Raw genomic sequence first — 54772 nt, forward strand, 5'->3', positions numbered from 1 at the left:
GAAGAACCTTACAAGGAGAAATCCTCGTAAGGTTTTTTTTGTTGTTAATCAAGACATTGAAAGTGGCTGTCTTTTCCCCGTTAACGGACAGATTACTTATGAAGTCAGCTCATTTCTAATTTTGCGGAATTCTTTAGGTGTAATGTCACGATGTTTTTTAAAAGATTGGATAAAATGATTTACATGATTGAAACCAACTCTCTGGGCAATTTCGGTTATCGTATATTCAGTAGATTCTAACAGCTCTACGCTCTTTTTAATACGGTACTTGACCAAGTAGTAGTAAGGAGTCATATGAATGCTGTTTTTAAAACTGCGAGTGCACTCCGAAACACTCAAATGAGCTGTCTCAGCAATTTCCTTCAAAGTAATATGGTTTGTATAATTTTGATGGATAAAGCTAAGCATTAATTGCAGTCTTTCTTGTTGGTGTCTGCTATGTTTAGAGGACTCCTCTGAAGAAAGGGATATATTAGATATTAGTAATAGCCACAACTGAACCGTTTTGATGGAAACCTCATACTGCCATCCCCAGTTTTTTTTCTTTTCAAATTCATTCTTCATATACCAAAGTATTTGCAAGATTTGTTTGTGCCACTCCGCGTCTCCTTTGATTTCTATTGATAATAAGTAAGAATTCGTATAAGGATGTACATAACTTTTTTCCATGGCACTTTCTGAATAAAAGGCTAGCAGCTTCTCCGGAAAATTGAAACTTACATATTGACCGTCATGGGTTAGGTACGTAACAACGTGAAGGACACTCTTATTGATAAAAATGGCCTGACCGGTTTCTAAGTCATAATCGATACCGTTGATTTGTATAGTTAATTTCCCATTGGTCACTAAAGTAATTTGTAATTCTTCGTGCCAATGTAAATCGTTAACTCCTCTGCCTTCAGGTATAGATCCTTGATTAGAATGAGTGTACATCATATATGGAAATGCCTCGTCAGGATACTGAATGGTTTCGTGCAACTGCTTTTTCAACGTACATGCCCCTTTGTCTGACGATATTTCAATATAAATGAATGATATTATTACACAAAAAAAACGTTGATGATGATATTATTATATCCAGCTTCGGCTTACCATTACAATTTCTGTGCACAGATAATTGTTAAACAGCTTGGAGGAACTATGATTAAATTGAATAAAGCTTTTTTATCTTCTCATCCGTTTATTTTGTTATTTATCAGTATATTGTCCGTTTCAATTTCTTCCATTATGATAAAATTTTCTAATACACCCACATCTGTAGCCGGGATGTACAGATTGTTTATTTCCGTAACGATCTTGCTCCCTTTTGTACCTTGGAAAATGTTTCGTTCCTTAGCTATGAGTAAAAAGGATTGGAGTATCGTTATTTTAGCCGGTATTTTTCTAGGGTTACACTTTTTATTCTGGATGGAATCATTGACCTATACCTCAGTTGCAAGCTCCATGGTTATCTTGTCGTTACAACCATTGTTTGTCATGATCGGTTCTTATTTCTTGTTCAAGGAGCAAGCTAACCGGCTCACCGTTTTTTGCTTGATTGCTGCTCTTTTGGGATCAGTCCTTATCGCTTGGGGAGACATAGGGATTTCAAAAGAAGCGCTAATTGGAGACGGCTTATCGTTAATAGGCACACTTTCTGTTTCAGCATATCTGTTGGCAGGTCAGCAAGTAAGCCGCAAAATGGATTCAAATGTGTACAGTATTTTCGTTTTTTTTATTGGTGGTATCATCATGCTCATCTACAATTTATTAAATAACTACTCTTTTATTGAATATGACTCGTCAGACTGGACTTATTTTTTGCTGCTTGCAATCATCCCAACTCTTTTTGGACAATGTATTTTTAATCTATTGTTAAAATCAATCGGAGCAACGACCGTCTCAGTAGGTATTATTGGAGAACCTGTTCTTGCTATTATTCTTGCGTATCTGTTATTAGGTGAAACAATTTCATTATTTCAGTTCTTCGGCGGTATGATGACTTTATTCGGTATGGGAATGTATTTTTGGTCAAAATCTTTAAAGTACAAGGTTCAAAATATCGATTGAGTCATGAGTATTTGTTTTTATCTAAGGAGGTTTTTATCATCGAAATTGTTATAATTTTTTTAATGTTTAGTATTGTAATTGGACTAATTAGCATAGACAGAAGCTTAAGACTCAAATTAAAGAATGATGAAATAATTATTGCTAAACTAAATGAAATAACAGAAAGGACAAAGTAGGAGATCTAGTCACTTATCTAGCTTGATATTTATTTGTTCATAAGCTTTAACCTAACTAGTTAATCCTAATTCGAACATGCAACCAAGTGTTTCGACAATCGTAATACAGCATATACTGATGTACGGAGGTGCTTGAGATGGATTTTCTGAAGGATTTAGGCAAGTTGGCAGGCGATGTGACAGGCAAAGTGCTTGGAGGAACTGTCCGTGTGGCAGGGGAGCTTGTTCGCAGTGATTATATAAAGGAAATCGGGAATGATGTAGAACAGGTCACGGCTAAAACTGGCGAGATCGCAGGCCACGCAGCGAGCGGTGTATGGGATTTAGGCGCAGGCCTAATTACCGCGGATAAGCAGCAATCGAAAGCTGGACTCCATGAACTTGAACAAACGGCTATCACAACAGCAAGAGGAGTTGGCCATGGCATCGAGTATGTGGTTGAGGGTGGAAAAGATGTCGTGACAGGCTTCAAGGACAGCGATAAAACGCGGCTGAAAGACGGCGTGAAAAAGCTGGGAAAAGCAGCTGCTATTAGCATTCTGGCTATTGGTGTGATCGATGTCATCGATGGTCCGGATGTACTAGATTCTTCAGGTACGGTTTAAAACTTGTGTCGTCATAAAAACAGACCCAACGAGATATCGTTGGGTCTGTTTTTAATACTAGTTAGTGTACCACAAGAGTGGTCAAGATAGCTGAATGAAGACATCTCAGTAATCGGCCTGACAACCGGTTGCCTTTTCCACGCTAAAGGGGCAGTAATGTTTAAGTATAGTCAACAATTCACTTTACCGATATTCTGCCAGTCACTTATCATTTACTTATTGTTTTGGTGCGCGCGATGATATCGGTAATGAAGGAAGTTATTCTGAAGGTGCAGATGGGATAGAAATAAGAGGTATCAAGGAGGAATCATAGACATGGCTGACAGGATATTTGAGGAGCCGAGGCTTGCAGATGTTTACGATTTGTTTGATTCATCAGAACGCCCAGATCTTGATCCGTATATCGCAATAACAGAGGAATTCTGTGCTCAATCGGTGATTGACATTGGTTGTGGAACCGGCATCCTTGCTTGTCGGCTTGCTGCACTTAGTAAAGAAGTCATTGGCGTGGATCCAGCCGCCGCTTCGCTCAAAGTCGCAAGTCGTAAGGCATATGCTGACCAGGTTAAATGGCTTCATGGAACAGCTTCGATGCTAGCTGATCTGCAAGTGGATCTAGTCATGATGACCGGAAACGCCGCTCAAGTCTTTGTAACTGATGAAGAGTGGATGTCAACACTTCGTGAATGTCGTGAAGTTATTCGACCGGGTGGACGGCTTGTATTCGAGGTAAGGGACCCTTCAAAGGAAGCATGGAAGGACTGGAATCGTGAGCAGTCCTATAAGGTAATTGAAGCAGCTGAAATCGGAAAGGTAGAGAAGTGGGTGGATCTTCTCGATGTGCAATTACCCCTAGTTTCGTTCCGTCAGACGTTCGTTTTTCAGAGGGATGGGATGATACTAACCTCGGATTCGACCTTGAGGTTCCGCAGTCAGTCCGAGATTGTCGACTCCTTATTCACGGCTAACTTACCTGTCGAGGATATTCGAGATGCACCGGATCGCCCTGGACTAGAATTCGTCTTCATCGCTCGCTGCCCAGACTAAGAGCGGAGTAATCGGAGGGTATTTCCAATATGTGTTAATATTAGTGGAGTAGGAATTAAAGTTCTTAAAGGGGGAAAGCTTTATAATTACTCATTACGAACAACTTCAATTAAAGACAGTCTCCATTCAAGGGGTCAAACAATTTTACTGTGAGCAATTGCAGTTCCCAATTATTTTTGAAACGAAAGACGAAATATGTTTTCAACCAATTGAAAACTTTAAAATATCGTTTAAAGAAGCGATGGAACCAATAGCTGCAGCTCATTTTGCTTTTGAAGTGCCACTTTCGGAATTTGAAAATGTGGTCAATTTGCTCAAAAGTAAGGGGATTCAACTATTAAAATGGTCTGATGGCAGATATATTGATAATTTTGAAACTGGTAAAAACGTTTACTTTCGAGATGGTGATGGTAATCTGCTAGAGATTATCACACATCATTATGTCAAGGAAGGAATACTTTCCCCAGCAGGAGATTTTAAATTGCTGTACCTTAGAGAAATTGGATTTCCGGCAGATAGTGTTAAGGAATTTAGAGAATTTTTTGTAGACATTTTTGAGTTAAGACTTGATAAAGTAAGAGATGACTTTACTTTTGCAATAGGCGGCACATCGCATATGGTCATACCTTCAAAAAAGAGAAAATGGATACCAATAGAAATGGTTGCTTTACCACCAACTATGAATGTCATATTCGGAGTAAGTAGTACGGATTTTGTTAGTAAGGTTAGTAAAAAACTGACAGAAAAAGGTGTGCCATTTTTAAGGCGAGATGGTCATCTTCATTTTAATTTTAAAGAGTACAATATTAGTTTAAAAGTAACGAGTTTCAATCCAGAAATACCCGCGCTTTTGAATTTACCTTAACTTGGATAATTGAACCTGCGGAGGGGACATAAATGGTAGAGATACAGGCAATTGTACTAGACTTGGACGGAACATTACTGGATAGTAATAAATCTATATCTCCTCGAAATTATAGTGCTGTTAAAAGGTGTTTTGATTCCGGCGTTCCTATTATTGTTGCTACGGCACGACCTCCTAGAGCGGCTGAACAATTTGTAAAGGCTATTCCTTTTGTAGATTACATGGTTTTCTACAATGGTGCCCTAGTAACATGTAAATCCAAGCAGACTCAGCAGCACATTAGCATCCCTGCAGAGGTTAGCCAACAAATTAACGAATTCATTAGGTTGAATGAACCTCAACAAGTAATTACATATGAAGTAAATGACTTGTGGTACACGTGCACACCAGTTCCCGACACAGTGAGTGCTCAGTTCGGTGCCCGTTCGAGTGAACCTAAACCGCAGGTAGTTGATGATGATTTTATCCGTACAATCTCCCCGACAAAAATACTAGCTCTTGGTTATAGTGCATGGAGAGATATTAGCCAGAAGTTCGGTGACCAGGTCAATGTAATCGCAACCGATGGAGGCGTATTGGTTCAAATTATGCATAAATCAGCATCCAAAGAAAATGCAGTCAAGTCGGTATTAAATGATATCGGAATAGATTCGGAACATGTCATGGTTTTCGGAGATGATTTTAACGATTTGGGACTTTTCCATATGTGTGGATTTCCAGTTGCAATGGGGAATGGGATAACGGAACTCAAAGATTGTGCCAAGTACGTTACGGAATCAAATGATCATGACGGTGTTGCTGTAGCACTTGAGAAATTTGTACTGTAAATGGAGCGAGTTGTTACATTGGACAAGTTATCACTCAAGAGGATCAATATCTTGCCCAGGCTTGGAATCGCCATAATTGCTTGTGGCTGGCCGTCCTTTGTAGCGAAAGCTGGACGGAGGCGCTCCATGATGAGATTTGAACATTTTGCTGAAATGGTATACGTCAGTGAAGCCGAGTGCGCTGGAAACCTCCGTAATATTCATCGAGGTCTCGGACAGAAGGAATCGTGCCCGTTCCATGCGGACTCGCGTAATGTACTCCCTTAACGAGTAACCCGTGTATTTCATAAACAGTTGGCTCAAGTAGCGCGGAGAAACACTGACGTTTTCGGCGAGGCTTGCTACGGTTATTGTTTTTTCGCCAATTTGGTCGCGAAGCTCATCCATAACTTTGTGGATGAGCTGTTTATGCATATGAGAAACAGGCGACGGTGTACTGCTTTTCTGCTGGCGCAGCATATGCAGAAGAACAAGATGCACAAGCAGGTCAAATTCTTCTTCCTGCCGATCTTCCTCGCGAAGCTGCAGCTCAACAATTCGTTGTAGGCAGGTTTCCGGTAAGGTGGTGTCCTCTAGCCGTACATGCCTCTCGGGAAGAGCAACGTCCAGCCCCGGTTGGATGATAAAATGGATGAAGATGACGGTTAACCGATGATCGAGTTCCTGAGTTGCTTTCACTTGATCGCCGGGCCGGATTAAGAAGCAGGAGCCTTTCGTGATCGGGTAATTTACGCCATTGATAATCATTTGCCCTCTTCCTTCTATCGCATACCAGAGGTCGTAATCGGGCATGGGGGTTGAACGTGACCATTCCCAACCTGGTTCGCAGCGAGATTTTCCCACGGAACCGTTATATAAGAAAGTGATCATCGCAAACACTCCTCCAAGAAATGACGTTTGGTTCCATTTAATCATAAGCTTCGACTGTAATCAACGAGTTTATGAATGTCGGCCATATGCAGATTTATACAAAAAAGTAGCTCTTCCATCCATTTCCATCCATGCAGTTAAACGTTATTGTAAAGGTAACGAATGTAAGTTTATCACTCTGCAGGAGGGATTCTATGAGTACAAATGTACAAAATACAGATGATATTAACGCACGCATGTATCGATTCGACAATGTGCATCAACCGTTAGCATCAATCCATGATTTTACGGATGAGTACATCAAACAGTACAAGGAAACGGGATTCATTGCCATCGAGCAAATACTGACGGCCAAGGAAGTCGGGCAGTCGATTGATGCTGTTATGGATAATATTTTTAACCGTGATACGAAGGTTAAACTGCAATTCACTAAACCGCAGAGTGAGTTAAAGACTGATGATGAACGAGAGTTTGCCGTAAGAAAGCTGTATAACTTTGTGGAATTCGATGAGTCGCTGCGAGCAATAGCCTATCATCCGGCTATCCTATCTGTTGTTGAGCGATTGCTCGGCGAAGAAGTGAATCTCGTTCAGGACCAGGCTCTATTGAAACCTCCCTTCGGGGGAGCGGAGAAGCCATGGCACCAAGATATGGCTTACAACAACTTGACTTGGAAGAAGCCAGTGGTTGGCGTTTGGATCGCACTTGACGAGGCGGGACTCGACAACGGCTGCATGCACGTTATCCCACGCTCCCATATGGGCGGAGCGACACCGCATTACGCTGTTCGAGATTGGCAGATCTGCGACACGAACGTGCCGGTAGATAAGGACACGGCTGTTCCACTCCAGCCGGGCGGAATTCTGTTCTTCCATGGGCTGTTGTACCACGGCACGCCGAATAATCATTCCTCCAAGCGTCGTCGATCGCTGCAGTTTCACTATGCTCCGAAATCGGCAGAGAAAATGTCCGCCGGGGAATACAAACGAATTTTTACAAATGAGATGACTTCTGCAGAATGTTGAGACTTGCTCCTATCCAATTATGAATTCAGATAAGGGAGAGTGTTCTAGCATGGGTGATACGTTGTCGTTCGAGCAATGGCGGACCTACGAAGAGCAAGGATACCTAAGGCTTGGAAAAGTTTTGACAGAGGATGAAGTGACAGCGCTTACCAGTAGGATAGATGAGATTATGCTGGGAAAAGCAGAAATAGATTATGACAAGTTGATGATGCAGCGAGAAGAAGGGGAAGGGTACGAACAGTCGGCGCAGACGTTGGGTTTTAAGGGAGCAACGCTGAACTATCGGAAAATCCAGAATCTGGAGCTCGATCCCGTATATTTGGCCTATATGAAGAAGCCTGTGTTTCGCTCCATTGCCGAAAAAATATACGGAATTCACACTAGAGTGGCTTGTTATCGCGCCATGTTTATGAACAAGCCCGCCTTTCATGGGACTCGTCTGGTTTATCATCAGGACCGATGGTCCAATTTGGATCGTGATCCATTGTTGACCATATGGACAGCTTTGGACCCAGCTACTCGTGAAAACGGCTGTGTGCAAGTATATGAAGGCACGCACCGGAATCTGATGAATCCGAGTGATCCATCCGGATTTCTGACCAAGGAGCAGATTGAGGATTTGACTGTAAATAGGGAGCCGGATTATTTGGAGCTCCAACCCGGTGAAGCCGTTTTGCTTCATAACTGGACGATTCATGGTTCGGAAGGCAATCGCAGCAGCAAATCGCGTAGGGCCTTCAGCGTATGTTACATGGATGCCGATACGATATCCCGGCCAGCGGAACAGTTTTCAGCTATTTTTGATTAATTCGAACAATCCATATCAAATCAAGGACATCGGATCCTCCTCCGATGTTTTTTTGTGTCTCTTCCATGTTGTTCCAAACAGGATTCGACAACAATTTTCAATCCAATATACTATGCTGAATGAATGGAAATTAGCGGAAAATAACTTTTTCTGCTATTTGTCAATCTAGTTAAAGGTGCAGGAGGGACTGATATTGATGAAAATGAGCTGGTATCATCGCATGCTGCTGTCTTACGCTCCCCTATTTTTCGTTGTCATTTCCGTCTTAATCTTTTCTTTTTTCTCGATATTAAATAATTCGGCACAAAAACAAATCGCGATGACGGATGACTCCATTGCGACCAAGGTCATGCAGGCAGTTGACGCGAATCTGAAAGCTTCCGAACAAATGACGATCAAAGAAATTTTTACAGATGAGAAGTTAAAAGATTTCTATACGTATGCGGCAGGCGATAAAACGCTTTTTGATTACTTTGTGATTTCACATAAGCTGGATGATTTCTCTTCCATGTTGCCTTTTTCCAGTTCCATATATATGTACAACGAACAATCGGGCAAAATATTATCCAGAAATGGCTTATCCGACTTGGATCAGTTCGGGGACCGTGACTTCCTTCTTGCTGCCTATCAGTCGAGGACGTCGCCGCCCGGGTGGACGAGTCCAAGAAGTTATCGCGAATTTATTCATGATTCAAGTGAAGAGCAAGTGGTGTCATTAGTCAAGTTTTTCCCCATAGACGGTATCAAACAGGGGGCTGTTGTGGTCAACATCCGCGTTCGTTCATTAGTTGGGTTCATGAAAGATTTAACGCGATATGATGCCGGCTTCATTCGGCTGCTGACCTCTAACCTAGAGCCTTTTGACCGGAGCTTGACGCTGCAAAGCCAAACCACATCCGTACAAGAACTGAAGCGGAAACAGATCCATTCCGACTATACGGGGTGGCTGTATATGCCCGGTGGGCAAAGAGATCGGAAATTATCTTTCATGTCGCAGTTTAATGACCTTTGGATCATAGTGGGCATAGCGACTATCATTATTGGCGTGTTTTGGTTTACGTATATTACCCACAGGCATTACAAGCCGATCCAATCCATTGCGGTAAGAATCAATGATTACACGAAGCGAAAAAGCAGCGAGCTAGTTAAGCATGCGGGGGTCGACGAACTGAAATTTATCGAATTGGCCATTGATAACTTGTTAGAAAAGACAAGCCAGTATGAGAAACTACATAACGATGATTTACTGATTCGTAGAAGGCAAGTATTGGCCGATTGGTTGGAAGGCCATAGGATCATGAACGAAACGGAGTGGAAGCAAGAGACGGCTAGATTGCAGTTACCCTCCCAGTTCAACAGGTTGGCGGTGGCGATGATGGAAATCGACCGATACTCTCATTTCATAAGTGACTATAGCTCAAGCGACCAGTACTTGCTTAAATTTGTTGTCAGTAATGTCCTTCAGGAAGTTGCCCAAAACGAAGGGATTTTTGCTTGGAATGAGTGGGTGGAACCACAGCAAATGGCCGTCCTGTTTTACTTGAATGATCGCCAGGAGCAAGACGAGAATACCGTTTATGATTTCATGAAGAAACTGCAGGACTGGATTCTGGCCAATCTAGAATTTACGGTGTCAGTTGGAATTGGGCCAGAGACTCACACGCTTGGACACATACCACAAAGCTATGCGGAAGCCAAAAAACATCTGTCTTACAAGCCCGTCTTTGGATTAGGCTCCCTCATTGGAAGCAGGGATGTACATGCAAAAACGGAAGGGCGGATTTTCCCTCATCTGCAATCGGTTCGAATCATCGTGAAGTCGTTCCGCACGGACGACGGGCAATGGCAGACTCATATGACTTCGCTTTTTCATGCTTTAAAGAAGGGCCGCTTCTCACAAAGTGATATCAACCACATTTCCAATTACTTCATGTATCATCTGAATAAAGAACTGATGGAAATGACAGGAGAGGCACAGGAACTGTGGACCACAGAGTATAAGCCGGTTCTTGAAGCCTTGGTGGAGCACTCTGAGAAACTGGAAGAATGGCATGAGCGGTTAGTTATGCTGCTTTCCGAGCTTGAACCCCGTGTTCGAGCTGCCCGCTACGCAAGGAACAATCATGAACTCATCTGCCAAGTTAAAGTGTATATCGAAACGCACTATGTCGACTCCGATCTATCCCTAAACAGGATTAGCGACCATTTTGAAATGAACCCTCGATATTTAAGCAAGTTGTTTAAAGAGGAGTTCGGGGAGAAGTTTATTGATTATTTGCTGCGGATTCGTTTGGAGGAAGCTCAGAGATTACTCCTTAAGACCGATTTATCGGTACAACATATCGCAGAACGAGTTGGCTATGTTCATGTCATTTCCTTTCACCGGGCTTTCAAGAATGTGGTAGGTGTTCCCCCTGGAGACTTTCGCAAGAAAACGGAGGTAAATAGCCTTCAATAAGCAGATTGGATACGTTAAAATAGCAAGCGCTTTCAATTTTATTCGGAAATGTTAAGGTGTGAGAAAAGGTTAAGGACTTGAATTAGGCACTTTCTTACTTTTCGATAAGCGGCGATTCATGTTAATTGAATGTTGACCTAGCTTGAATTATTGTGAAAACACAATGATGAAAAGGAGGGATTGCATGCCTAGTAATGAACCTGCAATGGACAAAACGCTAGCTTCTCAGTACACCATTCGCTCGTCAGCGTTAAAAAAAAGCAGGAGACTTTTTTTGAATCAGGATTGGCAGTTGTACGCATTGCTGTCTTTACCTATGCTGTATTTTCTAATCTTCAAGTATATCCCGATGTATGGGGTAACGATCGCCTTTAAAGATTTCAATATGTTCCAGGGAATATGGAAGAGTCCTTGGGTCGGTCTGGATGCTTTCCGTGAAATATTCTTAATGAAGGATTTCTACAAGGTGCTGCGAAACACGATGCTGCTTAATCTTCTCGACTTGGTGGTTTCCTTCCCAGCACCGATCATCTTGGCTGTATTATTGAACGAAATCCGGATCAAATGGTTTAAGAAGGGGGCACAAACCGTCTTATATCTGCCTCACTTTATTTCATGGGTTATCATCGGAGGCATGGTGTATCAGCTGCTATCCACAAATACAGGGCTGGTAAATATATTATTGAAGTCCTCTGGAATGAAAGCGATTCCATTTCTCACTGAGCCCATCTATTGGGTAATCACCTATGTGGGAGCGGGTGTGTGGCAAAATGCTGGCTGGGGCACAATCATTTATTTGGCAGCTTTGGCCGGAATAAATAAAGAGTTATATGAGGCTGCGGAAGTGGACGGAGCAGGGCGACTGCGTAAGATTTGGAACATAACGCTTCCTGGGATTAAACCAACCATTATGATTTTGCTGATCATCAATATTGGGCATATGGCCAGCATCGGTTTCGAGCGTCCCTTTGTTCTGGCGAATCCGCTAGTTACAGACGTGTCCGATGTTATAAGTACCTTCGTTTATAAGGTCGGGATAAATTCTGCCAGGTTTACAATCGCTACGGCTATTGGATTATTTCAGGCTGTCGTCGGGTTGATCTTCCTGTTGTCATCGAACTATATTTCCAAAAAAGTGACTGATCAAGGAATTTGGTAAGGGAGGCGTCTAATGAAAGTCAGGGCCAGCGACAAGATTATTGATAGCTGTATCATCCTGCTTGTAACCGTGGCATCCTTCGTATGCCTTGTTCCTATCCTTCATTTGATCGCGGTCTCGTTAAGCTCCAATGCGGCGATCTTATCCAACAAGGTAACGGTATTCCCGGTAGAATGGAGCACTCTGGCCTATGAATCTGTGTTTAAGGATGCCAAGATGGTTAGCTCGTTATTTTTCACCATTGTACTTGTGGCTGTATTCACGGTAGTGTGCATGATCATGACGATTTGCGCAGCTTATCCGCTTACGAAGAAAAAGCTGAAGGGCCGGGATTTCTTTTTGATTCTTATCGTGTTTACGATGTTTTTCAGTGGAGGATTAATTCCGGAATATTTGCTTGTAAAATCATTAAAGTTGACGAACACCCTCTGGGCATTAGTACTGCCCGGCATGATTAACGCTTTTTATCTCATCATCCTGAAGTCCTTCTTTTCCTCCATTCCAGAGGAGCTCGAAGAGTCTGCACGGATTGACGGAAGCTCGCATTTCGGAACGTTATTCCGGATTGTGTTGCCACTTTCGTTGCCGGTACTCGCAACATTGAGTTTGTTCTATGCGGTAGGCCGTTGGAACGGGTTCATGGATGCGCTCTTTTATATTACCAATCAAGATCTGTACCCGATTCAGCTGAAGTTGTACCAATTGGTCATCAGTAATCAAATGAGCGATGCGACCGCGACGGAAGGAATGAGTGCTATGGCCCCAATTCCCGAAAGTCTAAAAGCGGCTAGTATCATGTTTGCCACGATTCCGATTTTGCTCGTATATCCTTGGCTTCAACGATATTTTATTTCCGGGATTATGGTTGGCGCAGTGAAGGGTTGATTGATTCATAAGATGAGTTCCCATTCTATATGAAAAAGGGAGTTGAATGATTTGCGCAATCAAAAATCGCTTATCCGGACAGTTAGCAGTTCACTCATGGTCATGTTATTGGCAGGTATGGTTACAGCCTGTTCTAGCGCAGGGGGTGCAGATGGAAGTGGGACTAAGGGTGATCCGGTAACTCTGAAAATAGAGCTCTTCGACCGTGGCAACACGCCGCCTGGCGCTCCGCCGCTTACGGAAAGTTACTTTGTCAAATACATGCAGGAAAAGTTTGGCGACCCGAATAATATCAAACTGCAATTTGTAACCGTTCCGCGAACCGAGGAAGTGCCAAAACTGAATGTGCTGATGTCGGCCAATGAGGCGCCGGACATTATATTTACCTATAGCGATCCCGCTGTTCAGAATTGGGTGAAACAGGGAGGGCTGACCGAGCTTGGCGATTTGATCAACCAACACGGTCCGAATTTGAAGAAATATCTCGGAGATAAGCTCTTGAGCTACGGTAATTTTGATGGCAAACAGTTCACGATCCCAGCGAAAAGAATTATTATTGCCAGCTCAACGCCGATCATGCGGAAGGACTGGCTGGACAAGCTGGGTATGCAGCCACCGAAAACCACCGATGAGTTCTATACCGTATTGAAAGCATTTAAGGAGAAAGATCCAGGCAACACGGGCGGAAAGGTTATTCCTTATGGCATTCGGTATAACAACAACCTGGATCCGCTGGTTCGGACGTTCTGGAAGAAAATGACGGAAGAAGAGTATTACTCTCTTCCAGATCTGATGAAACCAGGCAATAAAGATGGTTATAAATATTTGAACAAGCTGTATAACGAAGGCTTAATTAGCCCTGATTTTGCGCTGGACAAAGATGGTAAGAAATTTCAGGCTGATTTAGTGAATGGACTGATCGGATTTGCGATCACCAATACCAACGAACCTGTCTATCAGTCGTATTATTCCACCCTGCAGAAGAATGTTCCGAGTGCCACGCTGCTGCCTGTAGATCCGTTCACGAACTATGAAGGCAAGCATGTGAAACAGATTTACCATCCGCTGTCTGCTCATCTCATGGTACCGAAGGCTAGTAAAAGGGCCGTGGAAGCCGTTAAGTTCCTAAACTGGATGTCGGATTATAAAGTTATCTTCGACTTGCAGAACGGGACGGAAGGGGTTACCTACAAAAAAGGTGATGACGGCATTCCAGTCATTATGGATACCGATGAAGCCAAGAAGGTGATGTACAATTATTTGGATTACAGCATGCTGATCAATGGTAAAGATATGGGCGATCAGGAAAAAACACTAAAAGCAAACGCGGCTGATCCTAAATATAAAGACTTCACCATGAATAGTATCAAGGTTGGCGATCAGGACGGACAATTGCCGGCACGTTTTGACAGACCCATAGAAGCACAAATTAAATACAATCAAACCTTGGGTGATAAAGCCATTGAAATCTTCGTGAAGACGGTAACGGCTAAGCCGGCGGATTTTGATAAGCTTTACGACGATATGGTTGCGGAATACATGAAGACCGGCGGTAAAGAGGTCATGGAAGAACAGAAGAAAGCGTATCAGGATATGAAAAAGTAGGATAGCTGCAAAAATAAAATCCACAAGGCTGCCAGTAAAGATGGGCAGCCTTTTTGCGTATTTGCCCGTCATATGGGCATGATTTCGCAAGGATGTGCTAACCGGGCAAGATAGTTGCAGAAAGAATCATGCGTGTCAAAATAGTGCAATTGATAGAGCAAAGTGACTTCCTTTATAGTGTTTAATAGATGAAGCAATGTTTCATATATGCACTTGCCGAGGAGATGAGCTTGCATGGCCCAGTTTAATATGCAGTCTTTTGCACAGCCGGAAGCGGAGTACCGGATTCATCCGTTTTGGTTTTGGAATGGGGAAATGGACGATGAGCAGATTCGTTATCAAATTGATGAGATGGCTGATAAAGGTTTGGGCGGATTTTTCGTCTGTGCGAGACAGGGACTTCAGATACCATACTTATCCGATGCTTGGTTTCAGAAAGTACGTGTAGCGGTCGAAGCGGCCGAGCGCCGCAAATTGCAGGTATGGCTCTACGATGAGTACCCGTATCCGAGCGGGATCGCTGGCGGTGAGGTGACGCTGGAGCATCCGGAGGCTAAGCACTATACACTCGAGCATCGGGCCCAGCGGGTGCAGGGCGGAGAGCATCTGTCCATGGAGCTCCCATGGGCGCGTATTTTGTATGCCAAAGCGATTCCTGTTAGCGCCGAAGGTGTCAAGCTTTGGAACGAGGCGGTGGATGTCCGTTCATCCATCGGGAACTTCCAAGCGGATCCCATTTTTCAGAAAGCGGGCTTGACGAGTTACAATCAGAAGCGATTCTTTACTTACCGTACGATTCAAAAGATGGAATGGACGGTGCCCCCTGGTGATTGGGAAGTGCTGATTATGCAGGAGAAGGAAATCGAAGACTTCAAGTATTATGGGACGTTCGTCGATCCGTGCAATCATGAGGCAATGGCGACATTCATTCGATTGACACACGATAAGTATGCACAGCACTTGGGTGAATACTTCGGTGGTACGATCAAGGGCATGTTTACCGACGAGATTGGGCTCTTGGGGAGCTTGCCGTGGTCGCCGAAGCTGCCGTCCTTCTTCATGGAGCAAAATGGCTATGACCTGCGGGAACATCTGCATGCACTGCTATATGAAGAAGGAGATCAGTCGGCTCGTATTCGTTATGATTACTACCAGGCTATTCATGAGCTTCTGCTCAGCGCTTATCATAAGCAGGTGCATGATTGGTGTGAACAGTATGGCCTTCAATATGTCACCGAAGTGCCGTCAGTACGGCACACCACTCAGCGGTACAGTCACGTTCCCGGCGGGGATACCGCGCATGAAAAGCTCGGGCGTTCGCTGGACTGGATTTTGAATAATCAGGCGGAAAGCTTCCGTTCCAGCGCCAAAATGGTCAGTTCCATTGCCCGGCAATTCGGCCGTGAGCGCAACTTAATTGAGTGCTTCCATAGTGTAGGATGGTCAATGACTCTCCAGGACGCGAAGTGGATGATTGATCGTATGGCTGCGCAAGGTACGAACTTTTTTAACTTTCATGCCTTTTTCTATACACTTGATGCGCTAATGAAACATGACGCGCCGCCTTCTCAGTTTCTGCAAAATCCATATTGGGCGCATTTCAGACAACTCGGCGATTACGTCGGACGGATCAGCTATGTTATGAGCTGCGGCGATGCGGACATTCGTACAGCGGTACTTCAACCAACAACATCGTTGTGGGCCTATATGGGCAATCCCTTCCACCATTTTGATTATGGCGGTAACAATGCCGATGAGAAGCGCAAGCTTAACGATCTGAAAGCGTGGTGGACACGCATTTGCAACGAACTGACCTATGGCGGCAGGGACTACGATCATTTGGATACAGGACTGCTCTCGGAAGCAGTGGTGGAGAACGGTCTGATTAAGCTAGGCAATGCCAGCTATACCAACGTAATTGTGCCGCCAATGACCAATCTGGAGAGTGGCGCATGGGCGAAGCTAGAAATGTTCCTTGCGCAAGGTGGAACGGTTATCAGCATGGGGCAATTGCCGTATCAAGCAATCGAAACCAGTGGCTGGGACGCGGCTTCCTCAGCAAGCGTCTTCGGTTTGCAGCAGCCTAGCGGCGAGCAATTCTGGAGCGAAAGCGCCGAATCAGCTCTGGCGTGGTCCAAAGGCGCTGCGAACGCGTATCATTTGCCGTTCGCGGCGTCAGCTGACGAAGCTGCAGTGCTAGGCAGCCTGTCTAATCTGCTTGAAGAGCTTCATCCGCTGGCAGTGAAGCTGAAATCGGCCAACGGCGGACGCAGTATTCTCATGCAGACTCGCCGAATCGATGCGGATAGTTTCCTGGTCTTCGTGAGCAATCAGGAAGAGCCAGTGCGTGATCTGTCTTTGCAAATTTCAACCGCTCTCTGGGAGGGAAATGGGGGTAATGAGGCTCTGTTTACAGAGCTATCCTTGGATCGCGGCGACGAGGCGCCTGCCCAGGCTGAACGTACGGGCAACGGTTGGGAGCTGCCGGTCGTACTGGATGCCTACGAATCCAGACTTTTCCGTATTACGCGCAGCTCAGCTGCCAAAGCCCTGCCAGACAAACCTTGGCAGCTCAAGGTTGATGCTTCCGAGGCCACCTTATGGACCATGCAAACCGATGAAGATAATGCGGTGCGGTTGGATGCGTTTCATCTGTCGATTCTGGGTATTAACAGCTTAGAGTCGGGGTCGGAGGAGGATGCACCGTTGGTGCAAGTCAAAACGTTCATTGATCAGTGTGCGGACCTGGCTGCTTTGACGAAGTTGCCTGTACACATGAGCCAGCTGTTCGGAACGCCGATGCGCATTAGCTTGGCCTATCCACTTCAAGCCCGGTATGCGACAACCATCGTCGTAGAAAACCCGCTTGATCAGGTGTTTCTCGTGATGGATCAAGGAGCGCTTTCCGGAGAAGGATCGGTGATGATTAACGGCCATCGACTTCAGAAGTTGGATTTTGCTCGACACTTTTTGTATGACTACATGAACGTAGGCTGCGACATTACAACGTATTTGCGGCCAGGCGTCAATGAAATTTCGGTTGAGGTGACGGTCGAGAAGGATTGGCATGGTTTGATCGATGCGCTGTATCTAACAGGGAGCTTCCAAGCTGGCTTCGATGCCGAGCAGCGTCCCGTCCTGAAGCGTCCGGTCGCCTTGCAGCATCCGCTCGCGGCAAGTCCATATGCGGGTTATCCGCATTTTGGCGGAACAATGACCTTCAGCCGTGAGCTTCAGCTGAGTCGATTGCCCGAAGGGGAGAGCTTCGAGCTGACATTCGAAGGACTAGACCGCGAGTTCCACGATGTGGCAGAAGTACTGGTGAACAAGGTGTCACTTGGAGCCCGTACCTGGATGCCGTACCGCTTCAGCGGGCGTACATCGATGCTGGTGGAAGGCATGAACCATATCGAGGTTCGCGTGACCAACACGTTAATTGGTTTGCTGGAAGGGAAATATTTTGATTATGCGAAGCACGAATTGAAGCCAGTTTACACAGCCGAGCGGGTACAGTCCTACCAGAACCCAGAAGGAGAGTAAACGCCGATGCCAAACAACACGGAACAAGCTGCGCTGAAGCCGAACATTATCTTTTTCATGACGGATCAGCAGCGCTGGGATTGTATCGGTAGGTATAATTCGCATATCCATACACCGAACATTGATAAACTGACGGCACAGGGAATTACGTACAGCCAGGCGGTATGTCAGGCACCAATGTGCGTGCCAAGCCGCACATCTATGATGTTCGGCTATTACCCCTCGCAGCTCGGTGTGCGAACCAATCACGGGGGCTTGTACGATGAAGACAAGCTGCCGAGCGATCCGCTTCCGGAATTGATGCGTCAAGCAGGGTATCAGACCGCAGGTTTCGGGAAAACTCATTGGAATCATGGCGTGAAGAATCCAGTTCCTTCTACACGCGGCTTCGAAGTACGAGCTGTCGGGCTGTCCCGTGACAGTGGACATTATGAGGATGGCGCTGTCATGATGGGGGATGCCGAGCCGGAGGGGCTTGCTGCTTATTATGAAGAAACGAAAGACTATGGTGGCGGCGAAGAGAATTCCAAAGGTTATCTCGGCTGTACGAGTCAAGTACCGACGCCTTGGCACCGTGACGGATGGGTGGCCGAGCAATGTTTGAAATTCATCGATGAGGGGCTGGATGAGTCGCGGCCGCTGTTTCTGTATCTTTCCTTCTTGAAACCGCATGCCGGCTTCAATGTGCCGAAGGAATTCGAGGAGCTGTACGATATTAACGAGATCCCGGATATCGCACAGCCGCCATGGGAGCTTGAGCAAGGTACGCATCTGGCAGCGACCGATGCGGTTAATGAGAGCAGCCAGATCAACTATTGGGAGAAGCGGCATGTATGGGAAACCATGACGCCGGAGGAGCGCAAGCGGACAACGCTTCGTTATTGGGCGAATTGCTCGTGGCTTGACGATTACTTGGGCAAGGCGCTGGAGAAGCTGGAGCAGCAAGGGCGGCTAGACAATGCCTTGATCGTCTTCGTCTCCGACCATGGCGAGATGCTAGGCGAGAGACAACACCGCTTCAGCAAATATTGTTTGTATGAGAGCAGTGTCCGTGTACCGATGATCCTGGCCGGAAGCTATTTGCCGCAAGGGAAACAGGGTACGGTGGACGACCGCCCGGCCGAGCTCGTAGACCTCGTGCCGACCTTATCCAAGGCAGCGGGATTGCCGGTCAATCCGCAGCTGCCCGGGCTTGATCTGCTGGGAGAGACGCAGCGTCTTGGGACCTTCTGCGAATTTCATGGCAAAGGAGCGGAACCGCATCATTCGGCTCCTGCGTTGATGTGGAGAAAACAGGATTATAAACTGATCATGTATATGCCTGGCAAGCTCGGAGAGGCTATTGGCCGAATCGGCGAGTTTCAAGGCGAGCTGTACGATCTAGCAGCGGATCCTAACGAATGGCATAATGTGTATGCGGATGAGAATTATGCGAGGGTCCGTGAACGCATGACGGGGGAGCTTCTGATGCATTTGGCATGCGTCTGGTCCCGCGGCCCGGTCTTTTATGACCGGCATGGGCTTGCGGCGATGGAATAAAAATGAAGGGGCAGCCCAAGTGTCATTACTGACCATGGGCTGCCCCTTTTTTGACAGTTAAGAATTTATATGTGTTTGAGTATGCATGAACTTACTCCTTAATTCGTAGGCGGGGCGGACGTCTGAGTCAAGCTCATTGGATAAATTCCAACGAGTGTACGAATTTAGATGCCTAAATGGCCAGTTGATTGGAAAAAATCCAACAAAGCTATGAATTTTGGCGGGAATTAGTGTCTTTTAGCCACTTCTGTTGGATTTCATCCAATCAAAAGTAGAATGAATACTTCTGTATGGTGTTTTTATTGGATTTCATCCAATTGGAACAGAAGCCCAGGTCAAAGTGCCGCTGTAACGCTGTTTTTAACTAACATGGGGGGATTAGTTTCCGGTAGAAGTTAGGAGTTGAATTCATGGACTTCCGTCCGAATTTGCTGCCCTTTTTACAGTATTTGTATGGCGCCAGACCTGCGTCTCCTCTCCCTTAACCGTCAGGATTTTCCTGGCGGTTTTTCTTGTGCATAATAGAACGAAAATCCCTGTTGTGGCGCGCTTTTCCTTCTTTTGCACAAGATTGTCTCAACCGGCAAAATAGTCTCAGCTTCCGTTCCGGTTGCGACAAAATTGCCTTCCTCCCGGGCAATATTGTCTGATTGTAAAGGGCTGGCTTTTATTCTAAGTTGTTAATCATACGAGAAAAAAATTAGAAAGGGGAATGGAGAGGATGGCATTCGCACAACCAGAATCTACGTCATCTCACAAATCAGTGAAATCCCGAGAACGGCATAAGAGAGGCATTCTAAAGGATCTAAGGCGCGACAGGTATTTATATTTGCTGGGCCTGCCAGGCGCATTGTTTTTTCTAATATTCAAATTTGCTCCGATGTGGGGCGTGGTCATTTCATTTCAGAACTTCTCGCCGTTTGCCGGCATAACCGGTAGTGAATGGGTGGGATTCGAGCACTTCCAACGATTTTTCACCAATCCAGATTTCATGCTGCTTTTCCGTAATACGATGGCCATTAATCTATTGAACCTTGTGCTCTTTTTTCCGCTGCCCATTATACTTTCATTGCTCCTGAATGAGCTTCGCAGCGTAGTGTATCAGCGGGTCATTCAATCGATCGTCTACATGCCGCATTTCTTGTCATGGGTCATCATCTCTGGTTTGACATTCCTCATGTTTGCCAAAGGCGAAGGCTTGGTCAACAAAATGCTGGAAGGACTGGGCTTAGCTAGAATTGATTTTCTAACGAATCCAGATACGTTCTGGGGCATGCTTACCTTGCAGTCGATCTGGAAGGAATGCGGTTGGGGAACTATTTTGTTTCTGGCCGCGATGGCAAGCATTGATCCTGGGGTTTATGAAGCAGCGAAAATTGACGGGGCAAGTAGACTTCGCCAAATGTGGCATATTACACTCCCGGCGATCCGCAACGTGATCATCACACTGCTCATTTTGCGCCTCGGCCATATGCTCGATGTAGGCTTTGAGCAAGTATTCCTGATGTACAACGGCGCTGTATCTCATGTGGCTGAAGTATTCGATACCTATGTGTACCGGGTCGGTATTCAACAAGGCGAGTTTAGCTATAGTACCGCTGCTGGTTTGTTCAAATCGATTGTAGGCCTAGTATTAGTTGTAGTGGCAAACTGGATTTCGAAAAAAATGGGCGAAGAAGGGGTTTATTAACGTCCATAACTAGGAAGAGACATGGCTATAGCAATGTCCTTAGGAGGGAATTATATGAAAGTAGGACTGGGCAACCGATTGTTTAACCTTGGTAATATCGTATTGCTGGGTGTGGTCGGTATCATCACCTTTTTCCCGCTGTATTATGTGTTTGTCGTTTCTTTTACGGATCCCACGGAATATTTGAAGGAAAGCTTCGTGCTTTTTCCCAAGACGTGGTCGCTTGAATCGTATAAATTTCTGATGGCGACAGGCGCTTTTCCGAAATCAATTGGTGTAAGCGCCTACGTGACCCTTGTCGGTACGGCACTCAGCTTGGTTGTCACCGCTTCACTCGCGTATACGCTGTCCAGAAAAAGGCTTCGCGGCAGACGATTCGCCCTGATCGCAATTCTAATTACCATCCTATTCAATCCTGGTATGATCCCGAATTATATGCTGGTGCGAGAATTGCACCTCATTGACAGCCTCTGGTCGCTCATTTTACCGGCACTTGCGAGCGGTTGGAACGTCATCTTGATGAAGGGCTTTTTCGATAGTATCCCTGCCGAGCTGGAGGAATCCGCTTCGATGGATGGGTGCAACGATTTGTCGACCTTTTTCCGAATTATCCTGCCGTTGTCGCTGCCTTCGCTGGCTGCCTTCGGATTGTTTTATGCGGTCGCTTACTGGAACCAGTTCTTTAATGCTCTGATTTATATTAACGATGCCAGCAAATGGCCGCTTCAAGTTATGCTGCAAAACATATTGCTCAATGCGAATAACACGGATCTGCGGATGGACGTTTCTACGGTTCCTCCTCCGTCTGAAACATTAAAAATGGCTGCGGTTATCGTAGCGACGGTTCCCATTTTGTTGGTCTATCCTTTCTTGCAAAAGCATTTTGCCAAAGGTGCCATGGTAGGCTCAGTTAAGGGGTAACGGCCCGAAGGGGAAGGGATTCCAGTTCAAGATGTCGAATCGTGTAGAAAATTAGTTATTGGAAGGTGAGCATCTTGACTGGAATTGGGTCTGCGTTACTCAGCTATTTTCAAAAATATAAATATAACAATCGGTTTTTCTGGAAGAGTCTTGCCATGATTCTCATTATGGCCAGCATTCCGGGGCTCATTACCGGTCTCAGTATTTATGGAATCGCCACGAACAACGTGGAGGAAGAGCTCCAGGGACTTCATCAGAATCAGATTAGCAACCGCGCTGCGAATATCGACGATCAGCTGGCCTTTCTCGAAATGACGGTATCGCATTGGGCGTTCGACTCCAAGTTTGACGATAAGCTGAAGTCGCTTAACTTTGCTTATAATTACGAGACGGTTCAGGATATGTACCGGACTCTGTTGTCGCTTGAGAGTTCACATCCTTTTCTGCAGAAGGTAGAGCTGTTTCTGGACAAGCCGCGTCCACTGGTTTTTACAACGGAACGGTACAAATTTCTTAGTGATCAGACGGATATCGAGCGTTACGAGACCCTGCTTAAACATGATAAGTCGATGTTCTGGACTTTTCCGAAGCTTGAAGGAACGAACCAACTGGGACTTACGATAGTTAATAAAATTCCCGGCGACAGCACCGAACCCTTCGGTGCTCTTGTTGCCACACTCAATCAGGAAAACTTGTTAAAAGTGCTGAAAACGCTAACTCCTTATGATGAGGGGGTTACGATGCTGTTCAATGAAGAGGCCAACTGGAATTTATCGAGCAGCACCGGGCCGGATGGAGCGGAACTCGATCAAGCGCTCAAACAGGCCTACATGAAGCATCAAGCGGAGTTAGGGGAAGCAGCGGTGAACGACGCGAAGCCTGAATCCTTGTTATTTGATTATCAGAAGGTTTCATACTCTGTCTCTTATGGTCATTTTAACCGAATGGGCCAAAAGTGGGTGTATATCTCCGCAGCCCCGCTATCGTCAATTACTGCTCCGGTCGTCTCCATTTCCAAGTGGATATTGATTATTAGCTTCTCCAGTCTGCTCATTGCGCTTCTGCTTTCTTGGTTCGTGTCCCGCCGAATCTATCATCCCGTACAGCGTCTGCTGACACTGCTGTCTGGTGACAAGAGTGATGAGGTGAAGGACGAATTCGCCATGATCGAGAAGCACTGGCAGCATATGTCCAAGGAAACGGAGACGATGAGGCACAAACTTGAAGAGCAAATGCCGCTTCTGCGGGAGGGCTTTTTCCTGCAGCTGGCGCAGGGCTACTTGATTTCTCTGCAAGAGAGTGACCTGAAGGAGCGAATGAAGCGATATGGCTGGGAAACGGAGGAACGTCAATTTGTAGCGCTTGTAGTTCAATTGACGGGTTTCGCCAACCTCGAAGGAAGGTTCTCGCAGGGCGATGAAAGTCTCGTGACGTACGCGGCCTCCAACATTATCGATGAGTTGTTCAAAAGCCAATATGAGCAAGCGGAAATCATGAATTTCCACAACTTCTCGATTGGGGTCCTGCTATCCTTTCCCATCTCTCACCCGCATACTTGGCTAGAAGATGATTTGGAGCAGGTGTGTCAAGACATCATCCTAGCGATCAACCGAATTCTGAAAATGCAGGTTACGATATCGGTCAGCAAATGGGTTCACAACGTGAAACAAATTCCACATTTGTTCGAGGAAGTGAAGCAAGCGTTGGTATATCGAGATCTGCTCGACGAGAATCAGATTATTAAGACGGAGCAGCTTTCCAAGCTCAATGTCTTTAAGGAAACCGGCTATCCGTTCACCTTGGATAAAGAAGTAATTCACGCTATTCGCAACGGTCAAGAGTCTGACGCTGTCGATTTGATCGGTCAATTTATGAAGGAGTTGGCGGCGAACGGCTCGACAGAATTCATGCTTCAGCAAGGCATGCTGCAGCTCTTAGGCAGCATTCGGTATGCGTCCTTGCAATCAGGGATGAATCCCGTGCAGTTGTTCGGCAGCGTGAACTTGTTCGAGCAGCTCGCGCAAATTAAAGAGCCTGAGCAAATGCTCAAGTGGTTTCAGCACAAAGTGATTGCGGTCTTCGTGCAGGAGATGATCTCGCGGCAGGATTACCACTTCAAGCAGATCATCGAGCAGGTGATCGTTCACTTGCGTGAGCAATACATGACGCCATTGTCGCTCGAATCGTGCGCGGATTTATTCGGCACAAGTCCATATACGTTAAGCAGGGCCTTCAAACAGATAACAGGGATTAATTTTATCGATTTCTTGACGAATATCCGGATTAGCAGTGCCAAGTCATTGCTCATCGAAACGGACATGAAGATTAATGAAGTCGCTGATGCTATTGGCTATCAACACAGTTATTTCAATCGACTTTTCAAAAAGTATGAAGGGATCACACCAAGTCAATTTCGCGAGTTAAACCGCACAGAATAAGGGGTTTCGGCTTTCATGCATCGATGTGCAAGCTGCAAGATAGTCTTACATGTGCGGAAATGGGGGTACAAAAAAGTCTGATTGTCGATCAAAGTGGAATGTACTATTGTCTACCTTGTGCTCTGTTAAGGCGTTCGATACACAGAAGTTCATAACAAGGGAGGATCTCAAATGAATGTGAGAAAAAACAAAAAAGTTGTCTTGGGCTCGATGATCATGATGCTGGCACTATCTAGTGTCGTGGCTGCATGCGGTAACAAAGCGGATACAGGAAACAGCGCCGCTGGAGGAACGGAGGCACCACTAGAGGTTAACATCATGACGATTTTGCTTACGCCGTCTCCGGCAGCAGATGATAACAAAATCAAACAGGCTATTGAAAAAGCGACAAACTCCAAAATGAAAATTCAATGGGTGTCCGGTAACAACTACACAGATAAGTTGAATGTGACATTGGCGTCCGGTGATATTCCCGATTTGATCACGATTAACGATCCGTTTACGTCTGTTTTCCGTAATTCCGTAACGCAAGGCGCTTTCTGGGATTTGACCCCTTACATCAAAGATTATCCGAACCTGAGTTCCAAAGTTTCCAAAACGGCTTGGGATCTGACGAAAATGCAGGATGGCAAAAACTACGGTATTCCGCGTCCCCGCCCAGCTGAAGCCGATTCCTTCTTCATTATTCGCAAGGATTGGCTTGACAACCTGGGGATGCAGGTGCCAACAACAACCGACGAGCTGTACAGTGTTATGAAAGCCTTTGCGGAGAAAGATCCGGATAAAAACGGCAAGAACGATACAACGGGACTTGCTGCCTTCATGACGCCTCCGGCAGATATGGGAACGCTCGCGATGATTGAGAACAGCTTCACAGGCGCGAACGTGAAAAACGATAAGTGGAAGCTGGTTGACGGCAAAATCGTGAACACCGCGCTGCTGCCTGAGACTCGCAGTTCCATTGAGTACTTGACTAAGATGTACAAAGATAAGCTGCTGCCGGAAGATTTTGCATCCTACAAGCTGTCACAGGCAGCGGATCTGTTCAACGGCAATAAAGCAGGCATTATTATGGATAAAGCAGGCACGATGAACGATCACTACGAATTGTTGAAAAAAATCGATCCGAACATGAAGCCAACGGATTTCTATCCGCTCACCAATTTGAATGGATATAACCCGAAGGGTCCTGGCTTCTCCGGTATGGTTTCTATCCCGAAATCCGTGCCTGAAGCGAAAATGAAACGCATCTTGAAAATGGTCGATACGTGGATGAATGATGATGTCTTCGCCATTCAGCAATACGGCATTGAAGGTGTGGATTACACGGTCAAAGATGGTCAAAAAGTGATCAACACTGAGCAATTGGCCAAAGATAACGGTCCTGACTTTAACCAAATTGTCTATGTAGCAGATCCCTATGCGAGCTCTACGAAGGTATATTTCCCGAAAGAAGCGAACGATCTGTTTATGAAGATCCAAGATGATCGTGCCAAAACAAGCGTAGCCGATATCAGTATCGGTCTGTACTCGCCAACAGCGCAAAAGCTGCTGCCTGAGTTTGAGAAAAAAGTACAAGATTTGAAAACAAAAATCATCTTGGGCCGTGAGCCGATTACCGCATGGGATGATTTTGTTGCAAAAGCCAAAACAGATGCAGACTTGGCGAAAATGAGCCAAGAAATGACGGAAGCATACCAGAAACGCAGTGGCGGCGCAGCAGCAAAATAAGATCAAGTGCATGTTGAATTTAGCAAGGGGCGGAGCGACTCTGCCCCTTTATTCATTGGGATGGGAGAGGAAGAGATCATGGCTGAGCGTTACATTGACATCAATGAGAGCATTTTTGCGAAATGTGGAGACCGTGTAGGCGAAATATTAGCTACAGTTGCAGACAGGTATGTCGGCAATAACCCGCCTCATCCGATGGCGTACCGAGCTTTTTGTGCTGATGGCATAGGAAAGAATCACGATTATAGTTATGACTTTCATTTTGTAAATCGGTTTCCTGAGATTCTGAATGGACAGATTGTCTACGCATGGTCGCAATATTGGAGTGACGTGGAGACGCCGCTCAATTTCATCTTACATTGCTATGGCCCGCTTATCTTGTATGCGAATGGGCAACCCATTTATAAAGCGAATATCGCCGATGAACTGAATCCAAAACGCAGAACGGTCGTTACGATTCAGATGAAGAAAGGCTGGAATCACTTGGTGTTCCAGTTTACGAAGACAGAAGCAGGCTGCGGAGGGTCTCTGGGGCCAGGCTCTTATAAGAGCAATCCGGTTCATTTCCTAGCACCTTCACCCGAGCGATTCGGCCACGAAGGATGGATCTACACGGCCCCGCAGAATCATGTTTGGAATGAGCTTCCAGGCGAGGGAACCACGGAAGGAGATCACGACATCGCTTGGTATCCGAAGCTGGCATGGAGTGATAATGAGCAGGCGAAGAACCCAGTAGCCCGCATCTTCGGTGAACTGAGCGACGGGTATGTCCTGGCGTGGACGAAGCTTCGTTCATTGTCGGCTGAACGGCGGCATGTTGAATTGAGCGGTCATGCGGAAGGAAGGATGGCCATTTATGTGGATGGGGAGCTGCAAGCTAGCATTGATCAAGCAGGCGCTTTCCAAGCTGTACTGCAGTTAGCGTATGGCGAGCATAACCTCGTCATTCAATGCTTTGGCGCGAACGGGAGCGCAGGCTTTCGTCTGGACCCGCTTTCGGCAGGCATTGAGCGCGTAGAGCCTTATCCTGTTCACGGAGCGAAGGATGAGTGGCTGTATGTGGGGCCGTTCGGTGCCAAGGACGTGATGCCTGAGGTTGAAGCTTCGCTGTTTGCCCTGGTGGAGACGCAGGAGGGCGGAACGTTCTGGCGGTTGGATCAGCCAAACACGTGGGTGCGACCGTTCACAGAGAATGCGTTGTTCGGCAAGTGGAATTATCCGCTTGGGGTGACGCTGTACGGGATGCTTCAGACGGGTAAGCTGCTCGGCCGTGATGATTTGCTTCAGTATGTCTACAAGCATATTGAAACGTGTACGCGGCTCTATACCTATGCGGGTTGGGATAAAGCCCAATACGGCGCTTCCGGTGTGCTGAACACGCTGGCTACACTGGACAGCTTGGATGATTGCGGCTCGTTCGGAGCAACGATGCTGCTTGCCCTGCAAAATCAGCCGCTTCAAGGCGCTGAGCGGATTGCGGACGTTATTGCGGATTATATTAGCAACAAGCAGGATCGACTGCCTGACGGATCCCTGTACCGTAAGCCAAAGCATGTTGATTTCCCGAACGCGACGCTGTGGTGCGACGACTTGTACATGAGCGTACCGTACATGTGCCGCTGCTACCAGCGGACGGGTGAAATCCGTTACCTTGAAGATGCAGCCAATCAATTCATCCAATTCAAGAAAAAATTGTACATCCCTGAGCTGCAAATCATGTCTCATGTCTATGACTTCGGAATCGACAAGCCGACGAAAATTGCTTGGGGCCGCGGCAATGGCTGGGTGATCTTTTCCTTGTCGGAATTGCTGGCCGAGCTGCCTGACAACCATGCGCAGCGAGGCGAGTTGCTGCAATTCTTCAATGAACTGAGCGAAGGCTACCTGCGCCTGCAAGGAGAGAATGGCCTGTGGCACCAAGTGCTGACAGAGCCAGCATCGTACGAGGAAACTTCGTGTACCTCGATGTTCCTGTATGCCTTTGCTCGCGGCGTAAGATATGGCTGGCTAACAGAGACAGAGAAGTATATCGCAGCGATCCACAAGGGCTGGAGCGGGATGGCCCGCATCTCCATCGATAAATTCGGCAACGTGTATGGTGTGTGCCGCGGTTCGGGATATTCGTATAGCGTTAGCTACTATAAGGACGATCTCTCCTGGCTGTTAAATGATACGCATGGCATCGGTATTGTGCTGCTTGCTGGCATAGAAGTGCTGCAGCTGGAGCGGCATTTGGACTCGGGGAAGCCCGCTGCTGAAGAGGTTCTTTCGTAATTAATTGTATCCCATTTATTTCAGAGGCTCTCCCTCGGTCATTGGATGACTGGGGACAGTCTCTTTTTTATGGAAGTGAGTCGGATAGCTGGAAAAACTCCCTTTATTTCGAGCTAGTCCTGGCTTGGAAAAGAAATAACTGGAAAAACTCCTGTTACTTTACTCCAATTCCCTGTTATTAGGCTCAAACGCCTCCAATAACGGGAGAAATTCCATGTATTCCCACTGCGGCTGGGGGATTTTAAGATTTAGCGGTAGTATTTCCCGCTAATCTTAGTGAAAACCCTATTTATGAAGCTGTTTGAACCCATGATTAGAGCGTTCTTGAAGCGTTCTCACCAAACACAAACCCTCCAGATGAGAAATGGAGGGTTCTTTGGTATGGATTCCTTTCCCCATAATGAAATAATTGAGGTAGGTGAAAAAGGTGAGATCGGAGGAGGATGTAAGAAATGTGATCTACAAGGAAATGTGTGAATTGAGAGGGAGCGGATCACGGGATAAGATAATTCCATAGTACGGCAAAGCGATCCGCGGTTATTGAAAATCAAATGTTGAGGAAGGTGAGAGAAATAGAGAAGCAACTCCATACGACAGTGCCTGGAAAACTCAATAGGAGACAGGGATTTGATCGCATGCGTTTCCGGCAAAACGTTCCCATTATGCTGATGTTTTTACCAGCGCTGGCATTCTTTCTTATCTTTCGCTATGCACCTATTGGAGGGCTTGTTATTGCCTTTAAAGACTACAATTTTGCAGATGGCGTGTTCGGAAGTCCCTGGGCAGGCTTCAAAAACTTCGAGATTCTGTTCTCGCAGCCTCAAATGCTGCGAATTATCCGCAACACGATTATTCTGAGTTTTTTACAAATTGTTGTCGGGTTTCCCTTCCCCATTATCTTAGCCATTCTATTGAACGAAGCCAGGAAGTTGTGGTTTAAAAAACTGGTGCAAACCCTTGTTTATTTGCCTCATTTTCTTAATTGGGTCATCATAGGCGGCATTATTGCCCTTGTGTTTGCTCAGGAGAAAGGGGTTTTGAATCATTTTGTTACCCAGTGGTCGGAAACGCCTTATCCCTTTCTGTACAAAGAGCATAGTTGGATAGCCATATTTGTGGGCAGTGGGATCTGGAAGGAAGCGGGGTGGAACGCCATCATTTATTTGGCAGCTCTTGCTGCGGTTGATCCTTCCCTGTATGAAGCAGCTAGCATGGATGGTGCAGGCAAGTTAAGGCAAATATGGAGCATTACATTGCCAGCTATATTGCCGACTATTGCTATCATGTTTGTTTTATCGGTTGGTCACTTTATGGAGGTCAGCTTCGACCAAATTTATGTCATGCAGAATTCGGCGGTCTCCGCGGTCTCAGATGTCATCTCCACCTGGAATTTCCGGGTGGGCATTAACGGCGGCCAGTTTAGTCTAGCTACGGCAATGGGCTTTTTTGAGTCGGTGGTCGCACTAGTGCTCGTTATTGCTGCCAATGTGATAGCGAGACGAACAGGCAATAGTCTTTGGTAGAAAGTTGGGTAGAAGGGAGTGTATTCTCATAAAAGCCACGTTTCCTGAAAAGTTTCTCTATGTAATCAATTATGCGCTTCTTGGCATTATCGCTGTCAGCTGCTTACTCCCATTGTTGCATATGCTTGCTCTGTCGCTCAGTACGAATGATGCCATTGTATCCGGATTCGTCAGCTTGTGGCCTATTGGATGGAATTTCGAGACGTATCATAAGCTTTTTACCGGCACGCGCATTGTAGAAGCGGCTCGTAATAGCATCGAGGTGACACTGGTTGGAACGGTTCTCAGCATGTTATTCACGATTTTAGGGGCGTACCCCTTATCCAGGAAGTTTATGTACGGTCGAAAATTTTTCACCATGCTTATTGTATTCACCATGGTTTTCAATGGCGGGTTGATTCCTACGTATCTGGTCATTAAATCACTCGGATTGATAAATACTTATGGCGCACTTTGGCTGCCTGGACTAATAAGCGTGTATAACATGTTGGTCATGCGTTCCTTCTTTAACGGCTTTCCGGAGGAGATTGAAGAAGCTGCCCGCATTGATGGCTGTGGAGAGATCAGACTGATGCTACAGATCATCCTGCCGCTTTCATTGCCGGTGCTCGCCGCACTAACACTTTTCTATGGGGTTGGCTATTGGAACTCCTTTTTCAGTGTCATGATCTACATCAACGATTCCAGTAAGAATACGCTCGCCGTACTTATCCAGCAAATGATTTCGAGCCAGCAGCTGTTGCAGGAAATTGCCAACACTTCTTCGGAGGATCTTACATCCGTTACACCGGAGTCGATTAAGGCGGCAGGGGTGTTTGTCATGATTGTACCCATGCTGATCCTGTATCCTTTTCTGCAAAAGTACTTCGTGAAAGGCGTAATGATTGGCTCTGTTAAAGGATAGCTGGATCATGTGAATCTCTGACAAGTCTGCTCTTCCTAAAAGAAGAATGCTTGTATACAATATTAACCAGGAGGGTTATTATATGAATAAAAAAGCGCTAGTCATCTCCACAGTTGCGTTGACACTTACGGCAACTTCACTGGTCGGCTGCTCCGATAGTAAGTCAGGAGAAGCTCAAACATCTTCTTCACCTCTTGCATCCGCATCTGCGCGCGCCATGAACCTCTCGATGTCGTTTTATGATCGTGGAACGATTGCTCCTGATCTCGGAACAGCCGAGAATAATATCTGGACCAAATTTATCCAGGAAAAAACCGGCGTAAATATAAAGATTTCACCCGTACCGCGTGCGGAATCCGTTAACAAGCTGAATACACTTGTCGCGTCTGGGTCAGCGCCGGATGTTATTTTAGAATACGATGTGGGATTCCGCAATCAACTGTATTTACAAAAGCAGATTATGCCAATCGGAGACTTGATCGATAAACATAGCACAACTTACAAGCAACTCTTAAATAAATTTCCGCTGCTCAAGAAGCTGAGCACGAGGGATGACGGTAAGATTTATGACTTTGGCCGCATTCTTGGTTATGTACCTTACAGCTATACGGTAGTTAGACAGGATTGGCTGGATAAGATGAAGTTAGCTGCGCCAAAGACAGCAGATGACTTATTTCAAATTGCGAAAGCGTTTGCAACGCAAGATCCAGATGGTAATGGCAAGAAGGATACTTACGGCATGAATTTGGCTGGAGGCGGCAGCTTAATTGATCCCATGTTCCAGAATGTAACCTGGATTATCAAAGACGGCAAATGGGTAAAGGATTGGGATCGCGCAGAAGCTGCTAACGCATTCCGCAAGAAGCTATTCGATGAAGGCATCGTCGATAAAGATTTTCTGACCGATAAGAATGGAAAGAAAGCCGAACAGGACTTTGTTACAGGCAAAATTGGCATCTATACAGGTGCAGGCTCGTACAAAGTTTTCACCTCTCTCTATGAAACCTTGCGTAAAAATGTACCGGATGCCAAGCTTGTGGCCATCGCTCTGCCATCCAGTCAGTTTGGCAGCTTTTCACCTGATTTCAATCCACCGGTACAGTTGACAGGTGTTTTGAACGCCAAAACGAAAGACCCCGAAGCTGCCATCAAAGTGATTGATTATTTGAGCTCACCGGAGTGGGTCAAAACAACGTATAGCGGCATTGAAGGTACACATTACAAAGTTGAAAATAACAAAGAGGTTCCGATTAATGCGGATAAAAATAAGAAAGAGCTTGACTGGTTGGGCGATTTCCGGATGTTAGGCGGCCAATATGTGTATAACGAATTTGATACGACGATGAAGGGTTTTGATCAGAATAATCCTCTTCAGAAGGAGTTTTACGATCTCGGTAAAGATATTTTCAGCTTGAACATCACCAAGGACCGCCCGTTAGCCAGTATTATGCTGGGTGGTTTCATGCCCACGCTCCCTGCTGACATGCAGTTCATCTCCAAGAACTTGCTTGATTCAGCGAGTAACCCCATTGGGGATCTATGGAATAAAGCGATTGTTAGCGGGGCCTCGTATTCTTCGGCGCAAGCGAAGCAGGATGCGATCAAGATTTGGGAGAAATCGGATGGAAATAAGCTGGAAGCGTGGTATCAAGATTGGTACACGAAGAATAAGGACACGATGGTGACTCAGAACGATTTATTTTCCATGAATTTTAACTAAAAGAGTATGGAGAATGCTGTCGGCAGATTTCTGCCGGCAGCCTTGTACGTACCGTCCCTATTAGACGGTTTCGCCTTTTCATTTCGAAGCCCGAGGAGCGCATGCCATGTTAAAGAAACACTCTTGGTTTTACCGTTTGGTTACAACCTACTTGCCTATTGTCTATTTGCTTGTTTTCGTCCTATTTTTTGTCTTCTTCATGACGATGAATAAGCAGTCCCAAACGCAAACCGTGAGTGCAAATGAAGCATTTACGCGATATACCATGCTTCAGCTTAACTCGATTCTCGGCAACATCGATCAGAATGTGAATGCGGCAACCGTGAATAATAGAGAGTTTAATCAATATATGTTCCAGCTTCACGATTCGGATGTCAATCCGTATTTGCTGCGCAGCAAGGTGGCGGAACTATTCAGGCAAGTTCAGGCTGGTTTTCCGTTCATTCAATCTATTTATTTCTACCGCAACATCGATCAGACTGTGCTCGGTACGGAGATGTATCTGCCACTTGCAGATTTTGGCGATAGCCATTTCGTACAGGAGCAGTTGAAGCAGCCACTCCCTAGCATTTGGACGAATGTAAGAAGCTACAAAGTACTTCCTTCTCAACCCTATGACATTGATGTTGTTTCACTCGTTAAAAAAGTCCCTTTTCTAACTGAGCCGAGCGGCATTCTCATCGTGAATATCGATGTTTCGAGTCTGGCCTCTTGGCTGCAAAGCATCTCTGCAAACTCAATTAGTTCAATTACGCTAGTAGATCAGGCCGGACATCTAATCGGGCAAAGTAAAGTTCAAGCCAACAAGGATATCCTTAACTTGAAGTTTGAAGAGACGGGTTGGACGTTTAACAGCGGTATAAAAGAAGCGTACCATTATGGGATTTTTTCAGAGCTCTACTACAGTTGGATTATTATCGGAGTTGTCATGGTTCTGATTGCCTCAGCTTTAATTATTTATTTGTCCAAACGATATGCAAGACCAATCGATGCCAGTATAAGCCGAATAACGGACTATTTGAACGTCAGACAGCCGGGTGGAGAATTAATTTCGGTTGTTGATGCCGCTGTAGATAAGATTATTGATTTCGCTGATCGTTATCAGTCAGAGAGTAATTTAAATCTGCCCTATCGTCAAAAATACTTTTTCCAAGAACTGATGACGGGGGACCGTCCGATAAGTCGAGATGAGTTGACCGATGAGATGCATAACTTTGGTTTACCTTGTAATTGGCGTTCCTTCATGACAGCCAAACTGGAGATAGATCGAATAAGCGATTTTACAGAAGGCTACTCTACGCGAGATCAGGTGCTCCTGAAATTTGTTTTGTCGAACGTGTTCAAGGAAACGGCTGAGCAGTATGGGATAGGCATTTGGAGTGAATGGATTTCCGTTGATAAAATGAGTATCCTGTTTGGGGCAGATGGCGAACTATCCATGGGTGATATTAGTACGATTTGTGAGAGTATGCGGTCGTGGGTAGAATCAAATCTTGCCTTCACTGTAACGATAGGAGTAGGGAAAAAGACGGAGCGTTCAGAGGATATCGGTGAATCCTACGAGCAGGCTGATAAGGCTGTACAATACCGCTCTGCATTTGGAAACAATCGCGTTATTCACTATGAGGATATAACTCGGCAGACGGAAACCGAGCTGTTTGATATTTTGCAATTAATCCGTACGATTGTCCAGCTATATAAAAGTGGAAACGATGAATGGTATAACCAGTTCGATTTCCTGTTCAAAGCCATCAATCGCGAATTGTATTCCCGGGACGAGTTAAAGAACCTGCTTTACTATATGACGTTTACTTTTACGCGTGAATTGTCCGAATTTCCTAGTGAGTACACCGAGTCATGGCGGGTGGAGGCGCTCATTCCGATTACCCAAGCGATTGACCGATTCGAAATGATGGAGGATATCAAGAAGATACTCGTAGAGCGGCTCAGCACCGTCGCCGAGTTGTGGAAGCAGCTTCGTGAAACGAAGAATCACAGGCTGCTAATTCATGATGTGAAAGCCTATATTGATTCCCATTACGCCAATGCAGACTTGTCCCTGCAACTGCTGGCAGAGCAATTCTCCTTAAGTAAAAATTACGTCAGCCGCTTATTTAAAGAAGAAACAGGTGAAAACTTTATCGATTATTTAACGTCGCTGCGTATCTTTCATTCGAAGCAGCTTTTGGAAGACACGGATACTTCGATACAGGATATCGCCGGACTGGTTGGTTATGAACATTATTTCTCGTTTAATCGGGCATTTAAGAAACTAACGGGGTTCCCACCGAGTGATTTCCGGAAGAAGCGCTTCATTGAGAAAACACTATAACTCCGTACTTGGTGTGTAAGCCATTTTGAAGAGGAGAGGGTTCAGTTGTCAAAAAAGTGGCAGGCAAGTTGGTTGACGGATCGTTCGTTTATGAATTTGCCAAAATCGAATTTCTACCATAAAGAACTTGAAGATTTCGTCGTAGAACCACATCGAGTGGATTTACAACATCACCATTGGTATGCAAGAACCGTGTTTGTGCTCGATGAGAAGAGCATGGAGGAGAAGGAGATCTGGCTTGATCTGACCGCAGATGACTATTACAAGCTGTATATCAACGGTGAGTTCGTTGGGCAGGGCCCTGCTCAAAGTGATGCGAACCATTACTATTACAATCGTATTGATCTTCGTTCGCATTTGAGGATAGGGGATAATGTCATTGCCGTTCATGTCTACTATCAGGGGTTGTTGAATCGTGCTTATAACAGCGCCGACTACCGGCAAGGCTTGCTAGCAGAGCTGTGGGCTGGTGAGAATTTGCTGGTGAAAACAGATTGTACGTGGAAAGCGAAGCGGGTACATGATAACCAGCGCGGTGTGATTTTCGGCTACGATACACAATTCACCGAGCATTTGGACGCAAGGCAATCAGAAAGAGGTTGGACAGAAGTCGGTTACGATGATTCAGCTTGGCAGCAAGCAGAAACGGCGGAGACTATCGATTATACATTTGTTCTTCAGCCGACTCCACTTCTTGACGTCTATAGGAAGCAGCCATCACATGTAAGGCAGCTGGCACCTGGTCATTATTTGATCGATTTCGGTGGAGAACTGACAGGTCAATTCGTCATGACGGCACAGGGAAAAGCGGGAGAAGAAGTGCATATATTTTCCGGAGAAGAACTGATGCCGGGGGATCAAGCGGTACGCTACGAAATGCGCTGCAATTGCCTTTATCATGATCAGTGGACATTATCCGGTGACAGTGATTCCTTCCAGACGTATGATTACAAAGCGTTCCGTTATGTCGAGGTGCAAGGGCCGGAGGAATCACTGCGCCCCTCATCCTTTCATGCGGTGGTAAGGCATTACCCTCTGGATGAACAAAGCTGTTTACTTCGCAGCTCGGATGAACGGATGAATCAAATTTTTGATATTTGTAAAAAAGGTGTCCAATACGGATCGCAGGAAAACTTCGTGGATTGTCCCAGCCGAGAGAAAGGTCAATATCTGGGTGACAATACGATTATTGGTCATTCGCATATGCTGCTCAGCGGCGATTTGCGGCTGTATCGCAAGGCTATCGAGCAATTCGGGCGCAGTTCTTTTGTCTGTGGAGGGCTCATGGCTGTTGTACCGGGGCACTTCATGCAGGAAATAGCTGATTTTTCTTTGCAGTGGCCTATGCAAGTGATGACGTATTTCAATTACAGTGGAGATAAGGCCTTTCTTCAAGAGATGTACCCGTATGCGGAAGGGCTGCTGCAGCATTTTGAGCAATTTGAGCGTGAAGATGGGATGCTGCAAGGCGTTACGGATAAATGGAATCTTGTCGATTGGCCGCAAGGGTTGCGGGATAACTATGATTTTGAACTAACCAAGCCTATAGGTCCTGGCTGCCATAATGTCATCAATGCCTTATATCTGGGTTGCGTGCATACCGTAAATGAGATGCGGGACTTGCTGGGGATTCATTATGAGAATCGTCTGCCCCAATTAAAGAAAAGCTTCTTGGAGGTTTTCTATGATGAGGAGAAAGCCTTATTTAAAGATTCGGAGAAAAGTAGGCATCACGCACTACATGCCAATGTACTCCCCCTGCTGTTTGGCATCGCTCCTGAGGAATCCGTCGTCGCTATCGTCGACATGATCCGGACCAAACGGTTCGCATGCGGCGTTTATTTCTCCTACTTTGTTATGAAGGCACTTGCAGAGGTGGGAGAGTATGAGTTGATCTATGAGTTGCTTTCGTCAGATGATGAGCATTCTTGGGGGAATATGCTGAAAGAAGGAGCAACTACCTGCTTCGAGGCGTGGGGGAAGGAACAGAAATGGAATACCAGCCTATGCCATCCCTGGGCAAGTGGACCTATTCCTGTGCTAATTGAAGATATTATCGGACTTAAGCCTGCTAAGCCGGGGTGGCAAGAAATCACTTTTTGTCCACAACTTCCGGCAACTTGGACGTCATTTTCTCTGCAGTTACGTGTTCCAACCGGAGAGATTGCGCTTAGTTACAACAACGGGGTGTGGACCGAAAGTTTTCCGCCCAATGTCACTGTCATAAGAGCGGAATAAGGGACAAACCGGAAAAACCGGACAAACACAACAAACGCAACAAACACGACAAACCGAACATATCAGATAAACTGGACACATGTAGAGGGGGCTAAGCTTTTGGTAAATCATACGAATGACCGCTTTCTAGAAAGCGATGCATTTCCATTCTATGCGGCCCCCTACGAACTTATCGCAGGAAGGTACGTAGCTCCGCACAGCCATGAATTCGTGGAATTCGTCTATATTGTTGAAGGTAGTGGCATGCACACCTATAAAGGCATTGAACACAAGCTTCACACAGGTGATGCGTTCGTCATTGAACCCGGTACGGAGCATGCTTACAGAGTAGGGGAGAGTGAACAGCTTCTTGTCTATAACGTCTTGTTCCATCCGTCCTTGATTTTCCATGAGTTGGAAAGGCTGCAGGAAGACTCCTCATTTTTCGATTTTTATTATGTCGTTCCCTTTATGCGTCAATCGGTCAAAGATCAGCCCTCGTTGTGGCTGTCCCCTGTCGAGCAGAGCGAATTGAAGCTACTGCTGGACGAAATTGTTCGGGAATTTACGGTAAAAGACCATGGGTATCGTTCGATGATCCGATCCAAGCTGGTGGAATGTTTCGTTTTTTTAAGCCGCTGCAACCGAAAGAACAATGACAGCGTGAGGCTTGCCAGTACATCAGAAAAGCAGGCGATAGAACAAATCGCCCGCTTCATTGAACGTCATCTGGATAAGCAGCTTAAGCTAGCCGAGGTTAGCCGTCTGTGCGGCATGAGTGTGTCTACCTTCAAGGCCAAGTTTAAAGCGAACACAGGACGTACGTTTTTGGAATACCGCAATGACATGCGAATCATGGCCGCCAAACGACTCTTGGTACAGACAGAGCTCAAAATGATAGATATTGCCCAAGAGGTCGGCTTTGAGGACATTAGCTTATTCAATCGTACATTTCGACAGTGGACGGGTATGTCTCCCCGCCAGTATCGAAAGGATCATCTTTGAGCAGGGACTTTGGCTAGCAGCGGGAACATCGGCCCGCGCAGCGGTTCCTCTGGTGTACAGGACTGTCCATCCGAAACCATGTGAGGTTTCCCGTTAAACGTTGTTCCGTCCGGCATATAGATGATTGCGTATGCGCGTCTAGGTTTATCAGTTTTATTCGCATGCGCATAATGAAAAGTAAGACCGTCATGAAATGTGCAGCTGCCTGCTTTCAAAGGTACCCTTACCGGCTTACGGTCAGCTAATTCGGTTCCTTGAACAAAGTCGAAAATATTAACGGGATCATGCAACGAGATGTTCGTTAGCTTCCCAACCTTATGAGACTTCGGTACAAACATCATACAACCGTTATTCTCATCCACATCATCTAGCGCAATCCAGATGCTCATGCAGCCATCCTCATTCATCGGCCACTTCGGAGAGTCTTGGTGCCATGGCGTGGCATTCGTGTCACCGGGCATTTTCCATAACGCATGATCGTGGAAAAAACGAATCCCTTTGGCACCTGTCAGACGCAGGGCGATTTCCGCAAATCGCGGGTGAAAGGCGAAGGTCGCCATGCCCCCGTGATCTCGCCAGGTGTTCACCTTCTGATTAAGTACTCTGGCGTAGGCTGCGTTGTCTTTGCCCGTTTTCACCGATAAGCCTTCCTTCGCACTCATCGACTCCTCCATATATTCGCGTAATGTCGCAAGCTCATCCTCATCCAGCAAATCATTGACTTGAACAAATCCGTTTTCTCGATAAAATTCAATGTGTTCCTGACTAATTAGGCGGTCTGCCGAGTGTTGGCCGAGTAGCTGTTCATGCATGGCGATCGTCCTTTCCGTATGGGTTTGGCGATTCCTTTAAGATAAGTATAGAAGCAATTCTTGGTAGGAACTAGGAGGATTCGCCGATGTTTCAGGCAGATTGGCTGAGAGTAGGCTGCTTTCTTGTAGACTTTGACCGTTTGTTTAATAAGTAAAGATAGGAATGTTCTGTGAGTTTGTACCCATGTACTTACCTGTTTTTTAAAATGTCGATTTTTGTAATTTTATGTTTGCAGATTGGCATTGTCGGATAGTTCAGTAGTTCAATAGACCCCCGTCTAGTACGGGTTGAAGCTGCTGATAATGTTTGCAAAATAAAGGTAATATTTGTTTACAATTTCATAATTTGACGAGTTTCGACCAAGAGAAATATGATTTATGTATACTATTTTTTCCAATACGCTGACTTCAAGCGTGCACACCATATCGGATAAAAAGGGGGAAATTCGTGTTTAATCTCTTTCGGTTTACCAAATCTGATTCCACTAGAAATTGGTTTCGACTTAACGATCTAGAGGAAAGTACGGTAATAAGTTGGAATCAGTTATTTCGGACGGGCAACAAAAAGGATGATTCGACTAGATTTACTTACCATTTATCAGGAAAAAAATTGCGCGAAAAGTTGGAAATAAATAAGAACTTGCTTTTACGCATCAGGAAAGAGCATCGGGAGAATATCGCCTCTGTCTTGATTAAACCGCACTTATTCGCCTTGATAGATACCGACGGAATTTTAATTGATATATGTGGTGATAAGGGAATTACGAAATCTTTAAAAAAGTATAAGGTCATTGGTGTTTCATTGAGTATGAAGCATGCAGGGATCAATCCCTATTCGGTATCCAAAGAATTGAATGCAACCTCGGTCATTGTAGGGAAAGAAAATACATTAAAGCTTTTCCATCAATTCACGGCAATCTGTACGCCATTGAGAGTAGCCGACGAGGTCATAGCGTACATCGGCCTTGTTATTCAAATTGATGATGATATCGACTTTGCCGTGGCACTTCTGGAACAATATGCCAAGACGCTTCAGGATAAGCAAGTTGATGTATCGGAGGATAAGCTGATCAGATTAAATCGGCTTTTTGAGGAATATTCCTTAACGAAGAGAGAGCGAGAGGTGGCGATATTATGGCTGCAGAATCAACCCACTTCTCTTATTTCTTTTTCCTTGTGTATTACGGAGGGTACGGTATGGAACATGATTAAAAAGATTTATAGAAAAACCAATGTAAGGGGGAAAGTTGAGCTTGTTACCAAGTTTCTAGTGAATCAAAATTAGGTACCATTTGGGATATATATATTAAAAAGAATATCGTTTATGCTGAAATTAAGAGTTTTGCAGAAAAACGCAAAAAATGTTGGTAGGAGAAGATCTATGTTAAATAGGATATTCAAAGATGTCCAAGCGGTGCTTGAAAGAGATCCTGCTGCAAGTAATGCTATAGAGGTAATCCTTTGCTATCCTGGTTTTCATGCCATATTTCTTCATCGTATTTCACATCGTTTATACAAAAAGGGATTTGTGCTGCTAGCAAGATTACTGGCCAATGCGAATCGCTTCTACACGGATATTGATATTCATCCAGCGGCCAATATTGGACAAGGCATTTTCATGGATCACGGAATGGGTATTGTCATTGGAGAAACCGTTGAAATTGGCGATTACGTAACGATTTATCAAGGTGTCACTTTAGGGGGGACTGGCAAAGAGACAGGGAAAAGACATCCGACGATCGGCAATCATGTCATGATTAGCTCGGGAGCGAAGATTTTGGGACCCTTTTATGTGGGGGATCATTCCAAGATTGGGGCTGGAGCTGTTGTATTAAAAGAAGTTCCACCGCATTGCACCGTTGTCGGTATTCCTGGCAGAATTGTTAGAAATCATAGTCAACTGCCTACAGATGCGCTTCACATTAGTCAGTTGCCCGATTCCCAACATCAGAACCATTTGATGCAAAAAATCGCTCTTCTTGAGAAAAGAGTGGAAGAATTAGAGAAAGAGAAAATGTTCCAATATCGATAGTTTGGGGAAGGGATCACAGGACAATGCAGGATATACTGATCGTTGGTTCAGGCCTAGGCGGATTGGTTTCAGCAGCTTTTTTAGCAAAAAAGGGGTTTCAGGTTACTGTCTTGGAAAAGCACTATATTCATGGGGGATACGCATCATCCTTCCGCAGACGCAACTGGGAGTTTGATGTTTCCTTACATTGTTTAAGCGGACTGGGAGAGGGCGGTAGAATAAACAGCATTTTTAAGGAAATCGGACTTTTTGACAGAGTTGAGTTTTCTCGGGCTGACCCGTTGTACCGGGCTGTTTTCCCCAACAGCGATATTGTCGTTACGGGGGATTATAACGAATACAGAAACGAATTAATTCGCCGGTTTCCAAGTGAGCAACAAGGGATTGAAGCTTTATTCGAGCTTTTTATCAAGATTAGCAATGAAAACATGGCGAGTTACAAGGGTATTCCAGTGGTCACGATTACTTATAAGGATTATACGTTGCAGCAAGTGTACGATCGTTTTAACTTATCACCCCCTTTGCAAGCTGTGTTATCACAATTCTGGTGTTATTTGGGGCTGCCGCCGAATCGCCTGTCTGCCCTGTATTTTATTTTTACCTGGATTGATTACCATGTGTTTGGCGGATATTATCCGAAAGGCAAGTCACAGCAGCTTTCCAACGCTTTTAAAGCAATCATAGAAGAAAATAAAGGCAAGGTCGTTACTCGTGAAGAAGTCCAGCATATTTATGTGAAAGAAAATGAAGCCTACGGCGTACAAACGAAAAAGGGCAATACCTACTTGAGTGACAAAGTAATCTCTAATATAAACCCGCAGCAAACACTGAATATGTTGTCAGGGAACATGGAACTTCCGCAGGTGTATGAGGAGAAAGTGAAGAATTTGGAGCCTTCGTACTCTTGCGCGCAAGCTTACATTATTGCTGATGTGGATTTTGCTGAGGTGTATGGGGAAGTTTGTCACGAAATATTTGTGAACTACTCCTATGACCAGAATCGGATTGATGGGGATATTAAGGAAGGCAATTACGATCAACTTCCTTTTTGCATCACGATCTATGAGAACATCATCCCTGAGTATCAGAATAAAAAGGTTTCGACCTTGACGATGATGCAGCTATGCAGCTCAGAGGATTGGATTCATCTAAGCGAAGAAGATTATCGGAGCAAGAAAGCGGAATTAATGCAGCTGTATTTGAACAAGCTAGAGGCTTTATATCCGGGGATCAAGGAGAAGATATTGCATATGGAACTGGCAACCCCCAGAACCATTATGCGGTATACGAACCATCCGAATGGCGCGATTTATGGTTCAGCTCAAATTGTTGGACAAGCCGTACAAAATAGTCTCCCGCATCTCACGCCAATCAAAAATTTATTCCTGGTGGGAGCATGGACTAGGCCTGGTTCCGGCTACAGCGGAGTGATTTCAAGCGGATACAACTTATCGAAATTGATCAATCAGTAAGAAGCAAGTATCGCCTAAAGGATGTGACGGTTCCGTTTGCTAAAAGATAAAACATATCTCGTAACGGGTGGCTCAAGAGGAATAGGACGAGCTGCAGTGATGGCGTTATGGCAAGCAGGAGCTAATGTGGCTTTTACTTACCGCAACAATCATGACGCAGCTGAGGAATTATGTGCTCAAGCGCAAGGTGCTGAGAATAAGCTTCTTGCGATTCAGGCCAATGCGGAAGAGCTTGATAAGGCCAAAGAAACCGTCGCACAGGTAAAGCAAGCCTTTGGTACGCTGGATGGGATTGTCATTAATGCGGGGATTACACGTGACAAGCCGTTGTTCATGATGGACGAGACAGAATGGGATGATATCATGAACACCAATTTGAAAGGAACGTATAACTACGCGAAGGCTGTCGTTTATGATTTCATGAAGCAGCGCTCAGGAAGAATCATATGCGTCTCATCGATCAGTGGCCTTATGGGAGTAGCGGGACAAACGAATTATTCAGCAGCCAAGTCGGCTCAAATCGGATTCGTCCGTTCCTTATCTAAGGAAATAAGCAAATTTGGCATTACGGTTAATGCGGTTGCCCCCGGCTTCATTGAAACAGATATGTGGAGAGATATGGATGAAAAGGAGCGGGATCGTGCTGTTAAACAAATTCCCGCTGGCCGTATCGGATCTGCCGAAGAAGTTTCACATGCAATTTGTTTCTTAATGTCGCCACAATCCAGTTATATAACGGGGAATGTTCTTGTTGTTGATGGCGGTTTGAGTTCTTAACTCGTATAAATCCTAAAAAAATGGAGTGATTTGTGATGACAGAAGAACAAGTAAAAGAAAAATTGCGCGCTATTATTTCGGAAGCTATTGAAATTGACGAGTTTGACGATAATGACGAATTTATCCGTGATCTTGGCGTCGATTCCATGATGACAATCGAAATTGTTTCCAGAATCGAGAAGGCTTTTAAAGTTACGATCCCCGAAAATTCGCTTTCTGAATTTAGAGATTTGCAGCATACATCGCGAGCAATGAGCATCATCTTGAAACAACATGAATTAGTTAAATAGGTTGAAGATATGAAAAGACGAATAGTTGTCACAGGCTTAGGTGTTATGTCTCCTATCGGGTCAGGTCAGCAAAAATTTTGGAATGCTTTGGTTGCTGGTGAAGTGGGAACACGGGAGATTGAATCCTTTGATACTTCGATGTTTCAAACTCATCGTGGTGGAGAAGTAAGGGATATGGACCCGGCCGATTACCTTCACGTGCATGACCCAGCGACAGTAGGACGTACGACCCAACTTGCGATTGCTGCATCACGATTAGCGGTAGATGACGCGAAGCTGCTTCTAGCGGGCTATGACATGGATAAAATCGGGGTTTGCATGGGGACAACGATGGCGAATAACTCCATATTGGAGATCAATCAAGACCTGAAATTAAAGCATAATTCCGAAGTTCCAGCTTCTCTTGTCAAACATTATCCTACTTCGTTTATATCCTCAGCCGTATCAGCAGAGTTCGGCTTCGGAGGTCCCAGTCTGACTGTGCCTACGGCCTGCGCAGCCGGCAACTATGCGATTGGTTGGGGAAAAGAGCTGATCGAAGATGGAACCATAGATGTGGCAATCGTCGGTGGTGCAGATGCTATATCGAGAACGGGATATACACTATTTCACAGGTTAGGAGCCATCGCGCCGGAAGTATGCCAGCCCTTCGACAAGAATCGGAAAGGGATGATGGTCAGTGAAGGGGCGGGAGTTCTGGTTCTTGAAGAAATGGAAAGTGCTCGGAAGAGAGGGGCTACGATATATGCTGAGCTAGTGGGATATGGTTTGTCCTGCGATGCGCATCATACGACAGCACCTCATCCTGAAGGCTTAGGCGCTGTACTTGCCATGCAGAGAGCGCTGCATGATTCTAATATGAATATCGATGATATTTCTTATATAAGTGCTCATGGTACGGGAACAAAAGCTAATGATCTAGTTGAATCCATTGCTATTCACAAAGTGTTCGGTTCACTTGCCGAGCAGCCTCAGGTATCTTCCATCAAATCCATGTTGGGACATACGATGGGAGCTGCTAGCGCAATTGAAGCGGTAGCCTGCTCTTTAGCGATATTTAATTCCGTGCTTCCTCCTACGATGAATCATATAGAAACAGATCCGGAGTGCGTAAGTAGGATTGTTCCGAATGAGGCAAGGAAACAAGCTGTACATGCAGCAATGAGCAGTTCCTTTGCTTTTGGAGGTAATATCTCTGTCATCATTCTAAAGGGCGTGTCATAATGTTCAATCATAGTAATCCTATCGTAATAACTGGAATGGGTACAGTCTCGGTTCACGGAACAGATGACGCAGCTCTTTGGCATGATATCTCGAATGGTGAAGTTCAATATGGTGAGCTGAGTGAGATTGCTCTAGGTAAGCCTGTTCGGGGAATTCGTATCCATGAATGGAACTACGAACCGCTCTTAGGCAAACGCGGGCTTCAATTCCTGCATTCCTGCTCGAAATATTTAATGGGCTCATCGTTAGTAGCGCTTGCCAATGCCGGGTTGAATTTGGAAGACGTAGTTCCGGAAGAGCTTGGAATTGTCATCGGAACCAATTTCTCTGGTATGAGGATGGCTGCCCTTTACGATGAAATATTGATGACGGAAGGGCCGAATTATGTAAGCCCGATGGAGGGTCCCAATACGATCGTGAATTCTCCGGCCTCCTATTTAGCAATCAAAATTAATGCAAGAGCTTGCAACACAACCATCACTACTGGAGCTAATTCCGGTTTTGATGCGCTTGGCAATGCCTCCACACTGCTGCGTAAAGGCGCTGCCAAATATGTAGTCGTAGGCGGCGTGGAAGAACTTAATGAATCTGTCATCTGGTTCTATGATAAAGCCGGTTTATTACCATCAGAGCGTTATGAAGAAGCCGGGTTGCCCTTCCATCCAGGAAGCTCTGGCTGGATACCTGCAGAAGGAGCAGCTTCTGTTGTGCTTGAGCGAAAATCGGATGCTCTGGCTAGAGGAGCGACGATATTAGCAGAGCTTGTTTCCTGGAGCTCAACTTTTGCAGCTGTGGATACGGCTGAAAAGAGAGCGGACGGCATCAAACGGTCTATGCTGGGTGCTTTGCAAAAAGGCGATGTACCTCTTGATCAAGTAGGACTTGTACTTACTGGAGCAAGCGGATTATCTAAGCAAGATCAAGCTGAGGCTATGGCTGTAGACTCGTGTTTCGGAACATATGAAGTGCCGGTCAGTGCGATCAAAGGGGTCATTGGTGAATCGAACGGCGCAAGCGGAATTTTCCAGCTGTTTGCGGCAGTGCGTTCACTTCAGACGAATACCATCCCGGCTACAGTCGGACTCCCTTCCTTGTCGGGAGAATATCCCCAATTAAATACGTGCCAAGAGGCTAGAGTTGGTTTGACAAGGAGCAGCGATAAGGTACTCCTGACCTCGCAAGATTTATTCGGCGCTTCCAGTGCGATAGTGGTAGGCAGATTATAGAATAAAGAAACTGGAGGAGGAAGTAGTATGCCAGCTCTGTATGGGTTTGATGTTATTCGGGGACTGCTTCCTCAATCGTATCCCTTCATTATGATCGACCTGGTGGAAGCCTTCGAGCCGGGACAATATATTGTATGCCGCAAAAATATTACCGGGAATGAATGGTTTATTCCTGGACATTTTCCGGAGAAGGCCATTTTTCCTGGAGCTCTTATTATAGAAGGAATGGCGCAAGCCGGTATTTTATTTTTTAAGCTAAACAAAGAGATGCCCAGTGAATGGAGTTCCGCGACTTTTCTGTTAACTGCAGTGAAAACAAGATTTATGAAAGTCGTTGTTCCGGGGGATCAGTTGAAATTGAGTTGCGAACCAGAGAAGCTTATCAGCACAGCTGGCATCGTGAAATGTGTGGCCACTGTCGAGGATGAAGTGGTTGCCAAAGCTGAGATGACCTTCTATGTGATTCCATCCTAAGTCTTTATTAGCATAAGCAAAGGTGGTTCTTCATGACGAAATTCGTAAGCCTGGTTGATGTCATTCAAAGAAAAGCCACGATGGAAGAGAAGGGTATTACCTACATTCATTCAGAAACGGAAGAACAATACGTTTCTTATCGTAATATTTACAATAATGCGCTTCGACTGCTCTCCCATCTGCAAGATCGGGGAGTTAAACCTGGTAGCGAAATTATTTTTCAGCTGGATCACAATAATTATTTTATCGAAGCCTTTTGGGCTTGTATGTTGGGCGGATTTATTCCCGTTCCATTATCTGTGGGAACGAATAGTGAGCAGAAGAAAAAGTTGTTTACCATCTGGCCGCTGCTCAGCAATCCTTATCTGCTAACAGAAGCAAGAGTCTATCGTTTGCTGCATAAATTCGCAGATTCCAATCAGCTGGAAGAGCGTATGGCTGAAATAGAGCGTAAAGTGCTGCACATCGAGTACATGCAGGATGGCGACCTTCAAGGCCGGATCCATGAGGCGGCAGCAGACGAAATTGCCATGATTCAATTCTCATCGGGATCGACCGGAACTCCCAAGGGAGTCGTACTCACGCATGAAAACTTATTGGTCAATATAGAGGGAATTATCTCTAGCGACAGGAACAGGTGGGCTGAAGATAAATTTCTGAGCTGGATGCCGCTTACTCACGATCTTGGACTTATCGGGTTCCATTTAGCTCCGATTATTCTTCACGCTGACCAATGCCTCATGTCGACGGCTTTATTTATTAGAGACCCCATCATTTGGCTGAAAAAATCAATGCAGCATCAAGCAACCGTTCTTTCTTCCCCCAACTTCGGTCTCATCTATGTACTGGATTTCTTCAAGCCGGAGTTTGCCGCCAATTTAGAATTGGGCCATATAAAGAAAATATTAAATGGAGCTGAGCCGATTTCTCCGGATGTTTGCGCAAGGTTTATGAATACTTTAGGCGCATATAACCTAAAAAGCAGTGTAATGCTGCCCGCTTACGGTCTTGCGGAAGCATCCGTAGGTGTTACTCTCCCTGTTAGTGATACACAACTGCATGTGCTTCACCTGAATCGCTCGTCCTTGTCCATCGGAGAAACTGTTCAATTCATGAATGAGCGAGAAGGCGGAAGTGTATCCTTCATCGATCTTGGCCCTCCAATTAAAGGAACTGACGTAGGCGTATTTGATCATAGTGGCAGCAGGCTGGAAGAATATCATCTGGGACATGTCCACATTAGAGGCAAGAATGTGACCAAAGGCTATTACAATAACCCGGAGCAGACACAAAAGGCGCTAAGAGCCGATGGTTGGCTCGACACGGGTGATTTAGGCTTTTTGCACAAAGGAAGATTAGTTGTTACCGGAAGAGCCAAGGATATCATATTCGTGAACGGGCAAAATTTGTATCCGCACGATATTGAAAGGATCGCGGAAGAAGTCGATCATGTCGGCTTAGGCAGAGCGGCTGCGACAGGTGTGTATAACCAGGTCAGAAACAAAGAAGAAATCGTATTATTTATTCGTTATCGTGGAGAACTTGAAGCATTTGCTCGGATAGCGAATAAGGTTAGAGCGCATGTTAGCCTTCAGTTGGGTGTGGAAATTCCTTATGTTATTCCGATCCTGTATCTACCCAAAACAACAAGCGGCAAAATCCAACGATACCTTCTTAATGAGCAGTTTCAGGCTGGGGAATATCAGCATATTGTAGACCAATTCGATGAATTGTTAAAGGTGCAGCATAGGGAGAAAACGCTTCTTGAGCCCAAGAATGACATAGAGGAAGCTTTACATTCTCTATGGGTGGACGTGCTCGAACTTGACCAGATTAGCATGGATGACCACTTTTTTGAATTAGGCGGTCAGTCGCTTAAGGCAAGCATGTTGGTAAGCCGGATTAATAAGCAGTTCCATGTGGATATTCCTCTGTATGAGATATTCGAAACGCCGACGATTCGGGAAATGGCAGCAACGATTCAAATGGCTGAGACTTCAGTACATAAGCCCATTCAAGCGGCAGCAGCGGAAGCGTATTATCCACTAACCTCAGCGCAAAAGAGGATGTACATTCTGCATCAATTTGAGGACATCGGATTCACTTATCATGTGTCATTTGCAGCACTAGTGGAAGGACATCTGGATGTACAGGCATTTGAGGCGGCTTGGGAAGCTCTTGTTGAAAATGAGTCCATTTTTCGAACCTCTTTTCATACGTTGGAGCAAGATGTTGTCCAGAAAGTTCATTCGGATGTGAGTCTTCAAATAGAGTATGGATTCGCAGATGACAGAGATCCGCAAGTCATTATGCGTGAATTTATAAGACCTTTCGATTTAAGCCTTGCTCGATTATGGAGAATAGGTTTGTTCAAGTTGTCCCAAAACAAGCATATGTGGATGATCGATACGCACCATATCGTGACGGACCGAACGTCACTCCTAACGGTGCTTCATCAATTTGCCAGTCAGTATAATTCGGGAAATTCGGCTATCCCTTCATTACAATACAAGGATTATGCCGTTTGGCAAAAACAATCTCTGGAGAGCGGATTGATGGATAAGCAGCGAGAATTCTGGCTGGAAACACTTAGCGGTGAATTGCCTGTTCTCGAACTGTCGTCTGATTATCCGAGATCTTCTGTACAGAGCTTTGAAGGTGATCAGCTGATCTTTGAGCTAGGAGCCGAATTAACGGGCCAATTAAGGGAACTAGCCGTAAGTACAGGAACGACGATCTATATGATTTTGTTCGCTGCCTACCAAGTTCTGCTGCATAAATATACGGGACAGAAGGATATCATCATTGGCGTGCCGGCTTCCGGCAGAAGGCATGCCGATCTACAGGATATGCTCGGGATGTTCGTTCATACGCTGCCCATCCGTTGTTATCCAGAAGGCGAAAGGACATTCCGTGATTTCCTGCAGGAAGTCAAGCATCAGCTGTTGACGGCCCTCGACCATCAGGATTATCCGCTTGAGCTGTTATTGAAGGATCTTCACATTCAAAGGGATACGGGACGCAATCCCTTATTCGATATGGTCTTCGTCATGCAAAATATGACCGAACCTGATTATAAGCTTGATCAATTGACCGTAACCCCGATTCAGATTGTATCTGAAACCGCTAAATTCGATATCACGCTTGAAGCGCTGGAAGAAGACGATCATATCTATTTTAGTATGGAATACGCTACGAGATTGTATGACAGAGCGACGATTGAAAGAATGGCAGGCCATTATGTTCAGCTTATTCAATCTGTCATGCATGAGCCTGATCAATTATTGAATCAGATTGTGGTCTTGCAGGATCGTGAACGTCAGCTTCTGATTGAGGAATTTAACGACACAACAGCCGAATATCCGCAGAATAAAACAATCCATCAACTGTTCGAAGAACAGGCGGAACGCTCGCCAGAAGCTGTCGCTCTGCTGTTCGAAGATACCGAGATTACCTACGCGGAGCTGAATCGGCGGGCCGATAAGCTGGCGTATCGTCTGCGGCTGGAGGGAATGGGCAAAGGTGATTTTGTAGGCGTCTTGATGGAACGTTCGCCGCATATGGTCGTTGCGACGCTCGGCATTCTGAAAGCCGGGGCCGCCTATGTTCCGCTGGATTCGGCCTTGCCTCAGGCGCGGCTTGTGCGGGTCCTCTCAGCGGTACAGATGAGAGGGTTGGTGACTGTAACGACGCAGAGCGATCTAGCCTGGCAGCTTGTGCAGGCTTCCGCGCTGGAGACCGTCATTACCCTCGATGCACAGCAGGATGAAGGTATCGAGCCTGAACGGTCGGTCGTAGACGAATGGACGGTACAGCCAGATGACGTGGCGTATACGATCTTTACCTCCGGTTCCACAGGTACGCCGAAAGGGGTTGTCGTCACCCACCGTCCTGTGATCAACCTGATTCACTGGCTCAATGAAAGCTACGCGATTAGTCCGGCGGATCGTATCCTGTTTATTACATCGCTGAGCTTCGACTTGTCAGTCTATGACATGTTCGGGATGCTTGCTGCGGGCGGTTCCATACGAATTGTAGGGGACAAAGATGTGCGTGATCCGCAGCGGCTGCTGCAGATGATGCACGAAGAACCGATTACGATATGGGATTCAGCGCCTGCAGCGCTGGCCCAGTTGGAGCCCTTCTTCGCACAACGAGGGTCGATACCAGGCGAAAGTAATTTGCGCTTGGTGCTGCTGAGCGGGGACTGGATTCCGCTTACATTGCCTGTTCGGCTTCAGCGAACATTCCCAGGTGTGCAGGTCATCGGAATGGGTGGGGCCACGGAAGCGACAATCTGGTCGAACTATTACGAGATCGGCGAGATTGATCCTGCATGGACGAGCATTCCGTACGGACGGCCGATCCACAATGCCCGTTACTATATCCTGGATGCACAGCTGGAACCAGCGCCGATCGGGGTTCCCGGAGATTTATATATTGGCGGCGAATGTTTGGCCGAAGGTTACATCGGCGACGAGGAGCTAACGGTGAGGAAGTTTACGGTGGATCCGTTTAGCAGCAGATCGGGCGCAAGGATGTACCATACGGGAGACCGGGCCCGCTGGAAGTCTGACGGGCAGATGGAGTTCCTGGGCCGGATCGACCATCAGGTGAAGATCCGGGGCTATCGGATTGAGCTGGGTGAAATTCAAGCGGCTCTGCTGAAGCATCCAGAGATTCAGGCTGCGGTTGCTGTGGTTCGCGAGAGCGAAGCAGGCGAGAAAACGATATGCGCGTATGTGATAGCCGAGCGGGAGCTGGCGGTCGCCGAGCTGCGTGAGTTTCTTGCCAGCGAGCTGCCAGGTTACATGATTCCGTCCTATTTCATGAGACTGGAGTCGCTGCCAGTGACAGCCAACGGCAAATTGGATGCCAAAGCGCTGCCTGCGCCTCCGAGTGAAGTGAATACGGGCGCGGCTTATGAGGAGCCTCGCAATGAAACGGAAGCGAAGCTGGCCCAGATTTGGCAGGATGTGCTGCGCATGGAGCGAGTAAGCATCCATGATCCGTTCTTTCATTTGGGCGGCGATTCAATCAAGGCGATCCAGGTCATCTACCGACTGAGTAACGAGGGAATGAAGCTGGAGATCCGCGATTTCTTCCAATATCCGACGATCGCGCAGCTGAGCTTGCATGTGAAGGCGGAAGCGGTGGCAGCAGAGCAAGGGACGATCGAAGGCGAAGTGGCGCTGACGGCCATCCAGATGTGGTTCTTCGAGCAGTATGGAAGAGAGGCGCATTTCAATCAGGCGCTGATGCTGCACAGCCATGAGCGGCTGGAGGAAGCGGCGCTCAGGCGCACCTTCGAGCGGCTGATCCAGCACCATGACGCGCTGCGGCTCGTATTTTCAGTCAGCGGCCAAATCCATCGCGGAGCGGACGAGCCTTCCATGGAGCTTCACCGTTTCGATTTCCGGGGGATGTCCCCTGCGAATGAGCGGATTGAAGCGGAAGCGAGCCAGCTGCAGAGCGGGATGAATCTGGCGGAAGGTCCGCTGGTGCGGTTAGGTCTGTTCCATACCGATCAGGGGGACCACCTGCTGATCGTCATTCATCACTTGCTCATCGACGGCGTTTCCTGGCGCATCCTGCTGGAGGACTTTGCGAGCGTCTATCGACAAGCCCTATCCGGAGAAGAACTTCGCTTGGGAGCGAAGACACATCCGTACCGGGATTGGTCGATCGGTCTTCACCGCTATGCACAAAGTGCGGAACTGCTGAAGGAGAAGGCGTACTGGCGGCAGCTGGAGAGCCGCCCGGTAGAGGCGCTTCCGAAGGATGTTCAGCTCGTGGAGCAAAGCGGCAGGCCAAGCGAGACGGTGCGGATCAACTGGTCGGCAGAGATGACAGAGAAGCTGGTGAAGGAAACAGGCAAAGCGTACAACACCGATATGGATGTGACGTTGCTGACGGCACTGGCGCTGGCGATAGAAGCGTGGACAGGAAGCAAAGAAGTGCTGGTGCAGCTGGAGGGGCATGGCCGTGAAGCGATTATGCCGGAGCTGAACGTCAGCCGGACTGTAGGCTGGTTTACCTCGATGTATCCGGTGCGGCTGGAGATGCATGGAAGCGACAATCTGGGTTATCAGATTAAATCAGTGAAGGAGAGCCTGCGCCAGGTTCCGAATAAAGGGACAGGCTATGGCCTATTGAAGTACTTGACGCCTCCTGAGCTCAAAGAAGACCTGAACTTTACCCTGCAGCCGCAGATCAGCTTTAACTATTTGGGTCAATTTGAGCTGGATGAGGAAGCGGAGAACAACGGCTGGGAAGTGTCTGAGCTGTCTGCCGGGTCTACCGTTAATCCCGATGCGCCGATGCCATTTGCCATCAATATCAACGCTGTGATTCAAGAAGGAAAGTTAGTCGTACTAGCCGACTATGACCAGAAGCAATTCAGGGCAGCATCGATGGAACAATTATTCCAATCCTTCCAGCATTATGTGAATCAAATTATGGAGCATTGCTTGCAGCAAACAGGCACTGCCGTTACGCCAAGCGACCTAATCTACAAGGAATTCGATCTGGAGGAATTTGATCAATTCGTTAACGAGCTTGCGCTAGATCTGAGCTCTTAGATGTACAAACGGGCTGAATACCAGGAGCGGGGGATTACAATGTCAAAAAAGCTGCAAGTGCAGGATATAAACCGGTTGACTCCTTTACAGGAAGGGATGCTGTTTCACAGCATCCTTGACAACAAATCTGCTGCGTATGTCGAGCAATTGGCGGTCAACATACGGGGACAGCTCCATTTGCACAGCATGGAAGAAAGCTTTCTACATCTGATGGCGAGACACGAGGTGTTTAGAACCATTTTCAAGCATACGAATGTAGAGAATCCCTTGCAAATCGTGCTTAAAGAGCGCAAGGCGAGCCTTCAAATCGAGGATTACACATCATTGAATCCGGAAGAAAAGAAGGAGCATGTTCGTCGTTACCGTGATCAGGATCTCGCCTTGGGTTTTGATTTGTCCAGAGACATCCCAGCCCGCCTGTCTTTGTTGCAAGTGGAAACCGATCAGTATGTTTTATTATTCAGCTTTCACCATATCATTCTAGATGGATGGTCTCTCAACATTGTCATGCAAGAGTTTTTCTCTATTTATGAAGATTTGCGAAAACAGCGTCCGTTGTCTCAACATCCCATCTATCCATATAGCAGTTATCTACGCTGGCTGGATCAGCAGGATCATAATAAGGCCGAGCAATTCTGGGGGCGTATGCTTGAGAATTACGAGAATCATACGCTTCTTCCAAGCTCAAACTATCAGGATTCATCCGAAAAGCCGCAATATCTGGTGAAAAAGCATTCGTTTTCCTTGAATGAACAACTCACAACAGAGTTAGCTATTTTGGCACAAAACCAAGGGGTTACCATGCATACGGTTTTCCAAGCATTATGGGGAATTCTGCTGCAGCGTTATAACGGCTCGAGCGATGCTGTGTTTGGTTCGGTCGTTTCAGGTCGGCCGTCAGAGCTTGCGGGAATGGAGCAGGCCGTTGGGATGTTTATTAATACGCTGCCTGTAAGAGTGCGGGACGAAGGGCAATCTTTTATTGAAATGCTGAAGCAGTTGAACCAGTTGGCGCTGGAGGCAAAGCCATATGAATTTTATCCTTTGTATGAAATTCAAGCCCGTTCGTACCATAAACAACGACTATTCGATCATGTTGTCGCTTTCGAAAATTTTCCTATTTCAGAAAGTCTAAGCCAGAATGCTGGGATGGATTTTACGGTTGAAAGTGTGGATTTCAAGGAGCAGACGAATTATGATCTTCATTTAAATATACATATGGACAAAGAAATGAAGTTTAGTATCACTTATAACGGACATGTACATGCTGAATTTCTTATTGGCAATATAGAAAAACATTTGAAACAACTGGCGCGAGAAGCGGCAGCAGGACCTCATCGATTGGCAGCAGAGTTAGAGCTTCTGACGGAAGAAGAGACCATTCAATTACTGAACGAATGGAACAAGATGCAGGCGGATTATCCGCGCGAAGAGACGCTGCCGAGCTTATTCGAGGCTTGCGTGGCGGCGGGGCCGGAGCGCGTAGCCGTTGTAGGGGAAAGCAGCCGCCTGACCTACGGCGAGCTGAACCGCCGAGCGAATCAGCTGGCAAGGAAGCTGCGGGAAGAAGGCGTAGGCAAGGATGTTCGGGTCGCGCTGCTGATGGAGCGCTCGCCGGAGATGCTCGTTGGCATCCTTGCGGNTACTGAAGGCAGGCGGCGCGTATGTGCC

At 46.1% G+C, this 54772-nt stretch carries 37 protein-coding genes and 1 pseudogene; 35 read left to right on the top strand and 3 right to left on the bottom strand.

The window, feature by feature from the left end; all coding sequences use genetic code 11:
- Positions 1-96: 96 nt before the first annotated feature.
- Positions 97-990, bottom strand: coding sequence for an AraC family transcriptional regulator (locus tag GQF01_RS00010; RefSeq protein ID WP_161404491.1), 894 nt, complete (start codon positions 988-990; stop codon positions 97-99).
- Positions 991-1143: 153 nt separating this feature from the next.
- On the opposite strand from GQF01_RS00010, the gene GQF01_RS00015 reads away from it, so the two are divergent.
- From GQF01_RS00015 to GQF01_RS00035, 5 genes are all read left to right on the top strand, one after another.
- Complete coding sequence (locus tag GQF01_RS00015; RefSeq protein ID WP_161404708.1) at positions 1144-2049, top strand: DMT family transporter; 906 nt, start codon at positions 1144-1146, stop codon at positions 2047-2049.
- A gap of 313 nt (positions 2050-2362) precedes the next feature.
- Positions 2363-2830 carry a hypothetical protein gene (locus GQF01_RS00020; protein WP_161404494.1) on the top strand — a complete coding sequence of 156 codons (468 nt, stop codon included), beginning with the start codon at positions 2363-2365 and terminating at the stop codon, positions 2828-2830.
- Between the two features lie 315 nt (positions 2831-3145).
- Positions 3146-3877 carry a class I SAM-dependent methyltransferase gene (locus GQF01_RS00025; RefSeq protein ID WP_161404497.1) on the top strand — a complete coding sequence of 244 codons (732 nt, stop codon included), beginning with the start codon at positions 3146-3148 and terminating at the stop codon, positions 3875-3877.
- Positions 3878-4034: 157 nt separating this feature from the next.
- A complete protein-coding gene (locus tag GQF01_RS00030; RefSeq protein WP_161404500.1) occupies positions 4035-4742 on the top strand; it encodes a VOC family protein in 708 nt (235 codons plus the stop codon).
- A 32-nt stretch (positions 4743-4774) separates the two neighbouring features.
- On the top strand, positions 4775-5569 hold the full coding sequence (locus GQF01_RS00035; protein WP_161404503.1) for a Cof-type HAD-IIB family hydrolase: 795 nt from the start codon (positions 4775-4777) through the stop codon (positions 5567-5569).
- Between the two features lie 30 nt (positions 5570-5599).
- Here GQF01_RS00035 and GQF01_RS00040 read toward each other — a convergent pair whose 3' ends face one another.
- A complete protein-coding gene (locus GQF01_RS00040; protein WP_161404506.1) occupies positions 5600-6439 on the bottom strand; it encodes a helix-turn-helix domain-containing protein in 840 nt (279 codons plus the stop codon).
- A gap of 194 nt (positions 6440-6633) precedes the next feature.
- Here GQF01_RS00040 and GQF01_RS00045 point away from each other — a divergent pair, with 194 nt between their 5' ends.
- The 20 genes and pseudogenes from GQF01_RS00045 (at position 6634) to GQF01_RS00135 (ending at position 38213) form a co-directional block, all read left to right on the top strand.
- Positions 6634-7464, top strand: coding sequence for a phytanoyl-CoA dioxygenase family protein (locus tag GQF01_RS00045; RefSeq protein WP_161404509.1), 831 nt, complete (start codon positions 6634-6636; stop codon positions 7462-7464).
- A 49-nt stretch (positions 7465-7513) separates the two neighbouring features.
- A complete protein-coding gene (locus GQF01_RS00050) occupies positions 7514-8272 on the top strand; it encodes a phytanoyl-CoA dioxygenase family protein (protein WP_161404512.1) in 759 nt (252 codons plus the stop codon).
- A 196-nt stretch (positions 8273-8468) separates the two neighbouring features.
- Complete coding sequence (locus GQF01_RS00055) at positions 8469-10730, top strand: helix-turn-helix domain-containing protein (RefSeq protein ID WP_161404515.1); 2262 nt, start codon at positions 8469-8471, stop codon at positions 10728-10730.
- 184 nt (positions 10731-10914) lie between these two features.
- Positions 10915-11889 (top strand): ABC transporter permease, encoded by a 975-nt coding sequence (locus tag GQF01_RS00060; RefSeq protein ID WP_407945377.1) that lies wholly within the window; start codon positions 10915-10917, stop codon positions 11887-11889.
- Positions 11890-11901: 12 nt separating this feature from the next.
- Positions 11902-12774 (top strand): carbohydrate ABC transporter permease, encoded by an 873-nt coding sequence (locus tag GQF01_RS00065; RefSeq protein ID WP_161404518.1) that lies wholly within the window; start codon positions 11902-11904, stop codon positions 12772-12774.
- A 96-nt stretch (positions 12775-12870) separates the two neighbouring features.
- The gene (locus GQF01_RS00070) at positions 12871-14379 is read left to right on the top strand and encodes an extracellular solute-binding protein (protein WP_407945378.1); all 1509 of its coding nucleotides are present in this window, start codon (positions 12871-12873) and stop codon (positions 14377-14379) included.
- Between the two features lie 234 nt (positions 14380-14613).
- Entirely contained in the window at positions 14614-17919 is a 3306-nt protein-coding gene (locus GQF01_RS00075; protein ID WP_161404524.1) for a glycosyl hydrolase, read from the top strand.
- Between the two features lie 6 nt (positions 17920-17925).
- Positions 17926-19458 carry a sulfatase family protein gene (locus GQF01_RS00080; RefSeq protein ID WP_161404527.1) on the top strand — a complete coding sequence of 511 codons (1533 nt, stop codon included), beginning with the start codon at positions 17926-17928 and terminating at the stop codon, positions 19456-19458.
- A 721-nt stretch (positions 19459-20179) separates the two neighbouring features.
- Positions 20180-21148: an ABC transporter permease gene (locus tag GQF01_RS00085; protein WP_202555928.1), complete on the top strand. Its 969-nt coding sequence runs from the start codon at positions 20180-20182 to the stop codon at positions 21146-21148.
- A 54-nt stretch (positions 21149-21202) separates the two neighbouring features.
- Positions 21203-22069: a carbohydrate ABC transporter permease gene (locus GQF01_RS00090; RefSeq protein WP_161404533.1), complete on the top strand. Its 867-nt coding sequence runs from the start codon at positions 21203-21205 to the stop codon at positions 22067-22069.
- 65 nt (positions 22070-22134) lie between these two features.
- Positions 22135-24507: a helix-turn-helix domain-containing protein gene (locus GQF01_RS00095; protein WP_328803366.1), complete on the top strand. Its 2373-nt coding sequence runs from the start codon at positions 22135-22137 to the stop codon at positions 24505-24507.
- Positions 24508-24678: 171 nt separating this feature from the next.
- Positions 24679-26238 carry a type 2 periplasmic-binding domain-containing protein gene (locus GQF01_RS00100; RefSeq protein WP_161404539.1) on the top strand — a complete coding sequence of 520 codons (1560 nt, stop codon included), beginning with the start codon at positions 24679-24681 and terminating at the stop codon, positions 26236-26238.
- A 78-nt stretch (positions 26239-26316) separates the two neighbouring features.
- On the top strand, positions 26317-28512 hold the full coding sequence (locus GQF01_RS00105; RefSeq protein ID WP_161404542.1) for a glycoside hydrolase family 88/105 protein: 2196 nt from the start codon (positions 26317-26319) through the stop codon (positions 28510-28512).
- A 662-nt stretch (positions 28513-29174) separates the two neighbouring features.
- Positions 29175-30035 (top strand): ABC transporter permease, encoded by an 861-nt coding sequence (locus GQF01_RS00110; protein WP_328803367.1) that lies wholly within the window; start codon positions 29175-29177, stop codon positions 30033-30035.
- 28 nt (positions 30036-30063) lie between these two features.
- The gene (locus tag GQF01_RS00115) at positions 30064-30939 is read left to right on the top strand and encodes a carbohydrate ABC transporter permease (RefSeq protein ID WP_161404712.1); all 876 of its coding nucleotides are present in this window, start codon (positions 30064-30066) and stop codon (positions 30937-30939) included.
- Positions 30940-31021: 82 nt separating this feature from the next.
- A complete protein-coding gene (locus tag GQF01_RS00120) occupies positions 31022-32659 on the top strand; it encodes an extracellular solute-binding protein (RefSeq protein ID WP_161404548.1) in 1638 nt (545 codons plus the stop codon).
- A gap of 106 nt (positions 32660-32765) precedes the next feature.
- A complete protein-coding gene (locus GQF01_RS00125; RefSeq protein ID WP_161404551.1) occupies positions 32766-34991 on the top strand; it encodes a helix-turn-helix domain-containing protein in 2226 nt (741 codons plus the stop codon).
- A 33-nt stretch (positions 34992-35024) separates the two neighbouring features.
- Positions 35025-35648, top strand: a pseudogene (locus GQF01_RS37020) (alpha-L-rhamnosidase N-terminal domain-containing protein); the annotation flags it as partial.
- A complete protein-coding gene (locus GQF01_RS36530; RefSeq protein WP_407945379.1) occupies positions 35649-37229 on the top strand; it encodes a family 78 glycoside hydrolase catalytic domain in 1581 nt (526 codons plus the stop codon).
- Between the two features lie 99 nt (positions 37230-37328).
- Positions 37329-38213, top strand: a complete 885-nt coding sequence (locus tag GQF01_RS00135) for a helix-turn-helix transcriptional regulator (RefSeq protein WP_161404557.1) — start codon at positions 37329-37331, stop codon at positions 38211-38213.
- Here GQF01_RS00135 and GQF01_RS00140 read toward each other — a convergent pair.
- Entirely contained in the window at positions 38204-39025 is an 822-nt protein-coding gene (locus GQF01_RS00140; protein WP_161404561.1) for a phytanoyl-CoA dioxygenase family protein, read from the bottom strand. The genes GQF01_RS00135 and GQF01_RS00140 overlap by 10 nt on opposite strands.
- A 448-nt stretch (positions 39026-39473) precedes the next feature.
- On the opposite strand from GQF01_RS00140, the gene GQF01_RS36790 reads away from it, so the two are divergent.
- From GQF01_RS36790 to GQF01_RS35805, 10 genes are all read left to right on the top strand, one after another.
- The gene (locus tag GQF01_RS36790) at positions 39474-40310 is read left to right on the top strand and encodes a helix-turn-helix transcriptional regulator (RefSeq protein ID WP_161404564.1); all 837 of its coding nucleotides are present in this window, start codon (positions 39474-39476) and stop codon (positions 40308-40310) included.
- Positions 40311-40406: 96 nt separating this feature from the next.
- Positions 40407-41057: a serine O-acetyltransferase gene (gene cysE / locus GQF01_RS00150; RefSeq protein ID WP_161404567.1), complete on the top strand. Its 651-nt coding sequence runs from the start codon at positions 40407-40409 to the stop codon at positions 41055-41057.
- Between the two features lie 23 nt (positions 41058-41080).
- Complete coding sequence (locus GQF01_RS00155; protein WP_161404570.1) at positions 41081-42529, top strand: phytoene desaturase family protein; 1449 nt, start codon at positions 41081-41083, stop codon at positions 42527-42529.
- A 36-nt stretch (positions 42530-42565) separates the two neighbouring features.
- On the top strand, positions 42566-43306 hold the full coding sequence (fabG, locus tag GQF01_RS00160; protein ID WP_161404573.1) for a 3-oxoacyl-ACP reductase FabG: 741 nt from the start codon (positions 42566-42568) through the stop codon (positions 43304-43306).
- A 35-nt stretch (positions 43307-43341) separates the two neighbouring features.
- Complete coding sequence (locus GQF01_RS00165; protein ID WP_235958661.1) at positions 43342-43596, top strand: acyl carrier protein; 255 nt, start codon at positions 43342-43344, stop codon at positions 43594-43596.
- 9 nt (positions 43597-43605) lie between these two features.
- Positions 43606-44820: a beta-ketoacyl-[acyl-carrier-protein] synthase family protein gene (locus GQF01_RS00170; RefSeq protein ID WP_161404576.1), complete on the top strand. Its 1215-nt coding sequence runs from the start codon at positions 43606-43608 to the stop codon at positions 44818-44820.
- Positions 44820-46046, top strand: a complete 1227-nt coding sequence (locus GQF01_RS00175) for a beta-ketoacyl-[acyl-carrier-protein] synthase family protein (protein ID WP_268894303.1) — start codon at positions 44820-44822, stop codon at positions 46044-46046. The genes GQF01_RS00170 and GQF01_RS00175 overlap by 1 nt, the downstream gene beginning before the upstream one ends.
- A 27-nt stretch (positions 46047-46073) precedes the next feature.
- Positions 46074-46520: a 3-hydroxyacyl-ACP dehydratase FabZ gene (fabZ, locus tag GQF01_RS00180; protein ID WP_161404582.1), complete on the top strand. Its 447-nt coding sequence runs from the start codon at positions 46074-46076 to the stop codon at positions 46518-46520.
- Between the two features lie 32 nt (positions 46521-46552).
- On the top strand, positions 46553-53101 hold the full coding sequence (locus GQF01_RS00185) for a non-ribosomal peptide synthetase (protein ID WP_161404585.1): 6549 nt from the start codon (positions 46553-46555) through the stop codon (positions 53099-53101).
- 39 nt (positions 53102-53140) lie between these two features.
- A partial coding sequence (locus tag GQF01_RS35805; protein ID WP_202555932.1) for a condensation domain-containing protein occupies positions 53141-54772 on the top strand: 1632 nt, incomplete at its 3' end.

The organism is Paenibacillus silvestris, from assembly GCF_009882985.1.
Lineage (GTDB): Bacteria > Bacillota > Bacilli > Paenibacillales > NBRC-103111 > Paenibacillus_E > Paenibacillus_E silvestris.

What these genes read in the sequence shown, in the direction of transcription:
- GQF01_RS00020 (WP_161404494.1), top strand. Translation starts at nt 2,363, where the DNA reads ATGGATTTTCTGAAGGATTTAGGCAAGTTGGCAGGCGATGTGACAGGC.
- GQF01_RS00025 (WP_161404497.1), top strand. Translation starts at nt 3,146, where the DNA reads ATGGCTGACAGGATATTTGAGGAGCCGAGGCTTGCAGATGTTTACGAT.
- GQF01_RS00035 (WP_161404503.1), top strand. Translation starts at nt 4,775, where the DNA reads ATGGTAGAGATACAGGCAATTGTACTAGACTTGGACGGAACATTACTG.
- GQF01_RS00040 (WP_161404506.1), bottom strand. Translation starts at nt 6,439, where the DNA reads ATGATCACTTTCTTATATAACGGTTCCGTGGGAAAATCTCGCTGCGAA.
- GQF01_RS00045 (WP_161404509.1), top strand. Translation starts at nt 6,634, where the DNA reads ATGAGTACAAATGTACAAAATACAGATGATATTAACGCACGCATGTAT.
- GQF01_RS00050 (WP_161404512.1), top strand. Translation starts at nt 7,514, where the DNA reads ATGGGTGATACGTTGTCGTTCGAGCAATGGCGGACCTACGAAGAGCAA.
- GQF01_RS00055 (WP_161404515.1), top strand. Translation starts at nt 8,469, where the DNA reads ATGAAAATGAGCTGGTATCATCGCATGCTGCTGTCTTACGCTCCCCTA.
- GQF01_RS00060 (WP_407945377.1), top strand. Translation starts at nt 10,915, where the DNA reads ATGCCTAGTAATGAACCTGCAATGGACAAAACGCTAGCTTCTCAGTAC.
- GQF01_RS00065 (WP_161404518.1), top strand. Translation starts at nt 11,902, where the DNA reads ATGAAAGTCAGGGCCAGCGACAAGATTATTGATAGCTGTATCATCCTG.
- GQF01_RS00070 (WP_407945378.1), top strand. Translation starts at nt 12,871, where the DNA reads ATGGTCATGTTATTGGCAGGTATGGTTACAGCCTGTTCTAGCGCAGGG.
- GQF01_RS00075 (WP_161404524.1), top strand. Translation starts at nt 14,614, where the DNA reads ATGGCCCAGTTTAATATGCAGTCTTTTGCACAGCCGGAAGCGGAGTAC.
- GQF01_RS00080 (WP_161404527.1), top strand. Translation starts at nt 17,926, where the DNA reads ATGCCAAACAACACGGAACAAGCTGCGCTGAAGCCGAACATTATCTTT.
- GQF01_RS00085 (WP_202555928.1), top strand. Translation starts at nt 20,180, where the DNA reads ATGGCATTCGCACAACCAGAATCTACGTCATCTCACAAATCAGTGAAA.
- GQF01_RS00090 (WP_161404533.1), top strand. Translation starts at nt 21,203, where the DNA reads ATGAAAGTAGGACTGGGCAACCGATTGTTTAACCTTGGTAATATCGTA.
- GQF01_RS00100 (WP_161404539.1), top strand. Translation starts at nt 24,679, where the DNA reads ATGAATGTGAGAAAAAACAAAAAAGTTGTCTTGGGCTCGATGATCATG.
- GQF01_RS00105 (WP_161404542.1), top strand. Translation starts at nt 26,317, where the DNA reads ATGGCTGAGCGTTACATTGACATCAATGAGAGCATTTTTGCGAAATGT.
- GQF01_RS00110 (WP_328803367.1), top strand. Translation starts at nt 29,175, where the DNA reads ATGCTGATGTTTTTACCAGCGCTGGCATTCTTTCTTATCTTTCGCTAT.
- GQF01_RS00120 (WP_161404548.1), top strand. Translation starts at nt 31,022, where the DNA reads ATGAATAAAAAAGCGCTAGTCATCTCCACAGTTGCGTTGACACTTACG.
- GQF01_RS00125 (WP_161404551.1), top strand. Translation starts at nt 32,766, where the DNA reads ATGTTAAAGAAACACTCTTGGTTTTACCGTTTGGTTACAACCTACTTG.
- GQF01_RS00140 (WP_161404561.1), bottom strand. Translation starts at nt 39,025, where the DNA reads ATGCATGAACAGCTACTCGGCCAACACTCGGCAGACCGCCTAATTAGT.
- cysE (WP_161404567.1), top strand. Translation starts at nt 40,407, where the DNA reads ATGTTAAATAGGATATTCAAAGATGTCCAAGCGGTGCTTGAAAGAGAT.
- GQF01_RS00155 (WP_161404570.1), top strand. Translation starts at nt 41,081, where the DNA reads ATGCAGGATATACTGATCGTTGGTTCAGGCCTAGGCGGATTGGTTTCA.
- GQF01_RS00165 (WP_235958661.1), top strand. Translation starts at nt 43,342, where the DNA reads ATGACAGAAGAACAAGTAAAAGAAAAATTGCGCGCTATTATTTCGGAA.
- GQF01_RS00170 (WP_161404576.1), top strand. Translation starts at nt 43,606, where the DNA reads ATGAAAAGACGAATAGTTGTCACAGGCTTAGGTGTTATGTCTCCTATC.
- GQF01_RS00175 (WP_268894303.1), top strand. Translation starts at nt 44,820, where the DNA reads ATGTTCAATCATAGTAATCCTATCGTAATAACTGGAATGGGTACAGTC.
- fabZ (WP_161404582.1), top strand. Translation starts at nt 46,074, where the DNA reads ATGCCAGCTCTGTATGGGTTTGATGTTATTCGGGGACTGCTTCCTCAA.
- GQF01_RS00185 (WP_161404585.1), top strand. Translation starts at nt 46,553, where the DNA reads ATGACGAAATTCGTAAGCCTGGTTGATGTCATTCAAAGAAAAGCCACG.